This window comes from Paenibacillus pini JCM 16418 (assembly GCF_000576305.1).
Lineage (GTDB): Bacteria > Bacillota > Bacilli > Paenibacillales > Paenibacillaceae > Paenibacillus_AQ > Paenibacillus_AQ pini.
Genome location: NZ_BAVZ01000010.1, coordinates 1 through 57671, shown reverse-complemented (window position 1 = coordinate 57671; position 57671 = coordinate 1). Strand labels below are relative to the sequence as shown.

At 43.7% G+C, this 57671-nt stretch carries 44 protein-coding genes, 9 tRNA genes, 1 other RNA gene and 4 pseudogenes; 6 read left to right on the top strand and 52 right to left on the bottom strand.

All coding sequences use genetic code 11. The annotated features are described in order from the left end of the window. Positions 1–88: 88 nt before the first annotated feature. Complete coding sequence (locus JCM16418_RS14915; protein WP_036650392.1) at positions 89–1312, bottom strand: amidohydrolase; 1224 nt, start codon at positions 1310–1312, stop codon at positions 89–91. A gap of 384 nt (positions 1313–1696) precedes the next feature. Between JCM16418_RS14915 and JCM16418_RS24990 the strand changes: the two genes are divergently transcribed. From JCM16418_RS24990 to JCM16418_RS14900, 3 genes are all read left to right on the top strand, one after another. Next, complete coding sequence (locus JCM16418_RS24990; RefSeq protein WP_052020318.1) at positions 1697–4501, top strand: S-layer homology domain-containing protein; 2805 nt, start codon at positions 1697–1699, stop codon at positions 4499–4501. Between the two features lie 151 nt (positions 4502–4652). Next, positions 4653–5132 (top strand): RNA polymerase sigma factor, encoded by a 480-nt coding sequence (locus tag JCM16418_RS14905; protein WP_036650390.1) that lies wholly within the window; start codon positions 4653–4655, stop codon positions 5130–5132. After that, positions 5129–5737, top strand: a complete 609-nt coding sequence (locus JCM16418_RS14900; RefSeq protein ID WP_036650388.1) for a zf-HC2 domain-containing protein — start codon at positions 5129–5131, stop codon at positions 5735–5737. Before JCM16418_RS14905 ends, JCM16418_RS14900 begins: the two co-directional genes overlap by 4 nt. Before the next feature lie 60 nt (positions 5738–5797). On the opposite strand, the gene JCM16418_RS14895 is transcribed toward JCM16418_RS14900, so the two are convergent. After that, positions 5798–8584 carry a glycoside hydrolase family 3 C-terminal domain-containing protein gene (locus tag JCM16418_RS14895; RefSeq protein WP_036650386.1) on the bottom strand — a complete coding sequence of 929 codons (2787 nt, stop codon included), beginning with the start codon at positions 8582–8584 and terminating at the stop codon, positions 5798–5800. A 551-nt stretch (positions 8585–9135) separates the two neighbouring features. Here JCM16418_RS14895 and JCM16418_RS14890 point away from each other — a divergent pair. After that, a pseudogene (locus tag JCM16418_RS14890) lies at positions 9136–10433 on the top strand (lytic polysaccharide monooxygenase). Between the two features lie 180 nt (positions 10434–10613). On the opposite strand, the gene ssrA reads toward JCM16418_RS14890, so the two are convergent. The 10 genes from ssrA to JCM16418_RS14845 form a co-directional block, all read right to left on the bottom strand. After that, positions 10614–10979: a transfer-messenger RNA gene (ssrA, locus tag JCM16418_RS24335) on the bottom strand. Positions 10980–11207: 228 nt separating this feature from the next. Then, positions 11208–11687 carry an SsrA-binding protein SmpB gene (gene smpB, locus JCM16418_RS14885; RefSeq protein WP_036650384.1) on the bottom strand — a complete coding sequence of 160 codons (480 nt, stop codon included), beginning with the start codon at positions 11685–11687 and terminating at the stop codon, positions 11208–11210. 139 nt (positions 11688–11826) lie between these two features. Then, the gene (rnr, locus tag JCM16418_RS14880) at positions 11827–14688 is read right to left on the bottom strand and encodes a ribonuclease R (RefSeq protein ID WP_036650382.1); all 2862 of its coding nucleotides are present in this window, start codon (positions 14686–14688) and stop codon (positions 11827–11829) included. A gap of 230 nt (positions 14689–14918) precedes the next feature. Then, the gene (gene secG, locus JCM16418_RS14875; RefSeq protein ID WP_036650380.1) at positions 14919–15152 is read right to left on the bottom strand and encodes a preprotein translocase subunit SecG; all 234 of its coding nucleotides are present in this window, start codon (positions 15150–15152) and stop codon (positions 14919–14921) included. Between the two features lie 216 nt (positions 15153–15368). Beyond that, entirely contained in the window at positions 15369–16655 is a 1287-nt protein-coding gene (gene eno, locus JCM16418_RS14870; protein WP_036650379.1) for a phosphopyruvate hydratase, read from the bottom strand. Positions 16656–16736: 81 nt separating this feature from the next. Then, entirely contained in the window at positions 16737–18281 is a 1545-nt protein-coding gene (gene gpmI, locus JCM16418_RS14865) for a 2,3-bisphosphoglycerate-independent phosphoglycerate mutase (protein ID WP_036650377.1), read from the bottom strand. After that, a complete protein-coding gene (tpiA, locus tag JCM16418_RS14860) occupies positions 18282–19034 on the bottom strand; it encodes a triose-phosphate isomerase (protein ID WP_036650375.1) in 753 nt (250 codons plus the stop codon). 36 nt (positions 19035–19070) lie between these two features. Then, positions 19071–20252, bottom strand: a complete 1182-nt coding sequence (locus tag JCM16418_RS14855) for a phosphoglycerate kinase (RefSeq protein WP_036650373.1) — start codon at positions 20250–20252, stop codon at positions 19071–19073. Positions 20253–20406: 154 nt separating this feature from the next. After that, positions 20407–21417, bottom strand: coding sequence for a type I glyceraldehyde-3-phosphate dehydrogenase (gene gap / locus JCM16418_RS14850; RefSeq protein ID WP_036650370.1), 1011 nt, complete (start codon positions 21415–21417; stop codon positions 20407–20409). Between the two features lie 80 nt (positions 21418–21497). Further along, on the bottom strand, positions 21498–22553 hold the full coding sequence (locus JCM16418_RS14845; RefSeq protein ID WP_036650368.1) for a sugar-binding transcriptional regulator: 1056 nt from the start codon (positions 22551–22553) through the stop codon (positions 21498–21500). A 251-nt stretch (positions 22554–22804) separates the two neighbouring features. On the opposite strand from JCM16418_RS14845, the gene JCM16418_RS14840 reads away from it, so the two are divergent. Continuing rightward, a tRNA-Arg gene (locus JCM16418_RS14840) sits at positions 22805–22878 on the top strand. Between the two features lie 182 nt (positions 22879–23060). Further along, positions 23061–23657 (top strand): ATP-dependent Clp endopeptidase proteolytic subunit ClpP, encoded by a 597-nt coding sequence (gene clpP / locus JCM16418_RS14835; protein WP_036650366.1) that lies wholly within the window; start codon positions 23061–23063, stop codon positions 23655–23657. A gap of 70 nt (positions 23658–23727) precedes the next feature. On the opposite strand, the gene JCM16418_RS14830 is transcribed toward clpP, so the two are convergent. The 40 genes and pseudogenes from JCM16418_RS14830 to JCM16418_RS14635 all read right to left on the bottom strand — a co-directional run bounded on the left by JCM16418_RS14830 (position 23728) and on the right by JCM16418_RS14635 (position 57611). Beyond that, positions 23728–24846 carry a PdaC/SigV domain-containing protein gene (locus JCM16418_RS14830; protein ID WP_036650364.1) on the bottom strand — a complete coding sequence of 373 codons (1119 nt, stop codon included), beginning with the start codon at positions 24844–24846 and terminating at the stop codon, positions 23728–23730. Positions 24847–25463: 617 nt separating this feature from the next. Continuing rightward, a pseudogene (locus JCM16418_RS25950) lies at positions 25464–26243 on the bottom strand (DUF2087 domain-containing protein); the annotation flags it as partial. Positions 26244–26436: 193 nt separating this feature from the next. Further along, positions 26437–27438, bottom strand: a complete 1002-nt coding sequence (locus JCM16418_RS14820) for a polyamine ABC transporter substrate-binding protein (RefSeq protein WP_052020353.1) — start codon at positions 27436–27438, stop codon at positions 26437–26439. 140 nt (positions 27439–27578) lie between these two features. Further along, positions 27579–28384 (bottom strand): annotated as a pseudogene (locus JCM16418_RS14815) (ABC transporter permease). Then, positions 28381–29232: an ABC transporter permease gene (locus JCM16418_RS14810; protein ID WP_036650356.1), complete on the bottom strand. Its 852-nt coding sequence runs from the start codon at positions 29230–29232 to the stop codon at positions 28381–28383. The pseudogene JCM16418_RS14815 and the gene JCM16418_RS14810 overlap by 4 nt, the downstream one beginning before the upstream one ends. Beyond that, positions 29229–30203 (bottom strand): ABC transporter ATP-binding protein, encoded by a 975-nt coding sequence (locus JCM16418_RS14805; protein ID WP_277912095.1) that lies wholly within the window; start codon positions 30201–30203, stop codon positions 29229–29231. The genes JCM16418_RS14810 and JCM16418_RS14805 overlap by 4 nt, the downstream gene beginning before the upstream one ends. A 313-nt stretch (positions 30204–30516) precedes the next feature. Beyond that, positions 30517–31224 (bottom strand): SIMPL domain-containing protein, encoded by a 708-nt coding sequence (locus JCM16418_RS14800; protein WP_306304792.1) that lies wholly within the window; start codon positions 31222–31224, stop codon positions 30517–30519. Positions 31225–31452: 228 nt separating this feature from the next. Next, positions 31453–32967 (bottom strand): methyl-accepting chemotaxis protein, encoded by a 1515-nt coding sequence (locus JCM16418_RS14795; protein WP_036650352.1) that lies wholly within the window; start codon positions 32965–32967, stop codon positions 31453–31455. A 182-nt stretch (positions 32968–33149) separates the two neighbouring features. Further along, complete coding sequence (locus tag JCM16418_RS14790) at positions 33150–33419, bottom strand: HPr family phosphocarrier protein (protein ID WP_036650347.1); 270 nt, start codon at positions 33417–33419, stop codon at positions 33150–33152. A 98-nt stretch (positions 33420–33517) separates the two neighbouring features. Beyond that, positions 33518–34447, bottom strand: coding sequence for a DNA-binding protein WhiA (gene whiA, locus JCM16418_RS14785; RefSeq protein ID WP_036650345.1), 930 nt, complete (start codon positions 34445–34447; stop codon positions 33518–33520). Between the two features lie 5 nt (positions 34448–34452). Next, positions 34453–35439 (bottom strand): gluconeogenesis morphogenetic factor MgfK, encoded by a 987-nt coding sequence (gene mgfK / locus JCM16418_RS14780; RefSeq protein WP_036650343.1) that lies wholly within the window; start codon positions 35437–35439, stop codon positions 34453–34455. 14 nt (positions 35440–35453) lie between these two features. Then, positions 35454–36323 carry an RNase adapter RapZ gene (gene rapZ, locus JCM16418_RS14775; protein ID WP_148298828.1) on the bottom strand — a complete coding sequence of 290 codons (870 nt, stop codon included), beginning with the start codon at positions 36321–36323 and terminating at the stop codon, positions 35454–35456. Positions 36324–36454: 131 nt separating this feature from the next. Further along, positions 36455–37405 carry an ROK family glucokinase gene (locus JCM16418_RS14770; protein WP_036650339.1) on the bottom strand — a complete coding sequence of 317 codons (951 nt, stop codon included), beginning with the start codon at positions 37403–37405 and terminating at the stop codon, positions 36455–36457. 424 nt (positions 37406–37829) lie between these two features. Beyond that, positions 37830–38777 carry a thioredoxin-disulfide reductase gene (gene trxB, locus JCM16418_RS14765; protein WP_036650338.1) on the bottom strand — a complete coding sequence of 316 codons (948 nt, stop codon included), beginning with the start codon at positions 38775–38777 and terminating at the stop codon, positions 37830–37832. 78 nt (positions 38778–38855) lie between these two features. Then, the gene (locus JCM16418_RS14760; protein WP_036650332.1) at positions 38856–40565 is read right to left on the bottom strand and encodes a tetratricopeptide repeat protein; all 1710 of its coding nucleotides are present in this window, start codon (positions 40563–40565) and stop codon (positions 38856–38858) included. A 141-nt stretch (positions 40566–40706) separates the two neighbouring features. Continuing rightward, positions 40707–41654 (bottom strand): ribose-phosphate diphosphokinase, encoded by a 948-nt coding sequence (locus tag JCM16418_RS14755; RefSeq protein ID WP_036650330.1) that lies wholly within the window; start codon positions 41652–41654, stop codon positions 40707–40709. Between the two features lie 50 nt (positions 41655–41704). Beyond that, entirely contained in the window at positions 41705–42529 is an 825-nt protein-coding gene (gene hisJ / locus JCM16418_RS14750) for a histidinol-phosphatase HisJ (protein ID WP_036650327.1), read from the bottom strand. Positions 42530–42540: 11 nt separating this feature from the next. After that, positions 42541–43242: a bifunctional phosphoribosyl-AMP cyclohydrolase/phosphoribosyl-ATP diphosphatase HisIE gene (gene hisIE, locus JCM16418_RS14745; RefSeq protein ID WP_036650324.1), complete on the bottom strand. Its 702-nt coding sequence runs from the start codon at positions 43240–43242 to the stop codon at positions 42541–42543. Continuing rightward, positions 43239–43997, bottom strand: coding sequence for an imidazole glycerol phosphate synthase subunit HisF (gene hisF / locus JCM16418_RS14740; protein ID WP_036650322.1), 759 nt, complete (start codon positions 43995–43997; stop codon positions 43239–43241). Before hisF ends, hisIE begins: the two co-directional genes overlap by 4 nt. Before the next feature lie 45 nt (positions 43998–44042). After that, positions 44043–44774 (bottom strand): 1-(5-phosphoribosyl)-5-[(5-phosphoribosylamino)methylideneamino]imidazole-4-carboxamide isomerase, encoded by a 732-nt coding sequence (gene hisA / locus JCM16418_RS14735; RefSeq protein WP_036650320.1) that lies wholly within the window; start codon positions 44772–44774, stop codon positions 44043–44045. A gap of 54 nt (positions 44775–44828) precedes the next feature. Continuing rightward, complete coding sequence (gene hisH, locus JCM16418_RS14730) at positions 44829–45449, bottom strand: imidazole glycerol phosphate synthase subunit HisH (protein WP_036650318.1); 621 nt, start codon at positions 45447–45449, stop codon at positions 44829–44831. Positions 45450–45451: 2 nt separating this feature from the next. Further along, positions 45452–46069 carry an imidazoleglycerol-phosphate dehydratase HisB gene (gene hisB, locus JCM16418_RS14725; RefSeq protein WP_052020316.1) on the bottom strand — a complete coding sequence of 206 codons (618 nt, stop codon included), beginning with the start codon at positions 46067–46069 and terminating at the stop codon, positions 45452–45454. Between the two features lies 1 nt (position 46070). Next, positions 46071–47366 carry a histidinol dehydrogenase gene (hisD, locus tag JCM16418_RS14720; RefSeq protein ID WP_036650315.1) on the bottom strand — a complete coding sequence of 432 codons (1296 nt, stop codon included), beginning with the start codon at positions 47364–47366 and terminating at the stop codon, positions 46071–46073. Between the two features lie 60 nt (positions 47367–47426). Beyond that, on the bottom strand, positions 47427–48065 hold the full coding sequence (gene hisG / locus JCM16418_RS14715) for an ATP phosphoribosyltransferase (protein WP_036650313.1): 639 nt from the start codon (positions 48063–48065) through the stop codon (positions 47427–47429). Between the two features lie 20 nt (positions 48066–48085). Continuing rightward, positions 48086–49270, bottom strand: a complete 1185-nt coding sequence (locus JCM16418_RS14710) for an ATP phosphoribosyltransferase regulatory subunit (RefSeq protein ID WP_036650311.1) — start codon at positions 49268–49270, stop codon at positions 48086–48088. A 239-nt stretch (positions 49271–49509) separates the two neighbouring features. Continuing rightward, on the bottom strand, positions 49510–50715 hold the full coding sequence (locus JCM16418_RS14705; protein WP_036650553.1) for an acyltransferase: 1206 nt from the start codon (positions 50713–50715) through the stop codon (positions 49510–49512). A 179-nt stretch (positions 50716–50894) separates the two neighbouring features. After that, positions 50895–51379 (bottom strand): annotated as a pseudogene (locus tag JCM16418_RS14700) (acyltransferase). A gap of 10 nt (positions 51380–51389) precedes the next feature. Next, positions 51390–52025: a pyrophosphatase PpaX gene (ppaX, locus tag JCM16418_RS14695; protein WP_036650309.1), complete on the bottom strand. Its 636-nt coding sequence runs from the start codon at positions 52023–52025 to the stop codon at positions 51390–51392. A gap of 8 nt (positions 52026–52033) precedes the next feature. Beyond that, positions 52034–53065 carry a prolipoprotein diacylglyceryl transferase gene (gene lgt / locus JCM16418_RS14690; RefSeq protein ID WP_036650307.1) on the bottom strand — a complete coding sequence of 344 codons (1032 nt, stop codon included), beginning with the start codon at positions 53063–53065 and terminating at the stop codon, positions 52034–52036. A gap of 11 nt (positions 53066–53076) precedes the next feature. Beyond that, the gene (gene hprK, locus JCM16418_RS14685) at positions 53077–54015 is read right to left on the bottom strand and encodes an HPr(Ser) kinase/phosphatase (protein WP_036650304.1); all 939 of its coding nucleotides are present in this window, start codon (positions 54013–54015) and stop codon (positions 53077–53079) included. A 314-nt stretch (positions 54016–54329) separates the two neighbouring features. After that, complete coding sequence (locus JCM16418_RS14680; protein ID WP_036650302.1) at positions 54330–55454, bottom strand: ABC transporter ATP-binding protein; 1125 nt, start codon at positions 55452–55454, stop codon at positions 54330–54332. 103 nt (positions 55455–55557) lie between these two features. Next, the gene (locus JCM16418_RS14675; RefSeq protein WP_242403854.1) at positions 55558–56643 is read right to left on the bottom strand and encodes a PucR family transcriptional regulator; all 1086 of its coding nucleotides are present in this window, start codon (positions 56641–56643) and stop codon (positions 55558–55560) included. A gap of 188 nt (positions 56644–56831) precedes the next feature. Then, positions 56832–56904, bottom strand: a tRNA-Lys gene (locus JCM16418_RS14670). 9 nt (positions 56905–56913) lie between these two features. Then, positions 56914–56998: transfer RNA gene (locus JCM16418_RS14665), tRNA-Tyr, on the bottom strand. Positions 56999–57009: 11 nt separating this feature from the next. After that, a tRNA-Phe gene (locus tag JCM16418_RS14660) sits at positions 57010–57082 on the bottom strand. A 63-nt stretch (positions 57083–57145) separates the two neighbouring features. Further along, positions 57146–57223, bottom strand: a tRNA-Asp gene (locus JCM16418_RS14655). Between the two features lie 15 nt (positions 57224–57238). Next, positions 57239–57314 (bottom strand) — tRNA-Thr (locus tag JCM16418_RS14650). 6 nt (positions 57315–57320) lie between these two features. After that, a tRNA-Val gene (locus JCM16418_RS14645) sits at positions 57321–57395 on the bottom strand. Positions 57396–57414: 19 nt separating this feature from the next. Then, positions 57415–57488 (bottom strand) — tRNA-Met (locus JCM16418_RS14640). Between the two features lie 31 nt (positions 57489–57519). Next, positions 57520–57611 (bottom strand) — tRNA-Ser (locus JCM16418_RS14635). Positions 57612–57671: the final 60 nt, after the last annotated feature.

The window sequence follows — 57671 nt, the reverse complement described above, 5'->3', positions numbered from 1 at the left end:
CTTAACGGCTACTATTCTTAAGAAGTATTCAAGCTGCCACAGAGCATCAATTGACTCAAACAGATAACACCGATTCCCAGAACCAAGTTTACAGCGAACCGCTCACAATCCGTCCCTTATACCATACCGCTTGGCGCTCTGCCTTTCGGGCGATCGCTTCCGCTGAACAGCTTGCATGCAGAAGTACAAAGCTTGCCACATCTCCAGTCTTCGGCCATACCTTCTCACCTGTGTGATCAAGCGGCGTTATCCCACCTGTAATAAATTGAAGTGATTGAGAAAGTGACAACTCATCATTATAACCGTATAATTCTGCGAAACGTCCTGCCTTCTCCAACTGATCACCACTTCCAAAAGGAGACCAGTGATCCGTAAGGCTATCTGTGGCTAACTTCACTTTTAATCCTTGTCTATGTAGCATTGGGAGCGGCATCATGGTTCTTCCAATCGGTACTGTCGATGCAATGGACATACTAAGCGCAGCCATCCGCTGCGCTACTTCCTCAGCCTCTTGCGGCTGTGCACTTGCAAACCAGAAAGCATGACTAACCGTTACCTTTCCTTGTAATCCAGCTTCTTCAGTAAGATCGGCAAGTCGCATCAGAGTTTGCTTACCCACTTCATTTGCATCGTGTAAGTGAATATCAATACCAGCGTTATTCGAAGCCGCCAGCTCTACCATGGTCTGGAGTGATTTCTCGATATCACCATCCACCGTGTATGGATCTACTCCGCCTACATGAGTTGCGCCCTCTGCCAATGATTGTTTTACAAGTTGAACTGAATCCGAACGTAGCAATCCGTGCTGAGGAAAGGCTACAATTTCGGATGAAATTTTACCGGAGAATGTCTCCAGTGCTTGCTTGGTCGCCTCTAACCGATGCAGTCCGCTAACAGGTTCAATATTACAATGACTGCGGACATGTGTTGCGCCAAAACCCTGTATAAGTGTCAAAATACTTTCGGCTTGTTGCTTCGCCATTGGCAGAAGTTTAGGCAGTAATATCTTCTCTTCTTCAATACGCTCGAAGATGCTGGATACTTGTCTTACCGCTCTCCACTGTCCAGCAAAATACGTTTTATCCAAATGAATATGCGCTTCCTCGAAAGAAGGAAGCATCAATAATTGTTTGCAATCGTATTTAGGGAGATGACTCTGAAATTCCTCTTCTGTCCCAATCATTTCAGCAATAACACCATTCTCAATTCGAAGATGACAAATCGCCGTATTCGTACCCACTACTTGTCCATCCTCGATGACATAACCCTGCTCTAATTTAACATTCGTTAACCAATAAGAATCATCCAACATGCCGCTCACTCCATTTCCCGTTTTGATTCTTTTTTCATGGTAACATAGCTAGTAACAAACCAAAAATATGAATAAAGTTCATCTTTCATACTTTTACCGTATGGTTAGGCTATCACTAAACCTTAGCGACACCTTAATTCAACGAACTACATTTACATATTAATGAAAATTTTCTCAAGATTTGTTCAGAATCCGTTCAGAGCTTTCATATAAAATGGGTTATTAGTCATGTGAATCATACTATTTCACAAACATTATCGACAAAAATCGACATCAAGGAGTGTGGCATCTTTATATAGAAGAATTTTAAGAATATTAAATGTCGAAACAAGCATGAAATGAAGATTTTAAAAACAGAAAACTCAATGTAAATTAGGAGGAAATATGGCTATTAAATTTAAAAAAATAATCAGCATGCTACTAATATTATTACTGGTGGCACCATGGATTTCAACTTCGGTTCGGGCAGAGCGGATAACTCCTCCTGTTCCTGGAAACGACGGAATCATTACCGCCACCACTGTAAATGATACAACGATAAACTTGAAATGGACGCATGCAGGAGACCCCATGTTCGACTCCAATACACTACTTTATAGGGTATACCAATCCGATTCCGATAATATCGGAACTTTGGAAGACATAGGAAATGGAATCCCTCTAAGTCACTGGGAACCGGGGATTCAAACAATGGATGTTCCAAACCTTAATTGGGGACAAACCTATTATTTTAATGTAGTTGTCCAAAATCAAGAACATGCTACCGCGATATATAAGATGCAGAAAGTCACTGTAACTTCTCCTCTTGTGACATTGAATCATGAAATTGCATCTTTTAAATCTGCTTCTCAATCCGATCCGAATGCGGATTCAAAATATGTACTCGCAGCGCTCTATGACCCTGCACTCGTTGATAACTCGCAATTTTCATCACTTCCCGAAGAAAAACAATTGGCTATTTCCGATATGGTCGCCTTATTCGCTCCAAAACCTGCAGGTTATGCTAACAAAGAACAAGTACAGTTCATTGTGGATACAGCGTATAAAGGCATCCTCGTAGTCGATAAAAATTCCCTTCTGGATATTGAAAATTCGCTTCAAGATTTCTACAGTTCACTTAACCATACTGGAGAATATTTTGATGAAGAGGATGCAGCTCAATACGAACAGATTTCTTTAAAATACACGAATGGAACGAAAGCAGATCGCACCCTGATTGCTTATTTGGCTAAATTCATGAAGCTACAGATTGAAGAGGAGAAAATTAGTCAACACATCGCTATGCTTATTTCACTACCAGCCATATTCCCTACCGTTAATGATGCAAGCACAAGCGAAGAAATGATGCAGTCACTAGGAATATACTTGTATATGCAAACGGAAGCGCAAAAATTAGGTTCAACTATCGAACCCTTCCCACTTGATTTAAGCAAACTAAACGATGTGGTTTCGGATAGCGAACAAACAGAGCAGTTAATGCAATGGATGCTGGACAAAAAGCCTGCTGGAGGTTACGCCACTGTTGATAGTATCCAAAAGGCATTTAATAGCTTCTTTAGTCCTGAACCGACGCCGACACCGGATCCAACACCAGAACCAACGCCAACACCAGAACCAAATCCAACGCCAACACCAGAACCAAATCCAGCGCCGACTCCTGCTCCTTCGACTGGCAGCGGATCTAGTTCGTATACACCGGCACCAACGACTAAACAGGAGCAAATTGTCGTTGAAGTCAATGGTTTGAATGGAACCAATCTGGCACAAACGCAAATTACGCGTACCACTGGAACAGATGGTAAGACCAAGGACCTGGTAACCATGTCCGAGGTAGTCGCCAAAGCAGCAGTTGAAAAAGCAAAACAGATGGGCCTAAGCACCGCGCGCATCTTGATCCCAGATGCCAAGGATGTAGTGTCCGAAACCCGTATCGAAATTCCTAAAGCGGCATTTAAACAATGGAGCGACGGCAACGTTAATCTAGAAATTTTGACCCAAAATGCATTGATTTCTGTTCCAGTTAAATCGGTTTCTGGATTCGACCAAGACCTTTACTTTAGAGTTGTACCAATGAAGCAAGATTCCGAGCGCAAGAGCGTTGAGGAACGCGCCAAGAATGATAAACTCATTCTAAGTATGGTGCCAAATGCGAACGTGCAGGTATTGGCTCGTCCTGTTGAAATCGAAACCAACATGCAGGAACATGAAGTGACGATTACACTTCCGCTTCGAAACAGTTTGCCAACAAATGCAGCCGCACGGCAGCAGGCATTGGATAACCTCGCTGTATACATTGAACACAGTGACGGTACGAAGGAACTGAAACAAGGTGAGCTGGTCAAGCTCGCAGACGGAAGTGAAGGCATCAAGTTCACTGTAACGAAATTTAGTACGTTCACGCCAGTTGTAGTGGATGGTCTGAAAGCTTCCTTGGATGCCGCTGCTCATCAGCCTTACATCAAAGGATTCGGAGCGGAATTCCGTCCAGATGCGTTCGTTACCCGTGCACAGATGGCAGCCATGTTGGCGCGTAATCTATCGAACGAAAAAGCGTCTTCTATTACAAACACAATGTTCAATGATGTGAATACAAGCTATTGGGCCCATGCCGATATTCAGAAAGCCCAGGCTGCAGGCATTATGAAAGGCATGACCGCCAGTCAATTTGAACCAGAAGGTCAGATTACGCGAGCGCAATTCGCGATGATCGCCTATCGCTGGGCACAGCAAACATCGACAGATTCGAATTCGATGCCTATCGACAGCGAATCCGCATTTACCGACGTTAATGCTAACAACTGGGCTGCAAAAGCAATCGCATATGTTAATTCGGCGGGACTGATGGTCGGTTATGGTGATAACGCATTTAAACCAAACAGCAAGCTAACTCGTGCCGAAGCAGTGAAAGTCCTTAATATTCTATTCAAGCGTACACCAATCACTGTAGGAGGCAGCGTGACCTTTACAGATGTTCCTGTTACCCATTGGCATATGGAGATATTGAAGCGGCTGCAAAAAAATAGTTGCAGTAACAATTCTAATATCCACATAGGGTCAACAATTAAATCCTTAAACAAGACAAAACCCGCTCAAATGAGCGGGTTTTTCATATTGGAAGCGAACCTTAGCGTGAGAAATTCACACCTCCAACATTACCCTTTTGGGGTCCGTTTTCAGATAGGTTCATAGTACCTAGTAAATTTCCGAAGTTTCTACGAGGTAATATCTGCGGCTATAATATCCTTAAACTCACTCTTAAGCAGATATATTAAAATATCCACAGCCATTTTTTGTAACGAACATCGTATTTTTCGGATATATAGATTGAAGAGGTGAAGGAATGCAAGATACCGAGGAACTATATAGGGAGTATTCCACCCAAGTATATAAGTTTGTATATAGTTTTTGTCATAATCATCTAATAGCTGAGGAAATAACACAGGAAACATTCTATAGAGCCATGAAGTCTTTACATAATTATGATGGCACATGCAAAGTTTACGTTTGGCTATGTCAAATTGCCAAGCATGTCTGGTATCAAGAGCTAGATAAGCAGAATAAAAGACAAACAGTCGAATTAGAAGAGTCAATGTTAGATACAGCAGCAACGGAGTCTAACTTCATCTTTGCACAAGATAAAATGGACTTATTTAAACAGCTTCATTTACTAGATCCTAATACCAAAGAAGTGATGTACCTACGATTAACAGGTGAATTTAGCTTCCGTGAAATTGGCGAAATCCTCGGAAGAGATGAAACTTGGGCAAGGGTAACCTTTTACCGTGGAAAGCAAAAATTAATGAGAGGAAGAAACCAATGAAATGTGATATTGTAAGAGACTTATTACCTTCTTATATTGAGAACCTAACCTCTCCAAGTAGTAACGAGGAAATTGAACAGCATCTTACATCTTGTGAACATTGCAGACAGTTTCATCAGGAAATGACAGGGATTGTAAATGAAAATGTGCCTGCCATGAATAATAAAGAGATAGAAAATCTGGACTATTTAAAGAAAGTGAGAACAAAAAATAAAAAAACACTTTTAATTTCCATTTCTGCAGTTCTGATTGTAACACTTGTGATCATTAGCTTTTTCGCTATTCCGGTTTCTGTATCATCTCAAGATGTGACGTTATCTTATGAAAAAACAAATACCCGCTTCAAAGTAGAATTATCATTAACAAATGGTAAGGATTTGGTCTTTTCGGGAAAAAGTATGTTTATCTATGATGAAAATAAGAATGTCATTGGTTATGAAAACCGCTACGTTCCAAAGGAATTACTCCACAATCCCTTCGATAATGTAGAAACGACCATTGTTTTAGGAACAGAGATTTCAACTGAAAATAGTTATCCGAGTTCCTTTGTTTTAGAATTTAAGGATAAGACCATGACGTTTGTGAATGGTGTACTCGTCAAATAACCAAACAAAAAAGCGACCTAAGAGGTCGCTTTTTTTATTACATCCTTTACGATACTACATTTAAACTAGTTTAAATTCCATCCAATCGATCTGTAGGCCTGGTTTGACAAAGTCTAACTTCATCTCATAAAGGCCGGCTTCTAACTGGATTTTAACAAGCTTCTGTTTGATCCATCGACCATCCGTACCATTCGTTTGAATGGTCGTCATCGGTTGATCGTTCAGCGTTATATTACAAGCACTTTGTGCCAGTTCAGACTCTGGAGACATGATACGTACAATGATTCGGTACTCACCCGCCTGTTCCACTTTTACAAAAGTAGAACCAGTCGTGGCAGGCTTCACCTGTGCATTTTCAGTTAACAAATGTACTTGCTCAGGAGAAAGTGTCTGATTGGCTGTGAACGTATCTACCTTTTCCTCGATAACCTGTTTTCTGGAGAATACAGGCGCCTGCATAATGAACCTACAAATATTGATGGCGCTGCGCTGCAATTCCCCACGTGTAAGCGTACCATTTTCTAAGGATTCAATCGTATTGTCTTCCCACGCATTAATTTCCGCTCCGTAATTCATAACCACCATGTACAGATCATTCTGCGCACGGACCATCCAGTTTGTATATTTGCGATCTGCTGCGCCTCCATGAACCACATCGTTCATAATAGCCCACCAATCCGTCATCACAATCCCTTGGAAACCCCACTCCCCGCGAAGAATGGTGGTATTCATATCATAATTGGAAGCTGCCCAGTGTCCATTAATTGGATTATAGGAGGTCATGATCGAATTCGCTCCGCCCTGCTTCACCGCGATTTCAAAGCCTTTCAGATAAATTTCCCGAAGGGCACGCTCCGATACAACGGCATCTACTTTGCTGCGATGCTTCTCCTGGTTGTTACAAGCGAAATGCTTCAGCGTAGCATTCGAGCCGCCTTTCATAATGCCGCGTGTGCATGCTGCTGCAAACACTCCAGAGATCAACGGATCTTCCGAGAAGTATTCGAAATTACGCCCGTTAAGCGGACTTCGCCGAATATTCAAACCAGGTCCAAGCAAAGCATCAATGTTATAGCTCAATAATTCTTGACCTTCCATAACATATAACTCTTCAACCAGTGCTGTATTCCATGTAGCTGCAAGCAGAGTTCCAATAGCAACCTGCGTAGCTTGTTGACCGCTATCCATCCGAATACCGGAAGGACCGTCTGCCGTACAAGCAACAGGGATTCCGTAGTCTAGCAAACTGTCGCTAACGCCACCAAAAGCCGAAGCCGTACCCGGCGTCACAAGCGGACTACTCATACCCTCTCCTCTTACGATTACCGCTAAATCCTGATCGCTAAGCTGTGCAATAAAAGCTTCCATGCTGACTTTTCCATCAGAGACGTCTTTTAATGTATAGCCCTGATTACCGGTCTGCTCCAGCGTTTGCGGCAGATTATTTTCAATCCGCTCCGCCATGGAAATTTTTTGTTTCGGTACCTTGGTAAAAGTAAGTTCATACGACCCATCTTCTTTGCGGGCACCTGGCTTCATTCTTGTAAAATTTTCTGTCGGCGCCATGGCCTCTTGCAATTGCTCCACTAGCTTAAGCTCTTCCACAATGTAGCCGCTCTGTCCATCAACGCTTACATCGACTAGATTCTTGACGCTATTTCCTACAAAAATGCGGTATGTTCCAGCTTCCAAAACATAAGCAGACGTTATCCCTGTAACGCCTTCATCATCATAAGAGGCCATCGAATGAACGGGGAAATTTACCGTGAGTTGTTCTGTTTCACCGGCTTGAAGTTCCTTGGTCTTTACGAATGCAGCCAAAGCTTTAGCTGGCTTACCCAGCTTTCCTTGTGGAGCTTCATAATAGACCTGAACAACCTCTTTACCTGCATAGGTTGTTCCAATATTTTTTACCGATACACCAATCTCAATGTGCTCTTCTCCAGCTTCAGTAACCAATTTAGCTCCCTTAGGCTCAATCTCAAACTGGGTATAGGACAAACCATAACCAAATTCAAAATGAACTTTATCCGGTTGGAACGTCTCGAAATAACGGTATCCCACATAAATATCTTCTTGATACATATTTGTAAATTCATTGCCGTAATTGCGAGTGGATGGGTAATCCTCAATCGTGTATGCAATCGAATCCGTTAGCTTACCGCTCGGTGTAACCTCTCCGACCAATACGTCTGCGATCGCCTTACCACCTTCCATCCCACCTTGCCAGCTATACATGACACAAGGAATCGGATGCACGTAACTTTCGTCGTTTATCCAGCTCATATCGATAATATTCGATACATTCAGCACAACAATCGTTTGTTCAAAATATGCTGTCACCTGCTTCAGCATTTCCTTCTCATCCGCTGTTAATTGATAGCTTCCTGATTCGTTAGCATTATCTTGATCTTCTCCCGCAGTGCGTCCGATAACGATAATCGCCTTGTTCGATTTCTTTCTTGCCGCTGACACTATCTCATCGGTTAAAGGCATTTCCTTCTGATGCCACGGCTCAGCCGCCCAACCTCCACCGCCATTATCAAATGGGTTTTGCTCAATCCACTGTTCATATACACGAGCTAGTTCTTCGTTAATAACGATATCTTTCTTATCCCGAAGACCACCGAGTAAACTTGTTGTATGGGAAACATGCACACTTCCCCCCGAACCTGTCCCGCTACGATAATAGTTAACCTGTGTTCTACCAAAAACTGAAACGTTTTCGGAATGTCCAAGTGGAAGTATTTGTCCTTCATTTTTCAAAAGAACAGCACCTTCTGCCGCTACTTTCCTGCTAAATTCAGCAAATCCTTCTAATGGAGATCCGAGTTTCTGTGTGCTCATTTAATTCCCTCCCAAATGATAAATCTGATATTTAAAAGCTTATGTAAAACGGCCCAAAATTTTATAACGAATTCCTGTTTATATCAAAGCATCTGTAAATCAGGTAACAGCCAACTTTTAAACCTATTTATATAGTATCATAGCAACCGATTGTACAGAAGCAAATAAAATACTCAATGCAATTACCCCATCGGAATTTTATCTCTAATTATTAATAATAATATTCAACTATTCTTTAAATAAATCAACTAAATCCTCATTAAATATTGCAGGCCACTATTGCCTAATATAAAATAGTATTTAATTCCTTTTATTCCAAAAACTTTATAAATAATTTCTTAAATGAAAGCGCTATCTTGTCCATATCGAAATGATACAAGATCCGACATTAATAGCATACATTTCTGACTTGAAAGGAGGTGAAAAGTACACCGTTACGCATGAAAGGTACAAATGATCCTATTGTTCTTCGTAAATAGTTTGAATATTAGAGGAGGAGTTTTTTTAATGTCAACCTTAAGTTACCTAATTCTAATCTTATAAAAAAGGCCTTGGCGGGCTTTCTATTGGCAACACTGGCGATTATGGCTCTATTCTTATTCGAGTCTAAAGCATCTGCTCACGGATATGTAAGTAATCCATCCAGCCGTGCGGATTTATGTGCAAAAGGAACGAATAAGAACTGCGGACTTATTATTTATGAGCCTATAGCTTAGAAGCAGCAAAAGGATTTCCTGCAGCAGGTCCAGCCGATGGCAAAATCGCAAGTGCTAACGGCTTATTCGCTCCACTAGATGAGCAATCCGCTACTCGCTGGACAAAGGTGAATATTTCCGCTGGCCCCACTACGTTCAACTGGACTTTAAAAGTCCCTCATGCCACAGCCAGCTGGAAATACTATATTACTAAGCAAAACTGGGACCCGAATGCACCATTAACCCGGGCATCCTTTGATTTAACTCCTTTCTGTAATGTAGCGTATAAAGGTCAGCCGTCGAATTCCTATTCGGACACTTGCAACGTACCGAGCAGAACGGGATATCAAGTTATTCTTGCGGTTTGGGAGATTTCCGATACAGGAAATGCATTCTACAATGTCATTGACGTTAACTTCTCTGGTGGTAGTGGAAACGCAGATACCACAGCACCAACTGCTCCTGCAAGCGTATCTGCCTCCAATGTTGCCAGTACTAGTGCTACCCTTTCATGGAATGCTGCTACAGATAATGTAGGAGTTACGAATTATCGTATATTTAACGGTTCCACTCAAATTGCTTCCACAAGTGCACTGACTTACAATCTAACAGGCCTAGCATCTAATACAGCCTACAACATTACTGTAAAAGCAGTAGATGCCGCCGGTAATGTATCACCAGCCAGCAATGCCGCATCCTTTACTACACAAGCTGTTTCAGGATCTGATACTCAGGCTCCTGCAGCTCCAACAACCCTGCATGTGATGGGAACATCTACATCAACGACAATTCCTTTAATGTGGAATGCTTCAACCGATAATGTGGCGGTAACAGGCTACCAGGTATTCAAAGGCTCCACATTAATCGCTACGGTTTCAGGCTCGACGGTTGCTTACACGGTTTCTGGTCTGACAGCTAATACCGCCTACTCCTTTACAGTAAAAGCTGTAGATGCCGCTGGTAATGTATCCGCTGCCAGCAATGTTGTCAATGTAACTACTCCTAGTGCACCTGCTGCATACCCAGCTTGGAATGCATCCACTTCTTACGTGGGTGGCAGCAAAGTAAGCTACAACAATGTTAACTATGAAGCAAAATGGTGGACTCAGGGTGAAACTCCAGGTAATGCAGATGTTTGGAAGGTACTTCCTTAACTTTCTAATTCTTTTAAAGAAATGACTACAGATTTTTCTGTAGTCATATTTTCTTAACTCAAGTTATAATCCATACGAATTACGAATCTTATGCTCTCGCAGTTTTAGTCCGTCAATGTAAAAAGGATATCATCCTTCAATAGAAAAAAGACACCTTATCGGTGTCTTTTTTGATGGTACATATGGAGGCGAGGGGAGTCGAACCCCTGTCCGAAAATAACGACACATAAGCTTCTACGGGTGTAGTAACAGTTTTGATGTCACCCTAGGGACTCCCCGTTACCGGATTCTCTTTGGGTCAGCCTGATTATCTTCTTCCGTCGACCCCAGGCGGAGACCGAAGCGGCGTATCCCACTATTTGTTAGCCCCTAGTCTAGTCACATGGGCGATGCTAGGTAGGAGCACGCTAACAGGTTATTAAGCTGCTAAAGCGTAGTTGTTTTGTTGTTTGCCGTTTAATAGGCGTTAGCGTTGATAAAGCGGACGCGTCCCCACTACCCGCTACCCATGCTCGAACTATCCCCGTCGAATCCAAGAACGCCCCCTTAATATAAAGGGCTCCTTCGGATTAGATTAAAGCAATGTTCAGCACAGTAGCTATCTATTCCGCATCCTTCTCCTCCATGAAAAAGGATGTCCAGAAGCAATTGCCTAACTCATGGCTCACATGTCGAGCGTCAACATATAATAGTATATCACACAATTAGAGCAAAATGACACACTGCTTGTAGGAAATACAGGCGAAACTTGCCTTGGCGGGATATGCCAAGCATTTAGCGCGCAATCTTCTGCTTCTCACGCAATGCCCGCTGAATATCACGCTGTGCATCTTTTTTAGCTGCGGTGTCCCGTTTATCATACTGCTTCTTACCTTTACCTAATCCAATCAGTAGCTTTGCATAACCATTTCGGATATAGATCTTAAGCGGCACAATCGAGTATCCTTCCTGCTTAGACAAGCCAAGTAGCCTATGGATCTGCACTTTATGCATGAGTAGCTTACGAGTACGTGTTGGATCTGTTGGATTATTACGGTTCCCTTGTTCAAAAGGACTAATGTGCATATTGTGAATTTGGATTTCACCGTTACGAATGGTCGCAAAAGCATCCCCAATGTTCACACGTGCATTACGAATGGATTTAATCTCTGTTCCCGTGAGCACCATACCCGCTTCAAAAGTATCCTCAATAAAATAATCATGGGAAGCTTTTTTGTTCTGAGCTAACACTTTGCCATCACTTTTCTTACCCATGGGCTCACTCCTTACGTTTACATTTAAAATACAATTAATCTCCGCGTATCTGATGCATCACCTCTACGGTATCCATCAACTACGCTAGAGATTAATTGTATCAACTCAAATATTCAATTTCAAGGGCGTAGCTAGCAGACTACTGGTTCTTACGTACAAAACCAGCTGTACTGTTATTCGCTTCACCTTTTGTTTTCTTCTTACGCTTACGACCGCCTTCACCAGGCGTACCGCTATTCTCACCGGCTGGCTTTCCTGCGCCTGATCCCCCTGCGTTTCTACCACGGGTTGCACCTTCACCAATGAATACGCCATTCTCAGACGTTTTCTTACGGCGTCCAGCACTTGAATTCGGACTAATGTACGTGTCTCCTCCGGAGGATGGTGCTGCGCCGTAGCCACCTTTACCTGATCCAAAAGCAAAACCTTTACGGTTCGGATCACCGTATTTACCACCTACACCTTCACGGCTACGCTTCGGATTCGCGTGAATGCCCCGCTTACCGCCTTTGCTCTCGCGGCCTTCGCTAGAGCTTGCTGGGCTTGCGCTTTCAGCTGCGCCCACGTTATTCACGCGTGTCGCCTCGCTGTTGTCGCCTGCCACCGTGCGGCTACGCTCTGCATTGGCATGTACAGCTCCACCTTTGCCTCCACGCTTACGTCCGCCTGCGCTTGTAACGCGCGAAGCTGGAACAGCTCCAGCACCCTTGCCTGCTCCAGCTTTGGATCCACGTTCTCCACCGCTGCCTTTAGCTGCGCCGCGTCCACCACGAGTTGCTCCGCCTTCACGGGCAGGAGCTCCACCTTTACGGCCAGCTCCCCCGCGGCCGCCAAATCCACCACCACGATTACCTTCTCTTCGCGGCTTCATATCTGGCAGCTCGAAGTCAATCGTATGATCGTCCATGTTGACACGTGCTACACGAATCTTGATGTCATCACCAATGCGGTATACGTTCGAAGTACGCTCGCCAATCAAAGACATTGAACTTTCATCGAAATGGTAATAGTCGTCGCTTAGTGAGCTGAGACGAATAAGACCTTCAACTGTATTTTCTAACTCAATGAACATGCCGAAACTCGTTACGCTACTAATAATACCGTCAAAGTCTTCGCCAACCTTATCCAGCATAAACTCAGCTTTCTTCAGTTGATCTGTATCACGCTCTGCCTCGACAGCAACACGCTCACGCTCAGAAGACTGTTGAGCAATATCCGGCATCCGAGCTGCCAAATATTCTTGACGCTTATCAGATAACACATTTTTATTCTCGATAACTTCACGGATTACCCGGTGAATGGCTAAGTCTGGATAACGACGAATCGGAGAGGTAAAGTGTGAATAATATTCTGCCGCCAAACCAAAGTGTCCTGACGTTTCCGCAGCATACTTCGCTTGCTTCATAGAGCGCAGCATCATTGTACTAATAACCGTCTGCTCTTTCGTTCCTTGAATGTCTTCCAGAAGGTTCTGCAATGCACGCGGATGAATATCATTGCCACGTCCTTTGACATGATGACCGAAATTCGCTGCAAACGCCATGAAGTTCTGCAGCTTTTCTGGGTCTGGATTTTCGTGAATCCGATATAGGAAAGGCACTTTAAGCCAGTAGAAATGTTCTGCCACTGTCTCATTAGCTGCTAACATAAATTCTTCAATAATCTGTTCTGCAATTGAACGTTCACGCTTCACGATGTCGATCGGCTTGCCGCTCTCATCCAGAATAACCTTGGACTCTACGAAGTCGAAATCAACGGCCCCACGCTTCATACGGCGACCGCGAAGCTTCAGAGCAAGCTCCTTCATCAAGCGGAAATCGCCTACCAGTTCGCTGTAACGCTCCATAAGTTCTGGATCTTCTTCTTCCAGAATCTTACGAACATTAGAGTAGGTCATACGCTCTTTAGTCTTAATCACACTCGTAAACACATCATGGGAAACGACCTTCATCTGCTCGTCAAATTCCATTTCACACGAAAGTGTAAGACGATCAACCTGAGGGTTTAAACTGCAAATACCGTTAGATAGACGGTGAGGGATCATCGGAATAACACGGTCTACCAAGTACACACTGCAACCACGGCTGTATGCTTCTTTATCAAGCTCAGAATTTTCACGTACATAATAACCAACATCAGCGATATGTACACCAAGTCTGAAATGACCATTCGGCAAAAGCTCTACGTTAACCGCATCATCGAGGTCCTTCGCATCTTCGCCATCAATCGTCACAATATTTTTACCGCGTAGATCACGGCGACCTTGAGACACAATTTCTTCTTCCGTAATCGAATCTGGTGCTTGTTCTGCTTCAGCTAATACTTCCTCAGGGAAGCCTTCAGGTAGCTGATGCTTACGGATAATGGATAGAATATCCACGCCTGGATCATCTTTATGTCCGAGTATTTCAATAACTGCGCCTTCAGCTGCAGATTTTCCTTCGGGATAACTTACGATTTTGGCAACGACCTTGTCCCCATCCACAGCTCCACCAAATGCATGCTTAGGAACAAAAATATCGCGATTAATCCGTTTGTCATCTGGTAGCACAAAGCCGTATGCTTCATGTCCTTGGAAAACGCCTACAATTTGAGTTACTGCCCGGTTTACAATGGATACAACTACACCTTCAAGCTTACCGCCAGCTGGACTTTGCGAAGTCACTTTAGCCAGCACCGTATCGCCATTCATCGCACTTTTTAGATCATTTGCATTAATGTAAACGTCGGGATGTTCCTTATCGTCTGGAATCAGAAAAGCAAAACCCTTCGCATGAGCCTGTAAACGTCCGCGCAACAAATCAAGCCGCTCGGGTACGCCATAGCGCTCGCCATTCGTCATGATGATCTTGCCGTCCTGTTCTAATGCGTTTAACAACTTAATTAAATCTTTAAACTCCAATGCATCACGAATTTCAAAATGCTTTTCGAGTTCCTGATAGGTCATCGGTTTATAGGCGGGATCCCGCAGCCAATCAAGTAATGTTTGTTCCGTTATCATCTTTATCACCTCAGGTGACTTGCAGGATTTGTCCGCAAGTACTATGTATGCGTTCTTGTATAAAAAACTTCTTAGTATACTCATACCCTAGTATACACGAATTTAATCTGTTACATCCCTTATCGGGCTTGATTTTACGTTGATTAAAGGCTGGGTATATTGCCTAATAAACTTAAAAAAAACCCCCGCTCATCTTCTATTCGAAAGAGCGAAGGTTTCTCTATTTCTTATTATTTTAGAACGACTGCGACACATACCGATAAGATAAAGAATCCAGCTGCCATAACGATTGTTACACGCTGTAATACTAAATCTAGGCCACGTGCTTTTGTTTTTCCGAAAAGATGTTCTGCGCCACCGGAGATGGCACCGGAAAGACCTGCGCTTTTCCCTTTCTGCAGAAGAACAACCGCGATCAAACCGATGGAGAAAATCACGAGCAGTATTTTCAAAAAGATTTCCATTCAATCCACCTCCTAAATAGCTTAGCTAACATCATTCTATATGAATGGTTAAGTACTCATGATCGTCATAAACAGCATTTTTATTGTACCATAGCACAGTAGCGAACACAAGAAGATATAGGAAAACGCTTCCTAATTTACCACGTATATTTGGGTTTATCCCTATAAAAAGAGCCACCCGGATAAACCGGGCAGCTCTTAAAGCCATAAGGCTTATTATTTCTTCAAGTTGTAGAACGATTTCAAGCCGTTATATTGAGCCAATTCACCCAATTGGTCTTCGATGCGAAGCAATTGGTTGTATTTAGCGATACGGTCTGTACGGGAAGGAGCACCTGTTTTGATCTGACCCGCATTGGTTGCAACTGCGATGTCAGCGATTGTGCTATCTTCGGATTCACCAGAACGGTGAGAGATAACAGCTGTATATCCAGCACGTTTAGCCATTTCGATTGCATCAAAAGTTTCAGTTAGTGTACCGATTTGGTTAACTTTGATCAAGATCGAGTTACCAATACCTTCTTCGATACCTTTACCAAGACGATCTGTGTTTGTTACGAACAAGTCGTCACCAACCAATTGGACTTTGTCACCCAATTTTTCAGTAAGCAATTTCCAACCTTCCCAATCGTCTTCAGACATACCGTCTTCGATTGTGATGATTGGGTATTTCTCAACCCAAGAAGCTAGAAGATCAACATACTCAGCGGAAGTGTAGGATTTACCTTCACCAGCAAGTGTGTATTTACCATCTTTGTAGAACTCAGTAGAGGCAATATCCATACCCAAGAATACGTCAACGCCTGGTTTGTAACCAGCCTTTTCGATTGCTTCGATGATCGTTGTGATTGCTTCTTCGTTAGAACCAAGGTTTGGTGCGAATCCACCCTCGTCACCTACAGCTGTGTTCAAGCCTTTTGATTGCAATACAGATTTCAAATTGTGGAAGATTTCAGCGCCTGTGCGAAGAGCTTCTTTAAAGCTAGGAGCACCTACAGGAAGAACCATGAATTCTTGCACGTCGATGTTGTTGTCTGCATGTTCACCACCATTGATGATGTTCATCATTGGTACTGGCAATTGTTTAGCGTTGAATCCACCAAGGTACACGTACAAAGGAAGATCTAAAGCGTCAGCAGCAGCACGAGCTACAGCCATAGATACAGCTAGAATCGCGTTAGCACCTAGTTTACCTTTGTTGTGAGTTCCGTCCAAAGTAATCATCAATTTATCGATACCGATTTGATCCAAAGCATCCATACCGATAACTTCAGGAGCGATAATATCATTTACGTTTTTAACAGCGTTCAGAACGCCTTTACCAAGGTAACGTGATTTGTCTCCATCACGAAGCTCAACTGCTTCATGAGCACCTGTAGAAGCGCCCGATGGAACGATAGCGCGGCCTAGGCCACCGGATTCAAGGTATACTTCTACTTCAACAGTTGGATTACCACGGGAGTCGAGGACTTCGCGTGCGTACACATCAGAAATAATTGTCATGGTACATAATCTCCTTTTCGTCATTCAATTTTTTTGTTCATACCTAGTTGCTTCTATAACACATCTAATCTCATTATACTCTTATTTACGTGTTGCAATCATGGATTGTCCCGTCATTTCTGCCGGCTTCGGTAACTGCATCAGATCTAGGATCGTCGGAGCTACGTCTGCAAGAATTCCACTTTCGCGAAGTGTAACATCGTCAGCAGTTAGAATAAACGGTACTGGATTCGTCGTATGAGCTGTGAACGGGCGTCCCTGTTCATCAAACACCATATCAGCATTACCATGGTCAGCAATGATAATAGCTACGCCGCCCTTGGCAATCACTGCATCCACAACCATACCCATACATTCATCGGTAACTTCTACCGCTTTAATCGTAGGCTCAAGCATACCTGAGTGCCCCACCATGTCGGGATTTGCAAAATTAAGAATAATTGCGTCATGATTCTCTGCTTCTATTTCTTTCACACAGGCAGCTGCTACTTCATAAGCACTCATCTCTGGCTGCAAATCATACGTAGCTACCTTCGGTGAATTGATGAGAATACGAGTCTCACCCGGCAATTCCACATCACGTCCACCACTGAAAAAGAAAGTGACATGCGGATACTTCTCCGTTTCCGCAATACGCAGTTGCTTCTTGTTGTTCTGAACTAATACTTCACCGAGTGTGTTGTCAAGATTCTTAGGCTCGTAAGCCACGAATCCTTCTACGGTTTCGCTGAACAATGTTAGACAAACAAAATGAAGGTTCGTAGGGAACTTCGGTCCGCGGTCGAATCCACGGAAATCATTGCTCGTAAACACTTGCGATAGCTGAATTGCTCGGTCAGGTCGGAAGTTTAGGAAGATGACTGAGTCTCCGCTTTCGACCAAAGACACGGGTTTGCCTGCTTCATCTACAATGACTGCAGGTTCAACAAACTCGTCGAATACTGACTTATTATACGATTCAATTACAGCTTGCATTGGATCTGTGTATTGAGGTCCTTCACCATACACAATCGCACGATACGATTTCTCGACACGTTCCCAGCGTTTATCACGGTCCATGGCATAATAACGTCCTTGAACCGTAGCAATTTTGCCAATTCCCTTTTCATCAATCTTAGCCTGTAATTCCTCAATGAACTTCTTACCGGAATCTGGAGCCACGTCGCGTCCGTCCAAGAAAGCATGGATGTAGACTTGATCTAATCCTTCTTTCTTAGCCAAATCTAGCATGGCATACAGATGTTCAATGTGGCTATGTACGCCGCCATCGGAGAGGAGACCGTACAAGTGAAGTTTTGTCCCATTGTTCTTAGCTGCTTGCACAGCTTCAACCAAGGTTGGGTTCGTGAAGAATTCACCTTCGCGAATCGATTTCGAAATACGTGTCAGATCCTGATAGACAACCCGTCCTGCACCAATGTTTAAGTGGCCCACTTCAGAGTTACCCATCTGTCCGGCAGGTAAGCCTACAGCTTCACCACAAGCTGTAAGTGTCGTATTCGGATATTTGCTCATAAGACGGTCGTAGTTTGGTTTGTTAGCCTGAGCTACCGCATTACCTTCCGTCGTTCCACGCAGTCCGAATCCGTCCATAATAATTAAAGCTACCGGTCTAGGTGCTGACATTTATTTCGCCCCCTCAACAAGCGCGATGTAGGATGCTGGCTGTAAGCTAGCACCGCCGACAAGGGCACCGTCGATATCGCTTTGACCCATATACTCAGCTACATTCTCTGGCTTAACGCTACCACCGTATTGAATGCGAACCTTGTTTGCCACTTCTTCACCATACAATCCTTTAACCAATTCGCGGATAAAAGCAATAACTTCGTTAGCATCTTGAGCTGTAGAAGATTTACCTGTGCCAATAGCCCAGATTGGTTCGTATGCGATAACAACTTCAGCGGCTTGCTCCGCAGTTAAACCTTGGAATGCTGCTTCGGTTTGTACTTTACAAACATCCTTCGTTTGGCCAGCTTCACGCTCTTCGAGCTTCTCACCAACACACACGATTGGAGTAAGTCCATGACGGAATGCTGCATGAGTCTTCTTGTTAACCGTTTCATCCGTTTCAGCAAAATAAGCACGACGCTCGGAATGCCCGATGATTACATAGTCAACACCCAGATCTTTCAGCATTTCACCGCTGATTTCGCCAGTGTAAGCTCCGTTATCTTCAAAGTGCAAGTTCTGTGCACCGATCTTAATAGATGTACCTTTAGCTGCTTCAACAAGAGCAGGAAGGTTAGTGAAAGGAGCGCAAATCACGCTTTCCACGCCTGCTACTTCTGCTTTACCTTTGATGTCTGCCAAAAATGCTTTAGCTTCTGGAACGGTTTTGAACATCTTCCAGTTGCCCGCAATAATAGGTGTTCTCACAAGATTCACTCCTTAAGATAACTTTAGTTGCCGTTCTTACTTATCGTTCAAGGCTACAACGCCCGGAAGCGCTTTGCCTTCCATGAATTCGAGGGAAGCTCCGCCGCCTGTAGAGATATGATCCATTTTATCAGCCAAATGGAATTTCTCTGCTGCCGCTGCCGAGTCACCACCGCCAATGATGGTGTAACCTTCAGTTGTCGCGCAAGCTTCAGCTACTTCACGTGTACCGTTAGAGAATGGCTCAAGTTCAAATACGCCCATAGGTCCATTCCATACAATAAGCTTCGAGTTTTTAATAATCTCAGCATATTTTGCACGTGTTTTCGGTCCAATGTCTACGCCTTCCCAACCATCAGGAATATTGCCGACTTCAACGATATCCTTGTTAGCGTCAACTTTGAAATCATCTGCAATCACGATATCTTCTGGAAGATAGAAGTTTTTGCCAAGATCCTTCGCTTTTTGGATAAATCCGAGTGCAGCATCCAATTTGCTATCATCGCATAAAGACAATCCGATTTCATATCCTTGAGCCTTCATGAATGTGTAGGACAATCCGCCACCAATTAGAACGTTGTCAGCAAGGTTAAGCAAGTTATCGATCACGTCGATTTTATCTTTAACCTTCGAACCGCCAATGATCGCTGTGAAAGGACGTTCTGGATTAGAAAGAGCTTTGCCTAGTACGGACAATTCTTTCTCCATCAACAAACCTGATACAGCCGGGATCAAATGAGCGATACCTTCTGTCGAAGCATGAGCACGGTGAGCAGCGCCGAAAGCATCATTCACGAACAAATCTGCCAACTCAGCGAACTGTTTAGCTAGCTCAGGATCATTCTTCTCTTCACCTGGATAAAAGCGTACATTCTCAAGCAAAAGCACATCTCCGTTATGGAGTGCATCAACTTGAGCTTTTACAGCTTCACCCACAGCTTCGTCTGCTTTTGCAACAGGTTTGCCCAATAGCTCAGACAAGCGTTCTGCCGCTTGCGTCAAACGCAAAGACTCAACAACTTGTCCCTTCGGACGACCCATGTGACTTGCAAGAATAACTTTCGCGCCATTCTCAATTAAATATTTAATCGTAGGTAGAGTTTCACGAATACGTGTATCATCCGTAATTTTGCCATCTTCGACAGGTACGTTAAAGTCTACCCGTACAAATACCCGTTTGCCACTAACTTCTATGTCACGTACTGATTTCTTATTCATTATCCATTCCTCCGCACCCATATTTTTGTATAATCAGGAATTACAGGGGATATCTTTAAAAATTCGAAATGAAAACACGCTATTTATAAAAAGCGGAAACACAAGAAACCTGTTTCCGCTCCATATTAATGTTTGTCAAAACGCACGTTGGTTCTTACTTAGCAAGCTTAGCGAAGTATTCCAAAGTACGGATCAATTGGGATGTGTAAGACATTTCATTGTCGTACCAAGCCACAGTTTTCACCAGTTGTTGGTCGCCCACTGTCATCACTTTAGTTTGAGTTGCATCAAACAAAGATCCGAAGTTGATACCGATAATATCGGAAGATACAAGCTCATCTTCAGTGTATCCGAAAGTTTGTGCATCAGAAGCTTCTTTCATAGCTGCGTTAACTTCTTCAACCGTTACTTTTTTACCTAGAACCGTTACAAGCTCAGTCAAAGAACCAGTTGCTACTGGTACACGTTGTGCTGCGCCATCAAGTTTACCTTGAAGCTCAGGAATAACAAGACCAATTGCTTTAGCAGCGCCTGTTGTGTTAGGAATGATGTTCTCAGCTGCTGCACGAGCGCGGCGGAAATCACCTTTAGGGTGTGGAGCATCAAGTGTATTTTGGTCACCAGTGTATGCGTGAATTGTAGTCATCAAACCTTGAACGATTTCGTATTTGTCTTGCAATACTTTAGCCATTGGAGCTAGGCAGTTCGTAGTGCAAGATGCACCAGAGATTACCGTTTCAGTACCATCAAGAATTTCATGGTTTACGTTGTAAACAATTGTTTTCATATCGCCAGTAGCTGGAGCGGAAATAACGACTTTTTTAGCGCCGCCTTTAAGGTGCTTCTCAGCTGCTTCTTTAGTTGTAAAGAATCCAGTACATTCTAGAACGATTTCTACGCCAAGATCTCCCCAAGGCAATTCTTCAGGGTTACGGTTAGCAAGAACCTTAACTTCTTTACCATTTACTTTGAAGAATCCATCATGCACTTCTACGTCGCCGTCGAAACGTCCTTGAGTCGTATCATATTTCAACAAATGTGCTAGCATTTTAGCATCAGTCAAGTCATTAATTGCTACTACCTCGATACCTTCCACAGCTTGAATACGGCGGAATGCAAGGCGTCCAATACGTCCGAAACCATTAATACCTACTTTTACAGTCATTGAATAGTCCTCCTAGAAATGGTTTTTAATTTATTTCAAAACAGGCTGTTATACCTGTCATGACAACCTCAGTAAAGTTTTCATTTATGATTTGCAGTAAATTCATGATCAATCTCTTTGCATATTTCGAGTGCAGCTACTTCATCAATGACCAGTATATCCTCATGGCCAAATTTGAGTACAGAATGAATAGCCTTTGCTTTGCTTCTACCGCCTGCAATACCAATGACAATCTCTGTGCGCTTGATATCTTCTAACCTCAGCCCAAGAGTAATCATTTGATGTACAACATTGCCCTGCTCATTAAAATAGTAACCAAATGACTCCGCTACAGCACCTTCTGCTTGAATCCCCTGCACAGCAACCGGATCAAGCCGTCTGCGGCGCGTCATCTCCATAGCATCGCCGATGCCGTGTACGATAATACGACACTGTCGAATGACCTGTACAATTTCTTGAATATTGCGATCTTGCACTAAAGATTGATAAGCATCATCACTGAGTAAATCAGGCACATGAAGCAGGCGGTATTTAGCACCTACTCGTTTAGCCATTGTCGAGGCAATGGTATTCGCTTGGAATTCCATACTTTCTCCAAGGCCCCCACGTGCAGGCACAAACCAGCTATTCTTCATAGGAACAGCTGTGAGCAGATTTAACTGCTCAGCTACCTCAGCAAGCGTTGAACCGCCTGTAACTGCAATGATATCATCATCGCTCATAACGCTAAGTAATGCTTTTGCACCAGCGCGTCCAAGATCCCGCTTCGTGAGCGGTGAAGCTTCGCAATCGCCTGGCACAACAATCACCTTACGTAGACCATAGGTTCGGCGAATCTTTTCTTCCAAATCATTAAGTCCGAACAATTCCTTCGCGATCGGGCCCATTTGTTCAAGCAATCTGCTTCCTGCTTCACTAATCCTCATCCCAGAGGTTTCAATTTCAATTAGCCCCTGAGCTTTCAATAGATCAGTCTCCGCTCGCAGCACCCGCTCAGTCATATCCAGTAATGGAGCCAGTGTTCGCCGGCCTATCAGTTCGGACAACATGATCTGATGAAGAATCGTGTACCTTATTCTGAGAACGTCCATGAGATCAGGAAGTAGCTGCTTTTGGATCTCTAATATATTCCGCATTGCTCTCCACTCCTGCAACTTTATCTTCCGAATCCCCTTCGCGTTGGCCTCAAAATGTCCCGGGTTTACGTTTTAAGTCCCACTACTATCTTACTCAATTTTCGCTTCTATTGCAAGTAGTCCACCAACTATATTTCTCTATCCTATTGTTAGTTATGCATTGGGACAAGACACATCTGACGATCTGCAAACAAATTCGTATTGCTTTTCAGTCTGATATATCATATAATCATTCTTGCTATTGAAATTTAGCGCCCGTGGTCCAATGGATATGACGTAGGCCTCCGAAGCCTGAGATCGAGGTTCGATTCCTCGCGGCGCGCCATTTAAATTTATAAGCACTCTATATTGTTTAACCAAACACACCAAAGCCAATCAATGGCTATTTTTTTTGCCCATAGTTTGACTTTCTTTGACTTTTGGTTTGAAATTGTTTATGATGTGGTTAATACGCTAAAGTTAAGTCTAAACTATTCTAATATGTAGCAAATAAAGGGAGGGTTTCACATGAGTTTTATTCCTATGGTAGTTGAACAAAGTAATCGCGGTGAGCGTGCCTATGACATTTATTCTAGACTGCTCAAAGATCGAATCGTATTCCTCGGCAGCGATGTCAATGACGTAGTTGCCAACGCCATCATTGCTCAGCTTCTCTTTCTAGCAGCGGAAGACCCTGAGAAAGACATCCACTTATACATTAATAGCCCCGGCGGTTCAATTACAGCTGGTATGGCGATCTACGATACAATGCAATTTATCAAACCAGACGTCTCCACCATCTGTGTTGGTATGGCTGCATCTATGGGTGCTTTCCTGTTGAATGCTGGTGCGAAAGGTAAACGCTTTGCTCTACCAAACAGTGAAGTTATGATTCACCAGCCACTTGGTGGTGCTCAAGGCCAAGCAACAGATATTGAAATTCGTGCCCGCCGCATTCTGAAGATGCGCGACATCTTGAACCGCATCCTTTCAGAGCGTACAGGCCAGCCGCTTGAGCGTATCGAGAAAGATACAGACCGCGATTACTTCATGAGTGCAGCAGAAGCTGCTGATTATGGTTTAATTGATAAGGTGCTTGAGAACTCTAACATTCAAGGCGTTTAAGTATTTTGAAATACTCAAAAAAAGCCCCGCTCTATTTAATAGAGCGGGGCTTTTTGCATACATGCATATTTTATTTAGCAATAGCAAACGGGTTAGTACCTTTAGGCAAAATATCGCCGAAAGGAATAATATACGTCGGGAATCCCGAAGCGTAAGGCGCAATTTCATATTGCTGAAAGAAGATGGCAAGACCATTCTCTTTTACATAGAAATCTGGCTTATCCTTAAGGGATTTAAATCCCTCTTGTTTATCAAATACATTAGGATCCTTCTTAGTCTTATCCATAATTATTTTGTTTAGTTTCTGTTTATAATCTGGAGTTGCTTTGAGCAGATCAGCAAGTTCAAGCTGCTTCCCATCCTTCAGTGAGAACGTCATTCCTACACGATTTGTCATGCCATGCGCGCCGCCGGTATAGGAGTATTGATCTGTGATTAAGCTAATCACTCCATTGCTATTATACGTAACCAGATAATTTTGAATGAAATCGTACGTAGGTTCAATAGTCCCTACTCTTTTCTTAGCTGCAGAGGCACTCTCTTCGGCAAATGTCTGCGCTTGTTTCTTCAGAGCGTCATTGATAGTCTGCTGCGCCTGCTCATCGGCAAGACCCGTAATCATAGGATAATGAGCGAGCAACGTCGAATTTTTATCTGTTTTGGAGATGGTCTGTAGTTTGATATCGATAGCATTTTGAACTCGCGGTGTGATATCGAGCTTTTTCAACGAAGGGTTATACACGCCCTGATACCCCATATAATCACTTAATAATGTAAACGGAACATAGAGGCGACCCTCAATAATTTTGGCATCTACATCATTGCCGTAATTGCTAACATAGTAGCCGTTAAATGTTGGATTCACGCCGTAATCTGAAACTTCCAAATTCAGCTTCTTACTCCCCGAGCCCACAATGTAGCTCTTCGTTGCAGGATTATACGTCAGTGCAAGTCCCATTGCATCACGTAGCACAGTTACAGGTATCATCGTTTTACCATTAACAATGCGTCCTTCTTGTTTTATCGATTTACCTTTATATGTAAGCAGGACAGAGGGCTGCACATTCTGCTTCACAACAGCCTTACTTGCAGAAGCCGCGGAAACTGAAATACCTCCTGTCATTCCTGCACTTGTTACCAGTACACCTGCTGCTAATAAACCAGCGCTCCATTTCATACCCTTGTTCATCTATAAAACTCCTCTCCACTGAATGCTATAAGTGTTAGTTGTATGATTAATTACCCAATTAACCCACTACTATACTATAAATCATGTGAAAACAGAGTTGTTTACAATGAGGGTTACATTATTGTCGTTTAACGAAGCAAAAAGTGTAGATTTATTAACCTGTCATACTTATATTACACTTTTTTCGGCTTAGGTCGTTTATTGTATCCCTTCTCATCAAAAGGCTGTAGCTTCTCGAGCCAAATTTCTTCCATCAATCCAAGCTCAGTCAAATATTTCTTCTGTTGCTTCAGGTCATTGGCAGCTTGCTCATCAGGCTTCAGTTCCTCTAATGTCTCATAAACAAAGGCTTCCTTGCCAAATTGATTATAATCGCTTTGCAGCTCTTTATTCATATGACTTCCTGAATCAAGGATAAACTCTTCACGATTAAAGAATCCTGACAGATTAATGCTACTACCTACCAGTAACTTGCCATTCTCTGTATTACGTATTTGATAAACACCCATTGGAGGTGATGTCTGCATATATTCATTAACTAGCTCCTTACGTCTTTGGTGATCCATATCATTCTTCTCCTTTTTGGCATGCTCCACCCCTTTACCAGATACAGAGTGCTTCACCCAGTAACGACTACCATCTGGTAAACGGTCCATCCAGCCATATTCAATTAAATATCTTCTGAGCGTCACATAATCATCAAACCGCGCTTTCAGCACGAGATTGACCTCTTTTTCTGTATATTTCTTCTGGCTGTTGAAATCTTTAATTAGATGGCTCAGAATGACTACCTTCCGCTTCTCCTTCTTAGGAAACTTAAGCAGAGGACCATCCAGTCCTTCTTTAAAATAATCATTCAAAATTTGTTCATTCTCATCTTCCGTGATCACAAATCGTTGATCTAAATTCCCAGGGAGCTTTGTTTGCACAGGCTTCGTAGTTGCCACTGCCATGACTCCATTGTTTCTCCCGCCATGCTCCTCAACTAACTCCATAATGGCCAGAAACAGCTTCGCCTGCTTCATCTTCTCCCGTAACATGAACCGGTGATTACGGATGGTCGAGTTACTTCCCCCACCTAATTCACCAACGATATCCACATCACTCATTCCACGATCAAAATAACCAAGCAGCTTTCGCTGCAAATCGGTTAGTCCAGTTACCTTCTTATCAAGGCTGAGCAGATGATCCAGCACAGAGTTGTGCTCACCTGCAATATGCCGGCGGGTAAACTTCTCCGCTTCATAAAATACGCCCTCTTCTTCATACATTACGCCTTGTTCAAATCGCTTACCGCAAATCAGACATGTATACATCTCCTGTTCTACATCAAAAACATATCCCTGTTTAATCTCACTTAGATCGGCATACGTTATTCCCTCTAAAATATCATTCATTTCAAACAGAACCTCAATTCGTTTGTTATTTATTAGATAATTTAAACTAACGTTTGAAAAATGTCAATGCATATACACTTGATAAAAACATCGTATACACGCAAAAATCCCTGCTCTCATATTGAAAGCAGGGACTATTTTAACAATTAATCATTTTTCTTGTACAATGACTCTTATCCGGGGTACTTCCTTTTTATTCGCGTCCGCTTTTTAGCTCCGTCCAATAACGGTCATACGTTTGCAGCGTACTCCCCAAGTCCTTAATCCATTCCGTACGCTTCATTTCATCTTCACTTAAATTAATCATATGATTGTCTTGGTATTCTTTACTATGAAAAGGCATGGCTTTCTCGTTCGGATCACTGTAACCAATCGACTCATAGTTCTTCGCACTAACCTCAGGGTCAAGCATATAGTTGATAAACTTCTCAGCTAGCGCCTTGTTCTTAGCTCCCTTAGGAATTGCGTAGTTATCCGAGAAGATCATGGCACCTTCTTTCGGCACTACGTATTCGATGTCGGGATTATCCTTAAAGATAAAGGCAGCGTCACCAGACCAAACGGTACTAATCCAACCTTCTTCTTGAATCATCTTCTGCTTAATTGTATCGGTATCAAAAGCGAGTACACTCGGAAGAAGCTTCTTCAGATCATCTACAGCTGACTTGATCTCGGTTGGATTCGTCGAGCTTAGAGAATGACCCTGCTTCTTCAACGCCATCCCAATAACTTCACGGTTATCATCCAGTAGGAGAACCTTGCCTTTGTATGCAGGATTCCAGAGAGCGTCCCAACTATCGATTTTTTCTTTCACATATTTCTTATTGTACGCAATTCCCGTTACGCCCGACATGTAGACAATTGAATATTTATTGCCCGGGTCATAAGCTGGATTTGTGAGTGACTTCTTCACATTAACGAAATTTGGAATGTTCTTCTTATCCAGCGGCTCCAGCAGTTGACTCTTAATCATGGTTGATACCATGTAGTCCGAAGGCTGAATCAAATCATATCCAGCTCCGCCTGCTTTAATTTTCGCTAACAAATCCTCATTATTCGCATAGTTGTCATATGTGACATCGACGTTGTACTTCGCCTCAAAATCCTTCAACACTTGCTCATCAAAGTTATCCGCCCAGCTATATATATGCAGTGTTTCCTTGGAAGAACAACCTCCCAAAGCTGTAATGGACATTACCGTGAGCGCCCCTGCCAGCAGCAGGCCAAATATACCCTTTCTTTTCACAGTTACATATCTCCTCTCTTTCCGTTACACCATTTTTTGTATACTAACAGATCTTACGTTAGTTCCAACAAATCTAATCGTACAGCTTCTTAGAATGGTAGCATCTTATGTTTCTTCTGTCCCTTGCCACGGTTCAAAATGTATTGAGCCAGCAAGATTAAGGTTACACTCACCACGATCAATATCGTACATAACGCATTAATTTCCGGCGATATTCCACGCTTTACTTGACCATATATATATATGGGAAGCGTAGTAGAGCTTGGACCAGCCACGAAGAAGCTGACCATGAAGTCTCTAACGACATGGTAAAAGCAATTAGAGCACCTGAAATAATACCTGGTGAAATCTGCGGCAGCGTCACATGGCGGAAGGTTTGCCAGCCAGAAGCACCTAAATCAGATGCCGCTTCCTCAAGCTGTCGTCCCATGCCCGTTAGCCGGGCTGTCACGACTACATACACATACGACATACTGAATGTAATATGCGCAATAATGACGGTAATTTTACCGAACGGCATATGCAATTGTGTAAATAGTACGAGTAGTGAAAGTCCCATGATGATATCGGGTATAATCACTGGAAGATATAATAGTCCATTCATACTTACACGTAATTTACGACTTACATTGCGGAGCGCCAGTGCAGCTAGCGTCCCGAAGATCGTAGCAACGATCGTAGAGCTAACCGCCACAATTAAACTGTTGCTCAGTGCTTCCATGACATGGCGATCTTTCATTAAAGACACGTACCAATCAAAGGTAAAACCCTTCCAATCACCACTTAGCCTTGTGTTATTAAAGGAATAGACAATAATCAACAAGATGGGTACATAAATGAAAATCATCATAATCAGAGAATGGAGTCCTAGTAGGGGATGTGTTTTTTTCTTCATGCTCTCCCCTCCTTCGCACGGTCCGCTTTAGATTGCATCGCTCGATTAAACAACATAATCAATATTAACGATGTAATTACGAAGATAACGGACAGCGCAGACCCGAATGGCCAGTTACGCGCGCCAAGATACTGCGACTGAATAATATTACTAATCATCATGGATTTCGCCCCACCGAGAATATCGGTAACCACGAACATCCCTGTAGTAGACACATAGACGAGTACCGCGCCCGTCATAATCCCCGATTTACTCTGCGGTAGCGTAATATAGCGGAATGCTTTCCAGCGGGAAGCCCCGAGATCGCTCGCCGCATCCAATAGTCGCTTGTCCATCTGTTCAAGCGCTACATAGATCGGTAGTACCATAAACGGAATAAAGTTATAGACCATGCCTAGCAGAACGGCACCCTTGGTATACAACATTTGTATTGGATCTTGAATCCAACCCAAATGCATTAATATCGTATTCACAACCCCCTGCGTCCGTAGCAAGAGCACCCATGCATAGGTGCGAATCAGGAAATTGATCCAGAATGGAATCGTGATAAGAATGAGTCCCCATTTCTGCATTTTGGCAGGTGCATTCGCAATATAGTAAGCCAATGGGTAACTAACAAGCAAGCAAATGACCGTTGTCAGAACAGAAAGTACCAGTGTATCCCAATAAATCCCGAGATATAAAGAATCAAAGAATGTCTTGTAACCTTCTAAACTAAAACTAAAAACGACATTCCCAAGGGTATCGCGTTGTGTAAACGAAATAACGACAACAATCAACATAGGAATTAACAGGAATATGCTTAGCCATAACAATACGGGAGCCAGCATCAGTTTAGATTTTCTCATGATCCAATCGCCACCTCATCCCGTTGATTCCAGTTCACCCCGATCCTCTCGCCGATTTGCCAAGGCCGCTCATCGGTGAAATCCAGCGCGATGGTGACTGTCATCGGTTCATTATCTAACTGTACCGTTAATTTATGCACATTTCCTAAATACAAGACATCCTGTATGACTCCATGTTTGCGTGCCTCCAGCTCGCCTCGTACGGGGCGAAGCTTCTCCGGTCGTACTGTAAAAAGGCCTTCTGGAGTAGAAAAAACGTTGTTTTCTCCCACAAAGGTTGCGGCAAATAAAGTCTTAGGAGCCGCATATATTTCCCTAGGCGTACCGATTTGCTCTACTTTACCCTGATTTAGAATAACAATCCGGTCAGATAGCATCATAGCCTCTTCCTGATCATGGGTTACATAGACAAATGTAATGCCAAGCGTGCGTTGTAAATGCTTTAGCTCGGATTGCAAATTTTTGCGTAGCTGAAGATCGAGTGCGCCGAGGGGTTCATCAAGCAGCAGCACTTTAGGTTTGTTAGCGATTGCCCGTGCAATTGCTACACGTTGCTGCTGTCCACCCGATAGCTGATGCGGGTAACGAGCGGTGAGCGCAGTCAGTTGGGTCATCGCGACAGCTTCAGCGATGCGCTCTTTTTGCTCCTTCAGGGACATCTTTTTCATTTTGAGGCCAAACGCAATATTATCTTCCACCGTCATATGCGGAAATAATGCGTAATGTTGAAAAACCAAATTTAAATCACGCTGATTGGGTGCAAGCTCCGTCACTTGTTCACCCGCAAGGAGTATCTCTCCTTTCGAAGGTTGTTCAAAACCAGCGATCATACGTAGAATTGTGGTTTTGCCGCAACCACTCGGACCGAGCAACGTCAAAAACTCGCCTTCCTTAATGGTAAGCGATAACGGGTGCACCACAACTTGTCCTTCGAAATGCTTCTCAATACCCACAAGCTCAATCATAAACATCATCCCCTTTTTTATCATGTTGATATGCGTTCATCGTCTACTGAAAAAAGGGCCATATCTTATGGTATGGCTCACTTATTTTTTTCTTTATTTAAAATAACAGTTCACATGTTTTTTGCATATTAACTATACCGTTTTTGATGGGGGGGCACAACACATTTCTCTTGTATTCGATAGGTAAAAGACGGATAAAACGGAATTGTGAACAATATAATATTTCCAATATGCCCATATATACAATAAAAAACCGCTAAGCGGATGATAAACATCACCTACATAGCGGTTAATATTTTGACACTTGAGAACATATATCCTATTTGATTTCGTATTGAACGCTAAGCTGCGTGGATACTTTAATCTCACCTGCTTGAACTGCCGTTGACGATCCCGATTTACTAGCTGCATCCATCATTTCCATTTTGGCATTTTGGAAAACGACTGGGTCGGATGTATCCCCTTGACTTACGACCAATACGATACCAAGTTGACGCTTAGCTGCTTTGGCAATAACCCCAGCTTTGAGATCCGCATTAGCCATCGCCTTCTCAATCACTTGTGCTTCGAACTGATCACGATTCTCGACCGAGAAGCGCACATTATCGATATTGTTCGCACCCGCCGTTGATGCCGCATCTAGAAGCTTACCGACTTTTTCAAGATCACGGTACGCGACTACAAGTGTATGGTGGGCATTGTATCCTTGGAGCTTCTGTCCTGCTTTGGCATCATATGTGTAATTCGGCTGTACATAGAACTGTGTGCTTTGAATATCTTTATCGCTAATCTGCCAAGTTGTTTTCAGCAGTGTTGTAATTTTTGATATTTTTTCTGCGTTAGCCTTCTGGGCTTCTTGAGCCGTTTTGCCCTGAGTATCTACACCAATCGAAACGTAGGCAATGTCCGGCTTCACCGAAATTTCGCCTTTACCCACGACATTAATGACATTACGCTGAACATCTTGATCTGCAAAGACGGTAGACACCGGACTGAGCGTACCACTTACCCCTGTTACTCCTGCCAATAGTGCACCTGCAACCAATACCGACTACGGGTTTTAGCCATTTCTTTGTCATTGTATTTCCTCCTCTAATCTATTCTTTGCCTATTTATATACATCGAACCGATATGACCCCTGCTCAACCGATGCCCCTTAATCCAAGAGACTGATCCCGAGCGAAATATCACGTTCATTCTGTATTTGTATTCATAGACGTAGAGGCTTGGAAAATGTTGCATGATACTGCTTGGATTATATCGTTACAATTGACTTTAGATTTCCTTGGGCATGTTTAATATTCTCCAAGCTGTTTTGATTATTACTGAGTAACGACTGTAGTGTTGCCGATAACTCTTCTAGCGTTGCCGAAGTCTCCTCATTAACAGAAGCTAGGTGTGAAGTAGACTCATCGATAGAACCTGAGAATTGCTCCACATCATGAATACTAGAACGGTATCCCTCTGATATTTGCAAAAGACCATCAATGGCATCTTTTATAGAGGCAAAAGCATCAAATGTTTCATGTGTAAGCTCACTACTCTGCTGCATCCGCTCAGCAATTTGATTCATACGCAGTAGCGTTTCATTCATGAGACCCGAGAAACCATGAAGCTGGCTCGAAATTTGTTCCGCCGAATCTGCTGATACTTCAGCCAGCTTGCGGATTTCTGTGGCCACGACCGCAAATCCACGACCATGTTCACCAGCTCTAGCTGCTTCAATACTTGCATTCAAGGATAACAGGTTAGTCTGACTAGCAATCTCTTGAATCGTCTGACTAAACTGTGTAGTATGATGCATTCGCTCGGTCAATCCTTGAATATCTAAAGACATGGCATCGATCTCTTGCTTAAAGTCATTAATGGCATGACTAAGTGTTTCCACTTTGCTCTTACCTGTCTCTGATAGCTGGTTTGTCTCATCCGTCTTTGAAAGTAATGTTTCAGTTGAGCTCGACATTTGCTGAATCATAGTACCCATCTGTTTAATCGATTCATTAATCGAATACGTTGAATCTACTTGCGCCGCTGCACCACTTGAGATTTCCTGGAAAGCCACATTCATTTGCTCGAATGATGCTGTGTTATCCTCTACCGCTTGAGTGATGTCGCCAATGTTGCCTGTAACCACGACTACATTACGCAAAAGTTGTTCCTTCTGCTCACTTTGTTCAGCGATTAACCGATCACTTTGATCACGTGCCGCGCGCATATTTTTCATAAGCGTATTGGTTACGCGAAGAAGTAGTATTATCATGACACAGACAAGAATAAACATGACTATCGCAGACCTCTTATCTGCAGTACTTAATTGTATCGAGTCTGACTGTATGTTAGATAGATAGATTGTCATACCCGTGCCAAGAATCATTGTGAAAATATTCAGCAGATACTTTAATGTAATCATGGATAAAATGAGCAAATAATATACCGTAAAGAAACTGCCACTACTCGGGTAGAATAGAACCTGTAAAATCAAAGTCGAGCACATGCAAAATACGCTGATGTACGCAATATAATGAATGGCCTTCTTTTGATAATGCAAATACGAAATCGAAATCAAAGTTACAAGGTTCATAAAAAAAGTTAAATTAAGCCAACTCATAAATGAGGCTCCGTTACCAAGCTTCAGCGAACCAATCGATAATAAGGTTGATATTAGATAGGCTACAATTAATATTTTATTTCTACCTATCGCGTCCTTGTCTTCAAACGTTAACTCCATATTTGTTTCTTGCAAGTTCTGTCTTCTATTCCATATTCCCATCTCTGTAACTCCTTTAAGTTAATAATATCTGCATTCATAATTTCCTGATTCATCCATTATGCAATGACTATAGTATTATCGGAAAGTCCGTTACTTTTTGTTAGATGGGCATTAAATATATCCATATAACATAAAAAAGCCCCTTCTTCTTAAAGAGAAAGGGTACTTTTTTATGTGTTATATTATTGATTCTCGAGTTCTTCCTTACCCACCAAATTGACTAAAGCGGTTACAGCCTGCTCGGAATCTGCACCTTCAGCGCTGATGTACACTTCCGTACCCGAACTGATGGCAAGGCTCATTATTCCCATGATACTTTTAGCATTTACTTTTTTATCATCTTTTTCCACGAAAATTTCAGACGAGTATTTATTCGCTTCTTGGACGAACAATGCTGCCGGTCTAGCATGGAGACCCGTTTTTAAACGGACAACTACCGGGTGCTTTGTCATGGAAACCTTACCCCCTATTTGATAAATCTTGTTAGTTCACACACATCATATGTTACAACATTATACCATTATACCATGAAGGACACTAGAAGAAAAAACTATCCATTTCGAATCTTTTCTGCCAGTTCATCAATCTTGCGTAAACGATGATTAACTCCTGATTTACTTACCGTTCCTTTGAGTAGTTCGCCGACTTCCTTCAGATTCATATCAGGATGTGAGAGACGAATTTCAGCCACTTCTCGCAGTTTATCCGGTAAGTTCTCAAGTCCCATTTCCTTCTGCAAAAGCTTGATGTTATCAATCTGCCGTACGGCAGCGCCAATCGTTTTGTTTAAATTCGCCGTTTCACAGTTCACAATCCGGTTAACGGAATTACGCATGTCGCGCATAATGCGGACATCTTCAAATTTAAACAAGGCTTGATGTGCCCCAATTAGACTCAAGAACTCGATGATCTTCTCGCCTTCCTTAATATACAGGATGAATCCTTTCTTACGCTCAATACAGCGGGCGTTCAAATGAAATTCATTAGCAAGGCCAACCAAAGCTTCACAGTGTTCTTCATACATAGAGGAAATTTCAAGATGATATGAAGAGCCTTCTGGGTTATTGACTGAACCTCCAGCCATAAATGCACCCCGAAGATAGGCACGCTTGCAGCAGTTTTTGTGGATTAGATCTGGATGTATGTCTGGTGTAAACAAGAATCCCTCAGAGACAATATTCAGTTCCTTGAGTATTTCCTGAACACGTCCAGGTATACGAACAATGTAAACATTATTCTTTTTTAGACGCATTTTCTTACGGACAAGCAGCTCCGTATGTGCCTGAAAAAACTTCTTCACTAGTGTATAGATACGCCGAGCAATCGCAGCATTCTCGGTCGATATATCCAAAATAACTTTTTTGTTAGATAACTGAACCGCACCATTCATTCGAATTAATGCAGACAGTTCAGCTTTCTCACAGCAGGATTGTCCTTCGACCATGGTCAATTCTTTTTTAGTCAGGGCCGCAAACGACACAGGACTCACCTCTTTCGTAAAATCCAGTTTTGCACAAGCTGATAAATGTGCTGACTCAGCTTGTCGGCATCATGCCGTAAATACGTCCGGAACATCACGAGCGTATCAGCAATAACCTGATACCCGAGTCCAGTCACCTCATCCATATCCAATTGGACAGGCTTGGCACCTTTCTCAGCATATTTGTCCTGCACTTGCGGAGGAATTTCTCCGTTGTTTACAATGACATAATCAAATAAATGTACTCCTATATGATCGTAAATGGCCTGTAAATGGTCACTCACCGTATAATTATCTGTTTCTCCGGGCTGCGTCATCACGTTACAGATAAATATTTTAATTGCATCAGAAGACATTACAGCCTCCGCCAGCTTCGGTACGATTAAATTGGGTAAGATACTCGTATACAAGCTACCCGGCCCAATCAGTATAGCATCTGCTTCACGAATGGCTTCCACTGCCTCGGGCAGTGGCTCCACATTATGCGGTTCCAGAAATACGCGTTTAATGCGTCCGCCAGCTTCAGGAATTTTGGACTCACCCGTAATCAGACTACCATCTTCCATCTCCGCATGTAGAATAACGCCCTCTCCAGCAGCAGGTAACACCCGCCCCCGTACCGCAAAAACTCGGCTTAATTCCCGCACCGCGGTTACAAAATCGCCAGAAATATCCGTCATTGCAGCAAGAATCAGGTTGCCTAAGCTATGCCCAGCCAGCCCTGATCCCTGAGTGAAACGGTAACTTAACATATCGGATAGTAACGGTTCTACATCAGCAAGTGCAGTTAGCACGTTGCGAATATCGCCCGGAGGCGGCATCTGTAGTTCGCTGCGTAAAATACCTGAGCTACCCCCATCGTCTGCTACAGTCACAATTGCTGTAATATCTAGCGGTTTCTCTTTTAACCCACGTAACATTACGGATAATCCCGTTCCTCCGCCCATCACGACAATCCGCGGACGATCGCCTTCCTGTTCAGACACTGTCATCACTTCCACCCTCTTTAATGCCGATCACGTTCTGAGTCCCGGTGGCTTACCGAAACGGATTCCGTCTCGCTTGTTCCTAGCATCTTACCTAAATATTCAGCAATGGCTACCGAGCGGTGTTTACCACCGGTACAGCCGATGCCAATGATGACCTGGCTTTTTCCTTCTTTCCGATATTGCGGAATCAGAAAATGCAGCATATCCAGCAACTTTGTCAGAAATGCCTGCGTTTCTGGCCATTTCATAACATAGTCATATACTTCGCTCTCCTTACCTGTGTGTGGACGAAGATGATCCACATAATGCGGATTCGGTAAAAAACGTACGTCAAATACTAAATCTGCATCAATTGGAATGCCATATTTGAAGCCGAATGAGGTGATGTTAACTGATAGCGTATGGCTCTCAATATGCGAGAAGCGAGATACAATTTTATCTTTTAACTCGCCAGGCTTCATAATACTTGTATCCAATACAAGGGTAGCGGAATTCTTTAACTCCTCCAGCATCTTGCGTTCGAGGCGAATTCCATCAAGTGGCATGCCTTCTGGTGCAAGCGGATGCCGTCGACGACTTTCCTTATAACGCTGCACTAGCGCAGAGTCTGTTGCTTCTAGAAATAAAATTTCGCAGTGGATTGTAAAGTGATCCTTAATATAATTTAATGATTCCGATAATGCTGTAAAAAATTCACGACCACGTAAATCAATAACTAATGCCACTTTTGCAATTTTACCTTTGGACTGCTCAATTAACTCGGCAAACTTTGGAATGAGTACAGGAGGCAGGTTATCTACACAGAAAAACCCCAAATCCTCCAAGCTTCGTACGGCCAATGTCTTACCCGCACCAGACATACCTGTAATAATGATCAGGGTGGCCATAGCCGGTACCGTATTATCACCCTCCAGCACAGCGTTTCCCTCCCTATCGTTTGAGTTAGCCAGCTTGAGCGGGCTTCTCATCTCTATTCTCGTTCTCTTCATATCGTTACAATCGTTACAACAACAGATACCTACGAGCGAAGAAGTAGTCCCGCTGCGCCTACCACACCTGCATCATTGCCTAGCTCTGCTGGTAGAATCGTTACCCCAAGCTGCAGTGGCTCCGGTGTTAATTTAGCGAATACTTCACGAATCTCATTAAACAGAATGTCTCCGGCTTTTGATACACCGCCACCAACGATAAATACTTCTGGGTTAAGCGTCGCAGCAACTGCAGCCATCGATTTACCAATATAAAATGCAGCACGGTTCACAATGCGTGTTGCCACTTCGTCGCCAGCCTTGGCAGCGTCAAATACTTCCTTCGCAGCAATATGCTCTACCTGTGATAATGATGTGCGATCACCACGTTCTACCGCGTCCTTAGCCATACGAATGATACCTGTTGCAGATGATACGGTTTCTAGACATCCCATTTTGCCACATCCGCACTGAATCGCTTCTAAATCCGGCACAACCGAAATATGACCTAACTCACCCGCAAGTCCAGAGAATCCTTGATAAATTTTACCGTTAATAATGATGCCTCCGCCTACGCCCGTTCCAAGTGTATAGCAGACGCAGTTGTCGAGACCACGTCCCGCACCGCTCCAAGCTTCGCCAAGAGCAGCCACATTTGCATCATTGTCTATTTTAATAGGCTTACCAATCTTTTGTTCCAAAATGGAACGGATCGGTACATCCCGGAAACCTACGTTAGGTGCAAGAATGATAATTCCGTCACGAACATTTGTAAAACCAGCTACTCCCGCTCCCACACCCGCTAGTTGATCCCAGCTATATGGAGACTGCTCTACAATATGACGAACATACTTCTCAATATTGTCGATAACGACGTCGACGCCTTGCTCCGTTTGTGTTGGTCCTTCGTACGTTTGAATTAATTCCCCTGCTTGATTGCAGATACCCACCTTGATTGCGGTTCCGCCCAGGTCTACACCAACGTAGATTTGCTCAGACATGTAATAAGCCACCTTTTTCGCTCTATAATAGTTTGCTCTACTGTACCAACTATAATTGAAGCATTCACTCTGGTCAAGAGAAGTGAGAACCAACACAACACCCGATCAGTCGGCTTGAAATAAGGATTTATTGGCCTCTATGTCTGCTCTGAATCCTTCATTAGCTCCCTTTTATTTCACCTAATTCCATGACAATTGTTATCTAATTCTCATGACAGAGCTTGCTAAGCATACAACTTAGGATCTCTCATGCTTATAGAGTGAAGAAATAGTTACCTAGGCTCATAGGTCAGATAGACAAAATAACCGCTTCACACGTGTGTCTAAATATATGAGAATAACCCCGTTAAAGCTCCCATGATGTGGATCATATTAAAAAGGAGCCCCGAGTAGGGCTCCTTTTTGCAGTAACTATTTTATAAAATTAGAGCGTTTCGCTCCAGTCATGTACCATGCTACCTTCGAGATACTTCTCGCAGTCCATCGCAGCCATACAACCTGTACCCGCTGCTGAAATAGCCTGACGGTAACGAACATCCTGTACGTCGCCACAAGCGAATACACCCGGAATGTTCGTTTCTGTTGTACCCGGTCTAACCGTGATATAACCAACTTCGTCTGTTGTAATTTGATTTCCCAGGAATTTGGTATTCGGTGTATGGCCAATCGCTACAAAGACACCATCTGCTTCAATCAATTCTTCTTGATTGGTTGCGTTATTGAACACCTTCAGACCTTTCACCCCAGAGTCACCTGCTACAACCTCAAGCGGGGTGCGATTTAGCGACCAAATGATTTTTTCATTATCGCGCGCACGATCTTGCATGATCTTAGAAGCGCGCAATTCTTCTCTGCGGTTGACAAGCGTTACGCTTGAACCGAAGCGTGTCAGGAAACTTGCTTCTTCCATTGCAGAGTCACCGCCACCGATAACGACGATCTTTTTATTACGGAAGAAAAATCCGTCACACGTTGCGCAAGTGCTAACCCCGCGCCCAATATTATCTTGCTCACCAGGAATACCCAAATATTTCGCAGAAGCACCAGTAGAAATAATAACGGATTCCGCTTCAAGCACTCCCATTCCCTCTACAGTCACTTTGAACGGACGTGTTGAGAAGTCCACTTGATCAACCCAGCCCGATTTAAACTCAGCGCCGAAGCGTTCCGCTTGCTTACGCATGTTGTCCATCAGTTCAGGACCCATAATGCCATCAGGGAATCCAGGAAAATTCTCAATTTCTGTAGTCGTTGTAAGCTGGCCACCAGGCTGCATACCTTCAATAACGAGCGGATTCAAGCTTGCACGTGCTAAATAAATAGCTGCGGTTAAGCCGGCAGGACCTGTGCCGATAACAATTGTTTTATACATAATCAAATGGCCTCCTTAGAGTGAATGATGAGTATCCTCTAGATATTTTTTTGTAAAAGGACAAGAAATATCATCCTTTTATTCTTTTAATGAACAGACGCTATGAATACGTCTTGCATAACGACTTACTGTGGATGCAGAAACGCCGTAACGCTGGGCGACTTCTTGATAGGTGACCGCACCGCCATGCATTTTAGTAGTTAAATAATCGAGTGCTGCTGACCAACCTTCCGGCTGCCGAATCAGTGGAGTATCCGGGTACAACTTGCCAAGGAACGCTGTCCACAGGTTCTGTACATTATTCTTGCGTTCACGTTCCATACTTAAATCCATATGCTGTAGCGTTTGATCAACTACGCCCTGCCATGTTCCTTTCCACTCCGGCAGTCTCATAACTGCGGGGCGTTGCTCCGAGGTAACTGATACTTCTGCTGCAGCATCAATGCAGTCACCTGGCACAGCTACACCCATTTCGATTAGAACTTGCTTAGCCGCTTCTTTGAGCAAAGCTTCTTGATCGGGTTCCTGAAGGAAAGCACTTAACGTCTCCTTCACCTCATCATCAGCAATCCAACTAAGTGCACGAATAACCTGAAGTTTCGTACCTGTATCACCGTAACGTAGCGCCCAGAAGAAGGAAGAACGGATAAGAGGATTATGCTTAATTTCTTCGCTCATGCCTTCCTCATCTTGCTCCCAGCGCTTCAGTTGTTCCTCAAACGGAAGATGATACTGATAACTCAGTTTCGGATATTTCTTATGGTGAACTAGTACTTGTTCAAGCTGAGCCAAATAGAATTTGGGTATGGCCGACTGAGGGTCCATCTTCAATAGATAGTTCCACCAACGTTTGGCTTCCATATACCGAGCACTGTTAAAAGCAGCAACAGCCGTATAATGGTACAGGCTTGGGTCCTCATTTACCTCTTCATCTTTAAGCAAACGACGGAAATGTCCGTATGCTTCCTCATGGCGTCCCAAAATTCCCATGGTCGTAGCCAGTTTGAATACATGTTCTTGATGAAAAGGAACCGTAATGCTTAGCGTATCCAGCAAGTGCTCTAAAGCTTTAGTATTCCCTTCATGCTGGTAAAAAATCGCCAGGTTACACAGACCATGCAAATTGCCTTGCTCAAGCTCCAGCACTTGTCCTATCGTTTCTTTGGCTCTATGGAATAGCCCCATGTAATAGTAGGCTAACGCCAAATTATTACGAGCCGCCAAGAAGTCTGGACTCTGCTGTACAATGCTCTCTAGCATTTCAACAGCTTGTGCGAACTTGCCTTCTTCCATTAAAGCGCGCGCCTGATCATGCTCTATCATGCCTTCGCGGCTCTTAATGCGGACCAGCTTCGCGGGACGATCTAGCTCATATTCGAGCAAATCGATAATTTCCTCGGCTTCTTCCAAAAACTGTCCTTCGGTATCTTGCTCCAAGTACGTGACAATCGCGCGTTCGGCTTCCTCGAAGTTATCCATATTAGCATAATTGTTAGCCATATAGAAATAACACTCGGTCATGGAAGGCTCTACATGTTCCAAAATATTGGTAAGGACGGCGTTCGATCCCTCGTAATCGCCCATCTCTGATAATATACCCGCCATATTGCAATGATTCACCGGATTTTCCGGTTCATATTCAACAGCTTTGCGAAAATATTTCAATGCCTTATCATAATGATAGCGGTCCAGTGAACGAACTGCTCTTTCAAAGAAGAAATTGGCATCCATATGAATGGGTATTACTTTATGTTGTAGGTCCTCAGCCCGTAAATTAATCTCTTTCATGTAAGCAAGGTACCTCCTTCTGTTGCATAACCTTTATCCAGATTAGTATACCATAAGTTTGAAAGAGCATCTAAGACCTAAATATAGAATCTATTTAACCCGGATATGATCTTATAATCTCGAAAAAAAAGACGCTAGGCTCTACATGCCGGCGTCTTTAAATAAGGTCGCAATTGATCCACCCTCAGTAATAATTCGGGTAGCCGTTGCAAGCATAGGAGCTACGGATAGCACATGTAAACATGCAGGTCGCTCCTCAGCTAGCGAAATCGAATCCGTAACAATGATCTGTTGAATATTAGGATGATCCAGACGCTTCAGAGCATCAACTGAAAACAAACCATGCGTTGCACATACAATCGCATCGTTGGCTCCGCGCTCTTTCAGTCCTTCCACTACTTTGACTATCGTCGTACCTGTATCAATTAAATCCTCGATAATGATTGGTGTCCGGCCTTCCACATCGCCAATGACATGTGTAATAACGGATTCGTTATGGGCGGGGCGTTTCTTGATCATTATCGCAAAGGGAGTATCCATATGATTCGCAAGCTTCTCAGCCGTCGACGCCCTACCGGCATCTGGTGAAACAATGACGGGGTTCGGTATATCTTGCGACTTCAAGTAATCACAGATCAGGTCAAGTGCCGTTAAATGATCTACGGGGATATTGAAGAATCCTTGAATCGCTGGTGCATGCAAATCAATCGTAATTACGCGGTTGGCACCTACAGTAGTTAACACATCGGCAACCATTTTGGCGGATATGGGTTCCCGTGGAGCCGATTTGCGCTCTTGGCGAGCATATCCATAGTAGGGAACGATTATATTAATCGTGCGAGCAGAAGCTCTCTTGGCCGCGTCAATCATAACCAGCAACTCTACAAATAACTCATTGATGGGATGAGAGAGGGATTGAACAAGAAAGACATCGCAGTTACGGATACTTTCCTCATAGTTGACATAGATTTCTCCACTCTTGAAGCGTGAAAGCGTGATATTGCCCAACTTCGCATTGAGCTTGTCACAAATCTCTTTTGCCAACTTAGGATTCGACGATCCCGTAAAAATGCGTAAATTCTCTTGCATATAATCCTCCGATTCCCTTACTTTTTTGTTATCTATTATACATGTAAGAACTAAATTTCAAAAGGAACCATTATACGCTTGCGCTCTTTAAACGTGGCAAGCTCTCTAAATCCGGCATTCCAGAGCGCTAAGCGCGCTTGATCCAGATTCTCACCAAGCTTCAATGGATGATGCGCATCTGATCCGAGCGTAAGCGGAATACCAAGTTGATGAGCTTCACGAAGCATCCGATTGGATGGAAACATCTCAGCACAGGGCTTTGATAAGCCTGAAGCATTCAGTTCCATAGCTACTCCACTCTTAGCAATCGAAGCTAGCGTTGCATTTTCTAGCTCCTCGACCTCAGCAGTCTGTGTAGCATTCGGGCGGTAACCAAACCGCTTGATGACATCCACATGCCCCATACTATCGTAAAATCCACTTGCGGCTGCTTTCTGTACAGCATCATAGTATATTTTGTAGACGCCAAGAATATCCTTGCCTTCCCATCCATGAACTTGCCGATGATCAGTAATATCCCATTCACCCAGAAAATGTACCGAACCAATGACGTAATCCCAAGGGTAGCTTTCTACAATTTTACGAATGTCTTCCTCATATCCCTCGATATAGTCACCCTCAAGTCCGACACGTATATCAATTTGATCACGATACTTTTCTTTCAGTTCCAGACATTCCTCTACGTACCGTGGAAGCTCAGACATTGGCATAGCCATCTCCGGATAATAGGTTGCAGGATCTACATGTAGCAACGGCATATGATCGGACAATCCAAGCTGATCAAGTCCAATCTCAATACCCTGGCGCACGTACTCTTCTAGCTGCCCTACAGCATGGCCACAGCGGACGTGATGGGTGTGGTAGTCTATATGCATTAGTCTGTCTCCTAATCCCGGCGTGGTCGCTCGTGGCGGCGATCCAGCTCTGCCATAATATCATCGAGTGGAAGCTTGCGCTCCTGAAGCAGTACAAGCAGGTGATAGATCAAGTCACTGACTTCGAGACGCAGTTCTGCATTATCCTTATTTTTCGCCGCGATAATGGTCTCGGATGCCTCTTCGCCGACCTTTTTCAAAATTTTATCTACACCCTTATCAAACAGATACGTAGTATACGCACCTTCTGGACGGTCCTTCTCACGCTCGGCAATGACCTGTTCCAATTCTTCTAGCACCGCAAATCGGTGTCTTTCGCCAGTGTCTGTAGCTTCGTTCTTCAAATCCTTTTGCGCTGGGAAAGTAATTTCACGATAGAAGCAGCTTTCTTCTCCCGTATGACAAGCAGGCCCTTTCGGTTGCACTTGGACCAATAACGTATCTCCGTCGCAATCATAATGAACTGACGTAATCTGCTGAGTATTACCTGATGTAGCACCTTTATGCCATAGTTCCTCACGGGAACGGCTCCAGAACCATGTTTCCCCGGATTCAAGCGATAACTTAAGGGACTCGCGGTTCATATAAGCCATCATTAGCACTTCTTTACTCGTAGCATCCTGAACGATCGCTGGTACCAAACCAGCCTCGTCATAACGAATATGCTCCTGTACCTGTTCTAGTGATAATTGCTGTTTCAGTACGTTACTCATCTGATTTCCACCCCTTTTATTCTTAAATCCTCTTTCAATTCCGGTATTGATATTTCCTTATAGTGAAAAATAGTCGCCGCTAATCCCGCATCAGCCTTACCATCCGTAAATACATCCATAAAATGTTCTGTTTTCCCCGCTCCACCCGAAGCAATAACCGGAATACCTACCGCATCTGCGACCGCCGAAGTCAGCTTCAGATCGAAACCATCCTTCGTCCCGTCAGCATCCATACTCGTGAGCAGAATTTCTCCAGCGCCAAGTGCTTCCACTTCTTTAACCCAGGCCAACGCCCGGATACCCGTGGACTTGCGTCCGCCATGCGTGTACACTTCCCATTCGCCCCACGCATCATTGTATTTAGCGTCTACCGCCACTACAATGCACTGAGATCCGAAACGACGTGCACCGTCTGCAATCAGCTGTGGGTTCAGAACTGCCGCCGTATTAATGCCTATTTTATCTGCTCCAGCACGTAAAATGCGCTTCATATCATCGACATGCGAGATCCCGCCGCCCACTGTAAATGGTATTGCGATTTCGCCCGCGGTCTTCCGCACAACTTCAATCATTGTAGCGCGTCCTTCAACCGAAGCTGAAATATCTAAAAATACTAGCTCATCCGCACCCTCACGGTCATACAGCGCCGCAAGCTCAACCGGATCTCCAGCATCACGCAAATTCTCAAAATTGACACCCTTCACGACCCGTCCATCCTTTACGTCAAGACACGGAATGATACGTTTTGCCAGCATGCCATCTCTTCCTCTCCATCACTCTAATCAATCACTTATGGCCTGCTATCCAATCACTCTAATAGCCTCTGCAAGATCTATATTACCTGTATATAGCGCCTTGCCTACAATGGCTCCACCTACGCCTTGCGCACTATGCTTACTGAGTTCGACTAAATCATTCAATTGAGTCACGCCGCCTGATGCAATAACATTACGACCACTACTCGTCGCTAGTGCTACAATGGCCTCAATATTCGGACCCTGCATCATTCCATCTCTAGAGATGTCTGTGAAAATAAATGTCTCCGCACCCTTCGATGCCAGTTCCTTAGCCAGAACTTCCGCCTTCACTTCCGAAGTTTCTAACCAGCCACGTGTTGCGACATAACCGTTACGAGCATCAATACCAATGGCTACTTTATCACCATAGGTGCCTAGCACCGCTTCTGTAAATGCTCGATCCTCAATCGCTGCCGTCCCAATAATGAGCCTACTCACACCGAGAGACAGTAGACGCTTTACATCCTCTAGCTTCCGAAGTCCACCACCAACCTGCACCGGAACCTGCACACCGGACGCAATAGCTGCAATGACCTCGTCATTAACAGGGTGACCTGCCTTGGCCCCATCCAAATCCACCAGATGAATATATGAACCACCTTGAGCTTCCCATGCCTTAGCAGCCTCTAGTGGACTGTCATGATACACCGTTTCTTGATTGTAATCCCCTTGCACCAGTCGTACACATTTACCGCCGCGAATATCAATAGCTGGATAGATGATAAAAGAAGACATTAGCGAACCTCCCGTTTTCCCCATAGAGTCTAATCTAGATTATTAAATCTATATTTAGGCTGACGTATCCGTCAGTTTCAAGAAATTTTGTAGTAGCTGCATTCCTACTTCGCCACTTTTTTCTGGATGGAACTGCATGCCGTAAACGGAACCCCGTCCCACAATAGCGGTGACAGGATGACCATAATCCGTTGTTGCCAGTAAATCAGCTTTCACTTCCGGAAGAACATGATACGAATGGACAAAATAGACATGCCCTTCCGCAAGTCCCGCTAGCAGCGGACTTTGCTCCTGCACAAACTGTAGCTTATTCCAGCCCATATGCGGCACCTTGTAGTCTCCACCTGTGAAGCGTACAACCTTGCCTGGCAAAATATGAAGCCCCTCATAGTTGCCATGCTCCTCGCTGCTGCTAAATAGCAGCTGCATTCCTAAGCAAATGCCGAGCAGCGGCTGCGTACCCGCTGCCACCTCTTGCACGACTGCGCCAAGTCCACTCTGCCGCAGATGCTCCATCGCGTCGCCAAAGGCACCGACGCCCGGCACAATCACGCCGCTCGCGTTTAGAATCGCTTCGCGTTCACCCGTGATCAGCGCCTCATAACCGAGGCGCTCTACTGCTTTGCTCACACTGTGCAAATTGCCCATACCATAGTCCACAATTGCAATCGTCACGACTATAGCACTCCCTTCGTTGAGGGAACCCCCGTAACACGTGGATCGATACTGGTTGCTTCGTCCAATGCACGTCCAAGTGCTTTAAAGATAGCTTCAATCATATGATGAGTGTTCTGTCCGTAATGGACAATGACATGCAGTGTAATTCTTGCCTCTAGTGCAAATTTCCACAAAAATTCATGTACGAGTTCCGTAGAGAAGCTACCTACTTGAGCAGATGGATATTCTGCCCGATATTCGAAGTGAGGACGGTTACTAACGTCAATAACCACTTGCGCAAGCGCCTCGTCCATAGGAACGAACACACTCGCATAGCGCTTAATTCCTCTTTTATCACCAAGCGCTTCGCGTAGCGTCTGTCCAAGGCAAATCCCGATATCCTCAACGGTATGGTGATCATCGATCTCAATATCTCCACGAGCCTGAACATTCAGATCAAATTGTCCGTGCTTCGTGAATAAATCCAGCATATGGTTTAGAAAAGGAACATCCGTCTCAAGCTCCGAAACTCCGCTGCCATCTACGGTAAGGGACAATGCAATATCCGTCTCATTCGTTTTGCGTTTTACACTTGAACTACGTAGGTTCTCATCTTTGATCTCGTTATTGTTAGTCATGTTATGCTCCCGCCTCTCCTACTCTTTGCAGCCTTACTTCAATAGCCCGCGCATGTGCCTCTAGCCCTTCGCGTCTCGCCAGTTCCATAATCGTTGCACCGTTCTTCATTAGTGCTTCTTTACTATAATAAATCATGCTCGATTTCTTAATAAAATCATCCACATCTACTGGGGATGAGAACCGTGCAGTACCATTCGTCGGAATAATATGATTCGGCCCAGCAAAATAATCGCCAACAGGCTCTGAACTATAAGGTCCCAAGAAGATCGCGCCAGCGTTCTCAATCATCCCTGCATAAGCCATTGGTTCTTCAACCATGATCTCTAAATGTTCCGGAGCAAGTCGATTCACGACTGAAATGCCTTCTGCTAGTGATTCCACTAGAATAATAGCGCCATAGTCACGAATCGAAGCAGCTGCAATCTCGCGACGTGGCAATAATGCTAGCTGACGCTGTACCTCCGCCGATACGGCATCTGCTAATGCCTGCGATGGAGTAACGAGAATAGCCGATGCCATCTCATCATGCTCGGCTTGCGAGAGCAGATCTGCAGCAACAAATGCCACATCCGCATGCTCATCCGCGAGCACCACGATCTCACTTGGACCCGCAATGCTGTCGATATCAACAGCGCCGTATACCTCGCGCTTCGCCAGCGCAACATAGATATTGCCCGGGCCGCAAATTTTATCGACCGGCGCAATACTTTCCGTACCATAAGCTAGCGCAGCAATTGCCTGCGCACCACCGACACGGTATATTTCGTGAACTCCGGCTTCCGCCGCTGCCACTAGAATATACGGGTCAATCCCATCCTTGCCACCCGTAGCTGGCGGCGTCACCATCACAATCTCCGGTACGCCAGCTACCTGCGCAGGGATCACATTCATAAGCACCGATGATGGGTAAGCTGCCTTACCGCCTGGTACATATACGCCCACCCGCTTCAACGGACGAATAATTTGCCCCAGAATACTCCCATCGGGCTGCAAATCCATCCATGAATTCCGCTTCTCACGGTTGTGAAAGGCACGAATGTTATGAGCCGCCGCCGATATAGCCTCCACAAAGGAAGGCTCTACTCGAGCATAAGCTGCCTGCAGTTCCTCAGGGGTAACACGTAGCTGTGATGCCTCAAGCTGTGTACGGTCTAGCTCGGCAGTGTAACGAAGCAGCGCGGCATCGCCTTCTTGCTTCACATCCTGCACAATTTGCTTCGCCCGTTCATTTTGCTCAGGTGTGCCGTAATCCACTTCGCGTCGCAAGTCAAAATCCTTTACATTTACTATGTTCATTTCAAACGGCTCCCTTCCCTAAACACATCTTATCTACATACTCATTTCAATCTAGTGAAGTTAGTTAGTCACATTACCGCCAATTACTTGCTGTAGTCTATCGCACAGAGACTGAATTTGTCCGTTTTTCATGCGATAGCTTACCCGATTAGCCACTAAACGGCTCGTAATCTCAAAAATTGGATTCATTTCGACAAGTCCGTTTTCCTGCAACGTCTGGCCGGTTTCTACCATATCTACAATCCGATCAGCTAGCCCAATTAGCGGAGCCAATTCAATCGAACCATTTAGTTTGATCACTTCAACCTGCTGCCCCTGCTCACGGAAATACCGAGAAGCCACATTCGGATATTTCGTTGCTACACGCTGCTGAATACCAGGCTGCCAATTCGGCAAACCGATCACCGACATTCTGCAACGTGCAATACCGAGATCTAACAGCTCATATATATCCCTGTCTTCCTCAAGCAGTACGTCTTTTCCTACAATTCCGATATCTGCCGCGCCATATTCTACATACGTAGGAACATCTACTGGTTTAGCCAGGATAAATTCCATATTTAGCTCTGGCAATGAAATAACGAGTTTGCGCGTCTCATCCACTTCAAGCGGGATATCTAATCCAGCCTCGCGGAACAAAGCCGCAGCCTTCTTATAAATTCTCCCTTTAGGCATGGCAACCTTCAAAATATCCGTCAATTTGACCCCTCCTCTTCTATTTATCTAGATGATGATTCAAAAGTAAGGATTTGCTCATATTTGCTCATATCTTGATCGAAGCGATTCGCCTCTTCATTTTCCGATAGTAAGCGAGTAACTACAGTTGTTCCTTCAGCACGTAGCGCAGCCGCCTTATTAAGCCCCTGTTTACGCTCTCCAGCACTGTACTGAACTAAGACTGGAAGCTTAACCTGCTCCTTCAAGCCGTGCACTCCATCGAGTATGCGGTTCGTTTTAAGCGCGAACCCAGTCGCTGGAACATTTCTGCCAAACTGCTGTAAAAGGTTATCGTAACGTCCTCCGCTACAAACCGGAAAACCAAGCTCTGAAGCATATCCTTCAAACGTCATACCTGTATAGTAGGAGAAGTCTCCGATCATCGTTAAATCAATAAGCACATGTTCCGAAACCCCATAAGCCTCAAGTACTTCCCATACCTTGCAAAGGTGGCTGATGGATGCGCGTGCGAGAGGATGTCCTGTAAGATCAAGCGCCTGATCGCATATTTCTTTACCACCACGTAGGCGTAAAATACCATCTAGTTCATTCTCCTGAGCCTGCGGTAATCCCAGTTCTACAATTTGACTACGAAAACCCACATAGTCACGGCTGAGTAGTCCCTTTTTAAGCGATTCTTGCTCGCTACTCCGTCCTGCTAGAACCTCTTCAAACAGTCCATTGAGGAATCCGACATGACCCATCGCAATTTTAAAAGAAGTTACGCCTGCGGCCTGTAGCGATTCAATGGCTAATGCCACTACTTCAGCATCCGCTTCAGGTGAATCATCCCCGACCAGCTCAACACCCGTCTGAAAAAACTCCGCTTCACGTCCCGCTTCCTCTTCAATAGCACGGAATACATTCGCATGATAAGACAACCGCAGCGGAAGTGGCTCTTCCTTCATTAAAGAAGACACTACACGGGCTATAGGTGCAGTCATATCCGATCGTAGAACCAGCGTTGTACCACGGTTATTTAACAGTTTAAATAGCTTTTGATCTGACGTAGAACTAGCCACGCCCACCGTATCATAATATTCCATTGTAGGCGTCATAATTTGCTCATATCCCCAGCGACTCATGCAAGCCAGCACATTGTGTTCAATGCTGCGTAGTTTCGCCACAGCGTAAGGGACATAATCACGGACACCGGTCGGTTTTTCGAAACCTTTAGGTTTGGACATATCAATTCACCCCGAATTTATACTTTAGCACTGCGAAGTGCTACCAGTCTACCAAATTAAAGAATATTGGATATCTTAACACGAAACCCCATCTCAGTCAACGATCTAGACATTTGAATGAACAACGATTCCAACTTCTTTTCCAACCTATGAAAAAGTAGACCGCCCATATCATTTTGGACAGTCTACTTTATTATAAATGTTTCCATATTCAACTTCACAGAAGTTTTACTGCATAATTAGCTTTTTAAATTCTCTTTTCGTCTATTTATCGTCTGCTTCTTAGGCATTGCCGGAATTGAGCCGAAGAATATCCAAGACCACTTCGCATATTTGAAGAACAGATGAACGATAATCCAAGAAACGACCAGTGCAACAAGCCACTCTAAGAAGATATAGCCCACGTATTGTAAGCTACCACCGTGGAAAACCCATTTACGATATAGGAACAACAAGAATGGATGCAATAGAAAAATACCGAATGAGCATGCACCGATTGATGACAAACCTCGCCGTAACAGCTGCCCACCACGTCGATACAGAAGGAATGAGAGCTGCATCAGTACAATTGCAGACAGCATGGAATGAATATCCCAAACAAACTCATACCAAAGCGTATTTACCGAAGTTCCTGTCGTATTCAACTGATAATACAAACCTACGTGAATCGTACCGACCACGACCCAGGCCAACCATAGGATAATCCAGACTATGCCTTTCGCGCTAAGGAAACCTTTACTCGTCATAATCAGCCAATCTTTAAGTCTACTGTAATATACAGCAATGGCTGCCCCGAATAGAAAGAAGGCCATATACGATAAAACGATACTACCTTTCGGTAAAGGCAGATTGCGAATCCCCTGTGGTACAACACCTGCTTGTGGCAAATGGAATCCATACTTGTATAAATACACGAATATCCACTGTATACCAAACCCGATAATGGCGAGCCATGGGAGCAATTTACGTTGTTTCTGAAACAATAATAATAATAGAGGAAACAAAACATAGAGCTGGATCATTATAACTACATAATACAGATGCGTATGCGCAGTTCCTTTTAATAAATGGACACCGAATTGACGAAGGATTTGAAGAAACGGTAGATCCATTTCCTTCTTCCTATACAATTGCAAAGCGTAATAAAAGGCTGAAAACATAAAGTATGGCACCAAAATATATAAGAGCCGTTTCGTATAGAACTTCTTAAACGTAGCACCATCCAAAGGTCTGTCTATGTAATTATAAAATAGCACAAATCCACTCAGGAAAATAAAGACAGGAACTGCAAATTTACTAAACACATTCATAAACAGAAATGGATAATAGGATGAAGTATTTATGGTTGCAGCCAAGGTCTGGGACGTCGCATGAATAGCTACTACAGCCATTATGGCAAATGAACGGAATACATCTAGCTCGTTAATGCGCTCTTTTTTAATCAAGGCCAAATTTCTCTCCTTAGGGTTCAGTTTATAAAAAAAGTATACACCGCTTCAGGTACCTAGTCCAATGTAGGAATGTATATTTTTGTAACTCCTTAAGGAATTACCCAATAAAAAAACATCCAAAGAAAGCATCTTTGAATGTTCATTATCTACTCACCACTTGCGTTAAAGTAACACTAGTTACGTTCAATTACACGTAGAGGGTTCCCGCCAACAAAGGCACCTGCCTCCACATCTTTATGGACCACCGATCCAGCAGCAACTACTGCACCGTCTCCTATTGTAACACCAGGAAGGATAGTCGTGTTTGCTCCAATAAGGACCCGTTCACCAATGATAACCTCACCTAGACGGTACTCATCAATTAGGTATTCATGAGCCAGAATTGTCGTGTTATACCCTATAACCGAATTGTCACCAACTGTTATCTTTTCAGGAAAAACACATCTACCATCACCATCAGTCCAAATGCCGAATGCTTTCCGACTTTCATCCCTAGCAGATGACGATAAATCCAGTTCTTGATGGTTAGTACCGGGCAATAACGGGCAATTTGGATGCAGATGAAATTTTTAATACCCTTCCATGGGCTGACGGTTTTATATATTTGCCACAGCGCGTTAGGGCCTTCCACTGGATAACGGGTCACTTTTCTAGCCATCATCCTGCTCCTAATCCACTAATGAATACAGATCATTCATCTCATGTAAAATATAGTTCGGATTGTACTCCTTAAGTACGTCTTCACCCTTCAATGACCAGATCACACCTGCGGACTGCACGCCAGCAGCCTGTGCTGCCAGAATATCCACAGGGCTATCTCCAACCATAAGCGTATGCTCGGGATCAGCGCCCAGAGCCTCTACTGCTTTCAGAACTGGCTCTGGATGCGGCTTTGGATGTTCAACATCTGTCACAGTCACAACGACCTTCATGTACTGACTAAGGCCGAACATATCTAGCACTTTCAAAGACCCTGGGCGGTTTTTTGTCGTCACAACACCCATTGTAATCCCTCGATCGTGTAGCCCTTTAATCACATCAAGCACTTGCGGAAATGGCTGCACCATTGCTTCATGATGCTCACTGCTATAATCTCTATAAGCTCCTAGTAATGAAGTAACATCCCCACTGCCTGAAAAATGCTGCAGCTGCTGCTCAAGCGTCATCCCCATCTTGGGGATGATCTGTTCCCTAGTCAATGGCGTAGGCCGATGATGCTCGAGCACTTGAATGAAAGAACTAATGATCAATTCATTTGTATCAATAATTGTACCGTCCAAATCGAAAAGTATGGTATTTATCATGCTGCAAACTACTCCTTTTTCTCCTCTGGATCTTGCACCGGCACATTTTCATGTACTACTAATGGTTTATCTTCCTTCTCCGCAGATGCTGCCAATGTTGTGTCTGGCACCACATCGGTCTTATCTTTTGTAGACACAATGGGATCGAGGTAATGAGGTTTAGGGTTACCCGTTGTACGGCGAATCATGATCCACACAATGGCCACGATAATAATTAAAATGGCGAGCAACTGCGAAATACGTACGTTTCCATATGCCGCATCAAGCGTACCATGCTCAAAACCCATCCATTCCATAGGCTTCCATAAACCATCAACGATGGCTGCCAACCAGTCTGGTCCCTTAAAGGCCAAACTATCGGTACGTAATCCTTCAATGAAGAATCGACCAATCGAATACCAGATAAAATAAGAAAGAAATAATTCAGCCGAACGTAAAAATTTCTGTCTACGTAATACTAACAGGATAAAAATACCTACCAGACTCCACAGCGATTCATATAGAAAAGTCGGATGATGATATACACCCTCTACATTCATTTGATTCACTATAAAGTTTGGTAAGTGAAGATTGTTGCGTAGAAAAGACTCTTCTACTACGCCGCCATAGGCTTCTTGGTTTACAAAGTTCCCCCAGCGTCCGATCATTTGACCGAGAAGCAGTCCTGGGGCACAAATATCCGCAATACGCCAGAAATTATAACCCTTGTATTTGAAATATATGACTGCACATATAATAGCCCCGATTAAAGCTCCATAGATGGCAATTCCACCATTCCAAATCTTAAACACATCGACTATATTATCTTTGTAATCATCCCACTTGAATGCCACAAAATAGATACGTGCACCAATAATAGCTGATGGAACACCGAGCAGTAGCATATCCATGAAAAATTCAGGTGTGATGCCAAATCTCTTGCCTTCACGGATTACAAGCATCAATCCAGCGAGCGCACCTAGGCCAAGAATCAACCCGTACCAGTGAACTGACAAGGATCCGATATTGAAAGCAATCGGATTTAGTAACAAAGTGGCCATTTTTCACTCTCCTAATCCATATCATCCATATCTTCAGCAATCGTTGCAGTTAACTTATTCGTAAATTGAAGTGCCGCATTGAGACCCATCTGTTTCAAGCGATAGTTCATTGCTGCTACTTCAATAATAACTGCCAAGTTTCGTCCAGGACGTACAGGGATCGTAACCAAAGGGATATCTGTATCGATAATACGAGTGGTCTCCTCGTCTAATCCTAAACGATCATACTGTTTATCCTGCTGCCAAGCCTCTAATCTAACAACAAGCGTAATACGTTTGTTATTACGAATGGCTCCGGCTCCAAAAAGAGTCATTACATTAATAATTCCGACTCCACGAATTTCAAGTAAGTGGCGAATAAGTTCTGGCGCGGATCCGTGAAGCTGGTTGTCCGACGTCTGGCGAATCTCAACCGCATCATCCGCAATCAGACGATGGCCCCTCTTCACCAACTCAAGCGCAGTTTCACTCTTACCAATTCCACTGGTACCTGTAATAAGCATGCCCACACCATTCACATCACATAAAACACCATGGATGGTCGTAGTAGGTGCAAGCTTTCTCTCTAAGAAACCAGTAATGCGGCTGGAAAGAATCGTTGTAGCCATATTACTACGCAACACAGGTATATCTCTCACCTGACTGATTGCAATTAATTCCTCCGGCACTTCCAGCGTTCTTGTAACCACAACGCATGGTGTATGCTCGCCGCATAGGCGCTCCATTCGATCTTTTCGCTCCTCAGCGGTTAGCATGGCGAAGAAAGCAAGTTCCGTTCTACCTAGCAACTGAACACGTTCTTGTGGATGATATTCAAAATATCCTGCCATTTCAAGGCCCGGTCTATTTAAATCGTCTGTTGTGATGCCGCGTTTCAAGCCCTGTTCTCCCGAAATGACTTCCAGCTGAAACTGTTGTACCAATTCCGATACTTTAACCTTTTTAGCCATCGCTGCATCGTGCCCCCTTTGCTTAACAATCTGCTATATGTATATCCAGTTATGATTAATATCCGAAAAATTATATAATTCTCCAATGTACTTATCGTAAATGAAATTGCCAATGATTGCAATGTTCGTAGATGCTTCCTTCTACATGTAATTCTTACTATAATTCACTCAAAGATAACCTTAACTATCTCTTTGTTTTCCAGCAAGTTAGTAAGCATAAGGAGTATTTAATACCCGCCCAAAATCCATATTTACTTCAAACCTGATATTAAAAAAGCCGCCCTCTCGGGCGGCTCTTATCAGTTCGATCTGAATTAGTCAGTTATTAACACGTTCAGTTCGGACTCTTTATCAAAGATATGAATTTTGTTCATATCAATAGCAAGACGAACGCTGTTACCATCACGAGTATTAGAACGACCGTCTACACGAGCGATAACTGTATCTTTACCCAAACCACTCAAGTAAAGGAGCATTTCATGACCCAAGTTTTCAGTTACGTCAACGTGGGAAGTGAAGATTGTGTTTGGTGAAGCTTCAAGGAATACAGGCTCTTCGTGAATATCTTCAGGACGAACGCCCATAATCACTTCTTTACCCATATATCCTTTATTCTTAAGCAATTGTGCTTTGCCGCCTGGAACTTCAACGTCTAAGCCTTCGGAACGGAAGCGTACCGAGCCGTTTTGCTCATTCAATGTACCCGTAATAAAGTTCATTGTTGGAGATCCGATAAATCCAGCAACGAATAGGTTGGTTGGACTATTATATAATACTTCTGGAGAAGCTGCTTGTTGAATAATACCATCTTGCATAACAACAATCCGATCACCCATTGTCATAGCTTCGGTTTGGTCATGCGTTACATAGATACAAGTAGTCTCAAGACGTTTTACCAGTTTAGTGATCTCAGCGCGCATTTGACCACGTAGTTTTGCATCCAAGTTGGAAAGTGGCTCATCCATCAAGAAGACTTGCGGATCACGCACGATTGCGCGTCCCAAGGCAACACGTTGACGCTGACCACCCGAAAGTGCCTTCGGTTTACGGTCAAGCAAGTGCTCGATGTCCAAAATTTTTGCAGCTTCACGTACACGTTTGTCGATATCATCTTTTTTAACTTTACGTAGTTTCAGACCAAATGCCATGTTCTGATATACGTTCATATGAGGATACAACGCGTAAGATTGGAATACCATTGCGATATCGCGGTCTTTCGGTGCAACGTCATTCACAACGCGGTCGCCGATATAAAGTTTACCTTCAGAGATTTCTTCCAGACCAGCAATCATCCGCAAAGTTGTGGATTTACCGCAACCAGATGGTCCTACTAGAACTAGAAATTCTTTATCTTGAATATCAAGACTGATATCAATTACCGTTGCTTTGTCGGAACCCGGATATTTCTTGAAGATATGCTCTAAACGTACACCTGCCATTATATTTGCCCCCTATGTGGTTAATTATGAAATCGAATACATTTGTTATACCTATCTTACCGAACATCGCCCAGACTGGCTATCCACAAACTGCACAAAAAACCTATTTTCTTTTCGTCACTTTATACAATAGCATCGTCAATTTGACCAAAACAGCATCCCCAAAGCTCCGAACGTCCAGTCCTGTCTCCTGTTTAATCTTATCTAAACGATAAAGAAGCGTATTGCGATGAATATATAGTCGCTTTGCCGTTTCACTTACATTACAGTCCAATTGAAAAAAAGTTTCTAGCGTCGCTAATGTCTCACTATCAGTAAATAACACCCCATGATCTCCAGCCTGATCCAAAAATCTGCGCCGTTGCACAGGTGGAATACTGTAGATCAATCGTTCGAGCAGTAACTCCCAAGGGAAGTGGACATGCTCCGTAACATGAAAGGTTCGTCCCAGAAAAATGGTCTCCCGCAGCATCCCTACCATGGAAGGAAGAGATTTAACAGGAGAAAATACAGGAGCTAACGCTAAATGGAAAGTTCCCACCCACTCACTTGCAATCAGTTCATATAGACCAAGTCCAAAAGCCGATAGCATATCTGTTTCCGATTCTACTCCATCATCGTCCTTCTCATCATTACCACCAGCTACTAGTTCTTTACGAGCAAGAACCAACCATTCTTGTTCACGTAAAGGAATAAGAATCACATCACCATCAAAATAACTACGGAGAAGACGCTTCAAAGCTGTACTGCTTACCTCAGTTATATGAATACTCTCGCATATCAAAAGAAATGGAACCATGTCTACGCCAAGACGTCGTTTGAATTCTAGATCATCTGGAAGCTCTGCTTCTCCTTGCTCAAGTTCAAGTTGTGCCTGAATCCATTGGCTTAAGCGTAAAATCCCACGTTCTTCTTCGCCATGGGCACTCAACGGTTCTTCACGCTGCTGCCGAACTAGCATTGCTATTAGTTGCATCACTTCAGAACTTATGCAATCACTTTTTACCTCAAATACATGTAATACACCATTCTTTACATACAGTGGAAACCAAGTAAATTCGTCTATGTTCAGAAAATCTTGTAATAGACGTTCTGCTGAATACATCAATTCAGATTGAGGTTTACTCAGTTCTTTCATGCGTATGGATGAGCCGATTATAAGTTCTAACTTACTCCGTAATGTCTCCATCTCTACCATTGATGATATCCACCACTTTACCGTTTTTCTTCCTATTCTATCATATCCTTGGTTAAAAACAGCAAATAAGGCTTCCTCATTTGGATTTTCTAGGTATCAAGAAACATTATATCAGATTGCTAATTAAAATAAATAAATACAAAAAAACCGATAACCTAAGGTTATCGGTTCTACTGTGATGAGCCATGTAGGATTCGAACCTACGACACCCTGATTAAAAGTCAGGTGCTCTACCAACTGAGCTAATGGCTCTTATAAAACTGGTGGAGGATGATGGATTCGAACCACCGAACTCGAAGAGAGCAGATTTACAGTCTGCCGTGTTTAGCCACTTCACTAATCCTCCAAAATAAAAGGTGGCTCGGGACGGAATCGAACCGCCGACACGAGGATTTTCAGTCCTCTGCTCTACCGACTGAGCTACCGAGCCATACATACAAAAACAAAGTGGTATGTTTCTTTCCCACTTTCATTTGTGGAAATTCATAAATAATGGCGGAACCGACGGGATTCGAACCCGCGATCTCCTGCGTGACAGGCAGGCATGTTAGGCCAACTACACCACGGTTCCGCAATATTATTTAAATGGTGCCGGCGAGAGGACTTGAACCCCCAACCTACTGATTACAAGTCAGTTGCTCTACCAGTTGAGCTACACCGGCACATTATGGTGGAGGCTGAGGGGATCGAACCCCCGACCCTCTGCTTGTAAGGCAGATGCTCTCCCAGCTGAGCTAAGCTCCATAATATGTAAGGTAAAAATAGCGGCGAAGGGGATCGAACCCCCGACCTCACGGGTATGAACCGTACGCTCTAGCCAGCTGAGCTACACCGCCATATTAAAGAAAAACAATTTTATAAATCAGATGGCGGAGAGAGAGGGATTCGAACCCTCGCACCGCTTACGCAGTCTAACCCCTTAGCAGAGGGTCCCCTTATAGCCACTTGGGTATCTCTCCAAGCATAAATCTTAGTATACCCAATAAAGGCTATTCTAAAGATTTTATCTGATTCATTAT

Coding starts and splice junctions, on each gene's coding strand:
- JCM16418_RS14915 (WP_036650392.1), bottom strand. CDS start 1,312: ATGTTGGATGATTCTTATTGGTTAACGAATGTTAAATTAGAGCAGGGT.
- JCM16418_RS24990 (WP_052020318.1), top strand. CDS start 1,697: ATGGCTATTAAATTTAAAAAAATAATCAGCATGCTACTAATATTATTA.
- JCM16418_RS14905 (WP_036650390.1), top strand. CDS start 4,653: ATGCAAGATACCGAGGAACTATATAGGGAGTATTCCACCCAAGTATAT.
- JCM16418_RS14900 (WP_036650388.1), top strand. CDS start 5,129: ATGAAATGTGATATTGTAAGAGACTTATTACCTTCTTATATTGAGAAC.
- JCM16418_RS14895 (WP_036650386.1), bottom strand. CDS start 8,584: ATGAGCACACAGAAACTCGGATCTCCATTAGAAGGATTTGCTGAATTT.
- smpB (WP_036650384.1), bottom strand. CDS start 11,687: ATGGGTAAGAAAAGTGATGGCAAAGTGTTAGCTCAGAACAAAAAAGCT.
- rnr (WP_036650382.1), bottom strand. CDS start 14,688: ATGATAACGGAACAAACATTACTTGATTGGCTGCGGGATCCCGCCTAT.
- secG (WP_036650380.1), bottom strand. CDS start 15,152: ATGGAAATCTTTTTGAAAATACTGCTCGTGATTTTCTCCATCGGTTTG.
- eno (WP_036650379.1), bottom strand. CDS start 16,655: ATGACAATTATTTCTGATGTGTACGCACGCGAAGTCCTCGACTCCCGT.
- gpmI (WP_036650377.1), bottom strand. CDS start 18,281: ATGTCAGCACCTAGACCGGTAGCTTTAATTATTATGGACGGATTCGGA.
- JCM16418_RS14855 (WP_036650373.1), bottom strand. CDS start 20,252: ATGAATAAGAAATCAGTACGTGACATAGAAGTTAGTGGCAAACGGGTA.
- gap (WP_036650370.1), bottom strand. CDS start 21,417: ATGACTGTAAAAGTAGGTATTAATGGTTTCGGACGTATTGGACGCCTT.
- JCM16418_RS14845 (WP_036650368.1), bottom strand. CDS start 22,553: ATGCGGAATATATTAGAGATCCAAAAGCAGCTACTTCCTGATCTCATG.
- clpP (WP_036650366.1), top strand. CDS start 23,061: ATGAGTTTTATTCCTATGGTAGTTGAACAAAGTAATCGCGGTGAGCGT.
- JCM16418_RS14830 (WP_036650364.1), bottom strand. CDS start 24,846: ATGAACAAGGGTATGAAATGGAGCGCTGGTTTATTAGCAGCAGGTGTA.
- JCM16418_RS14820 (WP_052020353.1), bottom strand. CDS start 27,438: ATGTCCATTACAGCTTTGGGAGGTTGTTCTTCCAAGGAAACACTGCAT.
- JCM16418_RS14810 (WP_036650356.1), bottom strand. CDS start 29,232: ATGAGAAAATCTAAACTGATGCTGGCTCCCGTATTGTTATGGCTAAGC.
- JCM16418_RS14805 (WP_277912095.1), bottom strand. CDS start 30,203: ATGTTTATGATTGAGCTTGTGGGTATTGAGAAGCATTTCGAAGGACAA.
- JCM16418_RS14795 (WP_036650352.1), bottom strand. CDS start 32,967: ATGGGAATATGGAATAGAAGACAGAACTTGCAAGAAACAAATATGGAG.
- JCM16418_RS14790 (WP_036650347.1), bottom strand. CDS start 33,419: ATGACAAAGCACCCGGTAGTTGTCCGTTTAAAAACGGGTCTCCATGCT.
- mgfK (WP_036650343.1), bottom strand. CDS start 35,439: ATGACAGTGTCTGAACAGGAAGGCGATCGTCCGCGGATTGTCGTGATG.
- rapZ (WP_148298828.1), bottom strand. CDS start 36,323: ATGGCCACCCTGATCATTATTACAGGTATGTCTGGTGCGGGTAAGACA.
- JCM16418_RS14770 (WP_036650339.1), bottom strand. CDS start 37,405: ATGTCTGAGCAAATCTACGTTGGTGTAGACCTGGGCGGAACCGCAATC.
- trxB (WP_036650338.1), bottom strand. CDS start 38,777: ATGTATAAAACAATTGTTATCGGCACAGGTCCTGCCGGCTTAACCGCA.
- JCM16418_RS14760 (WP_036650332.1), bottom strand. CDS start 40,565: ATGAAAGAGATTAATTTACGGGCTGAGGACCTACAACATAAAGTAATA.
- JCM16418_RS14755 (WP_036650330.1), bottom strand. CDS start 41,654: ATGCAAGAGAATTTACGCATTTTTACGGGATCGTCGAATCCTAAGTTG.
- hisJ (WP_036650327.1), bottom strand. CDS start 42,529: ATGCATATAGACTACCACACCCATCACGTCCGCTGTGGCCATGCTGTA.
- hisIE (WP_036650324.1), bottom strand. CDS start 43,242: ATGAGTAACGTACTGAAACAGCAATTATCACTAGAACAGGTACAGGAG.
- hisF (WP_036650322.1), bottom strand. CDS start 43,997: ATGCTGGCAAAACGTATCATTCCGTGTCTTGACGTAAAGGATGGACGG.
- hisA (WP_036650320.1), bottom strand. CDS start 44,774: ATGTCTTCTTTTATCATCTATCCAGCTATTGATATTCGCGGCGGTAAA.
- hisB (WP_052020316.1), bottom strand. CDS start 46,069: ATGACTAACAATAACGAGATCAAAGATGAGAACCTACGTAGTTCAAGT.
- hisD (WP_036650315.1), bottom strand. CDS start 47,366: ATGAACATAGTAAATGTAAAGGATTTTGACTTGCGACGCGAAGTGGAT.
- JCM16418_RS14710 (WP_036650311.1), bottom strand. CDS start 49,270: ATGTCCAAACCTAAAGGTTTCGAAAAACCGACCGGTGTCCGTGATTAT.
- ppaX (WP_036650309.1), bottom strand. CDS start 52,025: ATGATAAATACCATACTTTTCGATTTGGACGGTACAATTATTGATACA.
- lgt (WP_036650307.1), bottom strand. CDS start 53,065: ATGGCCACTTTGTTACTAAATCCGATTGCTTTCAATATCGGATCCTTG.
- hprK (WP_036650304.1), bottom strand. CDS start 54,015: ATGGCTAAAAAGGTTAAAGTATCGGAATTGGTACAACAGTTTCAGCTG.
- JCM16418_RS14680 (WP_036650302.1), bottom strand. CDS start 55,454: ATGGCAGGTGTACGTTTAGAGCATATCTTCAAGAAATATCCGGGTTCC.
- JCM16418_RS14675 (WP_242403854.1), bottom strand. CDS start 56,643: ATGGAGACATTACGGAGTAAGTTAGAACTTATAATCGGCTCATCCATA.